Here is a 57,671-nt window from a genome sequence, read left to right on the forward strand (position 1 = left end):
CTGTTCGTCCAAAATCCGCAAATTTTTCAAGCGTTTTACTTAGCCTTTCACCATTAATTAATAATTTTTGTTTTTTCATAGAGCATATCCCCTTTCAAATAAACTGCTAAATTTCTTAAAGCGATTTTTTCGGCTTTTCACTTTTTTAAAAAATGTAAGCTCTTCGGGAAATCCTTGCAGTGAAAATACTACTCTTGCATTGAAAAAGTAATGTGAAGGACCCTCTACGATAGATTATATTTCCACTAATGATTCTCTATGATATAGAATCTCACCATCTATAATCGTTGATTCTACTTGTAAATCTTTAATATGAAGCGGGTTAACTTTTAAAATACTGTCAGTTAAAACCACGAAATCTGCCAACTTGCCTACCTCTATGCTGCCTTTAATATCTTCTTCAAAACTCGCATAGGCGCCATTCCAAGTGTATAGTTTAATGGCTTCCATTACGCTAATCGATTGAGCAACACCTATTTCAGAACCAAATTGGCTTCTTCTATTAACAGCAACGTGAATACCTAATAAAGGGTTATAATCAGTAACTGGAGCATCTGAACCACCTGCTGCAATGATGCCATTATCAATAAAATCACGAACAGCATACATGTGGTTGACTCGATTACCATAGTGTTGGATATATATATCCCCGAATTCATAAGGAAATGGAGGGTTTGGGATAGGGATGAGTTCGAGATTTTTCATTCTCTCTTGTAAATCTGGCGATGAAATCCCCGCATGCTCAATTCTGTGGCGATGATCTTTGTGATTCCTCCAACGCCTTTTCTACACAATTTAAATACATTTCAATTGCTCTATCCCCTTGAGCATGCACAGTGATTTGATAGCCTTTTTTATGTGCTTGACCTAAAACTTGATAGATTTCTTCTTCACTATAATAAAGAATGCCAAAATTGTCAGGGTCACTGGAGTATGTCTCACGAGTGGCAATCGTAGGACCAGTACTACTTCCATCTGTAAACAATTTAGCCGGTCCAATTTTGAATCTTTCGTCCCCAGTTCCGGTTACTACACCTGCTTCTACCATTTTATTAACAAATTCATGAGAATTATTTAATGAACCAATCATTGCATATATACGAACACGAATATCCTTACTTTTAACAGCTTGTTGAAGTAAACGGAAACTCTCAGAACCATAAGCACCTGCTTCATGAATACTTGTTATGCCTGCTGCAACGAAATGCTCTGACGCAATTTTCACTGCTTTCATAAGTTCACTTTCTGTATAACTTGCAATTTCAGTCATTTTCATATTTGCTGTTTCAATTAATCTGCCTGTAAACCTTCCCGTCTTATCTTTTTCAATAATCCCTCCCGTAGGATTCTCAGAGTTTTCATTAATTTTGGCAAGCTCTAACGCCTTGCTATTAACCACGCTTATATGACTGCATGTACGGGATACTATAATTGGATGTTCGACTGAAATTGCATTCAACTCGGCTATTGTTGGATAACGCTTTTCTTTCACAACCGTTTCATTGAATCCCCAAGCACGTATCCATTCACCCTTTGGAATGGTAGATGCTTTCTCCTTCAAATCATTTAACAAATCCTCTATAGATTTGATATGCTCATCTTTACAACTTACTGCCAACTGATTAACTCCGTATAAAATAAGGTGAATATGAGCATCAATAAATCCTGGAAGTAGTGTCTTTCCTTGCAAATCGATCACTTTCGTTTCTTCTCCGATAAAGTCCTTAACTTCTCGATTTGAACCAACTGCTGAGACACGATTCCCTTTCACCGCTACCGCTTCGACTACTTTATTCTTTTGATCAACTGTAATAACTTCTCCGTTAATGAACACAATATCAGCTTGCATAAACACACCCCTTATTGAACTTCGCTTTTAAAGAGACAGTATTTAAAACCTTACTTCTGATCTGTTAATTCCCTTTTTCATAACCAAAATAATGCTGACTAGTATTCTCCCAATACTTACACTCGTCCTTTTAAGATACCTTCAAGGACCACATTTTTGAATATTCAGTTTTCAGTAGTTTCATTATATCTACTTTAGGAATTATATACATTAGACAAAAAGTTAAAAATTTCATCGATTTTTTATACTTTTCATATGATTATGTCTTATTCGCAAATTATCCAGGGGTAAAATTTCCTATTTATCGAGGCGTATTAAAGGAGGATATAGAGAAAGCAAGCATTGATATGTACCTACATGTAACCTCTATTGAACAGGAATATTCTAACTCGCAATACGAATTATAGAATTCAATTCACACATAACTAAATCTCCTGCATCATTTCCTTCTTATTAGAGTGGTATTCCTTTTTACTTTGAAATGTTTGAAGGAAGACTTTTTCTTACTAGAAAAGGATAGATAAAGCCTATGAGATGGCTTAATCTATCCTTTTAAATTTCTTCTTTTTATTTTACCTATTAAATCTGTTGAAACCTCCCAATAAGCCCCATAGTCAAATACTGTTTATTTTCATTAAAGTCCCATGGCCAATATCTAAGGGATAGTTCACTTTTATCCACTTTTTCCATAAAATCTTTTATTCCAATCAGGGCTGCACCATACCCTACATTAGAAGCTAAAGCAAAGATGGCATTAAGCCCTTTATTAAAAGTATCCATATACTCAGACTCTATCTTTAAAATATCAGACCATGTAATATAAAACCCATTTTCAACGCAACATTTAGAAATTGAGTGATGCAAAGTAAGTACAATTTGATCTCTTAAGTCAAGAAAGCCATCCTTAATCTTTTCTAATTCTTCCTTCGCATATTGGTGCTCATATTCAGAAAGTGTATCTATTGCCCAATTATAAAATAATTGGGTATAAATTGCGGATGTTGCAACGATATCAAAATGATTACTATAATCAGCGAAAACTCCATCCGCTATCTGACCTAACTGATTCTCAGTATCTTTCAGAAATCTTACAATATCATTGACTTTTTCCCCACGCTCTAGCAAAAAAGAAAGCTTATGTTCAAAATCTATTTTATTCAACCCTGTTACATCGAATTCAATCAGTTTGATTTTATTACGAGTACTTTCTGAAAAATGCTTCGTACCTTTTTTCATACTTTCTATATCTATATCGAATAAATAAATGGAGTTACATTTAGTCGCAAGATGGTCAAGATCTAGATCATCGCAATTGCCTGCACCAAATATTGCTACGTTATCAACTAAACCTTTTTTCAAAAAAACAGCATCGAATAATCCTTTAACTTGTTCACGATGCCTTGTCCATCTAGTTCTTCTGAATTCATCTCGATTATGATTCATTTCTCTTTGAAAAGTATCCAAGAAAATCGCTCCCTTTGAGGTCCTCTTTACTTAAATATTGTATCAAAATATTTCTATTATGTAGAGGGATTCAAATAGTTTCACAAAGCACAGAAAACAAAACTGCTAATATTCAGGAGGTCTCTCAAATTTCTTAGACTTTCAAGTTTATATATTCTAATATTTTTGGATCTTTATAAGCTACACAAATGTTAGAATAATATGGAAAATAATGAAATTAGGTGTTAAAGAAAAGGGGGATTTATGAGTAAATCTAAGAAGATTTTGCTAAGTTTACTCGGAATTTTTCTTATAATCTTGGCCGGTGCTGCAATACTAATGATTTCGTTTACGCAAAGAATGAAAGCATTTGTCCATAAAATCATCGCGAAAGAGATAAAGAATCCTTTCATTAGCAAAAAACCTACCTCCTTTAAGGAAGTAGGCGTATTCAAATTCATTTTCAAAAAAGCTTCGAAATAGCTTAGAGTGTTAATCATTGCAATGATTAACACAACTAACTAACAATCCTTCAGGACTATCTTTGATAAACAGATGAGATAAGCTGTCCTAGTCTTCGAATTCCCTTGATTATTTCTTTCTCATTGGCATAACTGAACGAGAGCCGGAGAAACTCGATTCCATCCTTTTGATCCAAGAAAAAGTATTTCCCTGGAACATACGAAACACCATCAGCTAAAGCCTGTGATAATAAATGAGACGTATCAACACCTGGAATCCTCACCCATACAAAGTAACCACCCTCTGGTACATACCAGGAAACGGATTCTGGAAGAAATTGTTCCAACGAACGGATTAACGCAGTACATTTAGTACGATACACATCTTTTAGAAGGACGAGTCGTTTCTCAAGATCGGTGTTTTCTAAGTATACAGCCATTGTACTTTGAGCAAATGGATGGTCTAAATCTTTTTTAAACCACTCTAAAGCCTTAATGAATTCACTTTCTCCTGCTATCCATCCAATTCGCATTCCTGGCGCCACTACCTTGGATAATGAACCAACGTGAAGGACTCGTCCGCATTTATCAAAAGATTTTATTGGCAGCGGACTTTTATCGAAGGATAATTCTCCGTATGCATCATCTTCTAAAATGAGGAAATCAAACTCGATGGAAAGCTCCAATAAATGCTTCCGGCGCTCAGTTGTCATAGTCGTTCCAGTTGGATTTTGAAAGGATGGGATGGTATATAGAAAACGCGGGAGGGTGAGACCTGTACGTTTCCTTTCATCCAGCATTTCTTTTAATCGGTATGTTTGGAGTCCGTGTTCATCTATAGGTATACTAATAATTTGCTTTGTATAGTTTTGAAAAATCTCTAAAGCCTCCATATAGGTGGGAGATTCCACCGCTGCGACCGCTTTATCATCAAGGAGAATGCGGGCAATAAGATCAATCGCCTGACAAGCTCCTGATGTAATCAAAAGCTGTTCTTCCAAAACGCAAATTCCACGTTCTGCCAATCTTATCTGGAGTTGCTGCTTCAGTCTTGCAATACGTGGACTTCCGAGATAATGGAGCGGCAAATCCTGCTCCTCATCAAGAAGTCTTGCTACTGCTCCCTTGAGCTCCTCAGCAGGAACGAGAGCAGGATCCGGATAGCCTGAACTCAAGCGAATACAACCATCTGGAAGATCTGGCATCCATGCACCGGGCGGATCATTCTTAAGTGCCACTTTAATGTTTTTAGAAAAAAAAGATTCAACATTCACTTTGACCATACACCTTTCCGTAATATAAAGAAAGGCAGATCATCCGCCTTACTTCACTTTTTATGCAACTCATTCCATTTCTTAACCAAACGCTTCGGTGCCGCCCGTAAATAGGCTTCTTGTATTAGATCGGTCAATTCATCCCAGTCTTCCCTATCCGGATTTTGAATAGAGACCCAACCGTGATGTCCTATATACGGTGTTTTGAAAAAATTCTCTTTCTGTAGCAATAATTCTTGAGTGTCCCGATCTGACTTGAAAGATAAGCTGAATCCTTTCTCGCTTTCACCTGAAATCACGAAGGATTTTCCATTGATTTTAAAAGTATTGTGACCGAAACCGTCAATAAGTTCAACAGCTTCGGGCAGCGCAAGACAGATATTGCGTACATTTTCAAGCATGCCTGCCGTGTCTTGTAATTTCATGTTTTAATTCACCTATTATCGAATCTATTTTGCATTCACATCTGGTTGATGAATTCCGAATATATTGCCTTCGGTATCAATATAGTATCCTTGCCACGCCATTCCAGGCAGGGCATATTTGGGCTTTGCGACCTTGCCGCCATTCTCCATAATTTTAGCTTCCGTTAAATCGTAATTTTCCACTCCCATTGTACAAGCAAATGCATTTAAAGCTTGGTTTGTTTCCGGCGGAGCACTTTGACGCTGCATCAAAGCACCATTGATCCCAAGTTCATTCTCATCGCCAGTTACAGCTCCAAAGTAAGGCATTCCTGCATAATCACTCCAATCTTGAAATGACCATCCGAATACCTCTCCATAAAACTTCTTTGCCCGTTCCATGTCATTCACATGAATTTCGAAATGAACTAATCTCCCCATGATTTCCTCCTATTTTTTACAAGAATTAAAATTATTCAGTGTGTTCGCTTACAAATTCCTATTTATTATTATAACGGGTGTGGAAAAAAATTCAATTTTTATAAGAATATATTATTTTTAGTTGAGATTAAATCAATTTTTAGAGCCTCATCATACATCCTGTCATAACTTTTTAGAAAGACCACAGGAGCCGTTCTTCAAATATAGTTAGTTCCGACCAACAGAATCGGCCCCATGTCCCTTCTACATATCTACTCAATTATTTTTTAAAAATTAATTGTGACACGCACTCCACATGTGTGGATGTTATTTGACGATACATGGAATGTTGGTGGAATAGCTTAATCCTAAAATATAGTAACTAATGATTAACAAACAGATTAATTCCTTAGATAGGCAACCTTTTATTATAATTATAAATAAATATAGCTTATCCTTCATTAATTTTTTTCCACAAAAAGGACAATTATTATTAGTTTCCCATGCTCCTACCATTAATTTAATAATAATATTACTATTACAAGTTACACACGGAAATATTTCTCCACTAATAATCCTTAACTTCTTTACCTTGTCGGTTTGAGACGTTATTTTTTGTGTTTTTATATCTTCTTAAAATATATGTTATGTAAACTAAAAAAAGTGTAATTAAAAAAGGAGACTTAAAGCCTCTACTCTATTATTGCACGGGTACTGCATTACGTAAAAAGTTAGGCAAATGCTCATAATATGCCTGGAACGTTGCAGCCCGAACGGCAAGAAAATTCTGATTGGATTCCTCCCCATCCGGCTGTGAAATGCCATTCGCCCAGTCGTTTTCTACCTCATGATCATCTATCGTTACAATAAACGGTAAACGCTGCATGGACAGCCTGTAAGTCTGGTGAAGTTTTATAAAGAGCATGTAGATACAGAAATCTGCAAGGGTTTCCGAGGTCTTTTTCTCATAGATATAGTCTCCAAGATGGAAAACAAAATCGAAGTCTCCCTGTGCCATATCACGGTAGGCAGCGTAACGGCCTCCCACCCAGAGTTGGCAAAAACGCCAACGAAAGACTGTTTAAATGTGTTCCTCATGCATGAGCCGTTTTGGTCCTTCCTACTGGACTTATCTCATTTCCAGTTTTAAATCGATAATAATACTCCCGTCCTGGTTTCAGGTCATATACTTCTGCGTGAACAGAATGAGCAAGCTCTGACATTGCTACCTCTGTTCCGTGTCTTACTACCTTATTAAACTTTTCATCTTCTGCCATTTCCCACTCGACACGAATACTTTTATCGATCATCCCACCTAAACCATCTCCAGCAGTAGGATCAGGAGCTAATCTTGTCCATAATACGACGCCATCTGGTAACGGATGCAACTCCTAGAGTAAATGGATATTCATTAGATGTGAATAAAGCTTCTACATCCTTATTTGCCAATGAATTAGAGGTTGTTAGCCCAATTGTTGTAGCTAAAGCTACTTTGCCAGATGTACCCAAAAAATTTCTGCAACTCAATTTTTTAGAATTAAATTCGTTCAACCATTTTTCGTACCTCAACTTTTACTCCCCTAAGAAGATATGTAAGTTATTATCGAACCTTGTCAAATAGTCTGACATATTATATATAAATAACATTGATTGAGAGAGGACATGACCAAATTTACCGAAACTATATACAAACTATAGATATTTAACAATGTTGTAAATAAATTAACAAATACTGGATTTTAGTCAATGTTTTGGACACTAAAAAGTTAAATCTTAAGCTGTATTCCTAATTCGATCTTCAATGGCCTGTGGGGTTTGATAGCCCAATCTGCTGTGAATTCTTTTTCGGTTATACCAACCTTTAATAAATTGGAACATCGGTGATTTAGCTGTTTGATAGTCTAGCTATTGTACGTGGTTGACTTCTTCCTTTTAATAGGGCATGAAAGGATTCAATACTAAAATGTGTCCATGAAACTATGCTAACTCCACTAGACAGTTTTTTTAGCATGTTTAGTTTCTCAAAGAATATTGAAAGGTTTTGTAGGTCTTTTACTAGTATTTAATTTTTGGGGGCAGATCACATTTCTTAAAGTAGTAGTAGTATCAGTATGTCCGAGATTTAGAGTTACTTGCGATTATCCTGAAGTATTAGTACCAGAACAACACCTTTAAATGAAGCATTACAATCTCCAGCTGCCATCTTTTTCTATGTTTCTAGAAACAATCGTTTTGTAAACAAAATATGCTGAAAATTCTGATTTTTTATATTTTCATAACTTAGCCAAAAAAATAATTTGGCATTGGAGATAAAGATATGAATAAGAAAACATTATTAGGAGCGGGCTTTGCTCTTGCCCTATTATTTAGTCCGTTTCACCAGGCGTGCGCTCCAGAAACAACTGGGGATTTAAGGAAAATGGACACCGTAGCTCACCGCGGGGCATCAGGGTACGCACCAGAAAACACCATTGCTGCATTTGACAAAGCATTGGATATGAAAGTAGAATATATTGAAATTGATGTTCAAAGAAGTAAAGATGGAGAACTGGTCGTGATGCATGATAACAAAGTTGATCGAACAACAAATGGTACTGGATATATTAAGGATTTGACTTTCGAACAGCTGAGAAGTCTGGATGCTGGTAGCTGGAAGGGAGAACAATTTACTGGAGAAAAAATCGCTACATTTGGAGAAGTTCTCGATCGATATCACGGGAAAATTGGTATTTTAATAGAATTAAAGTCCCCAGAGCTCTATCCAGGAATTGAAGAAAGCGTGGCCCAGGAATTAATAGAACGCAATCTTGATCACCCGCAAAATGAAAAAATCATCATCCAATCATTTAATTTTGAATCAATGAAAAAAATAGATGCTCTTCTTCCAAATGTTCCCATCGGAGTACTAACAACTTCTAAAGCTCATACAACAGACCAAGCATTAGAAGATTTTGCTACCTACGCTGATTACTTTAACCCGATCTATGGAATTGTTACGGAAGATTTAGTTAATCAAGTACACTCACACGGAATGAAAATTTCTACATGGACAGTACGCAGCCATGAATCAGCTGAATTTCTTTTAAGCATGAATGTGGACGCAATTATTACAGACTTTCCAGATTATGTAGATCCAAGAAACTAAACTAACCTTTCATCCTTTTTAAGATTCATGCAATCATTTATTTATGGAAAAAGAGCTAGCTAGGGCTGCTGACAAACTAATAGGGTTTCAAAGAACCGTATCGAAGTAAGTCTGAACTTACCCCGAATTCTGTACGTTTCATATAGCCTTGATCCATGGCAAGGAATTCCCGGGAGTATGGGCATCCAGTTCTATTAGATCTGGATGCTAATTTAGCCCTATAACTAGGATGCCCTTCCTTGCATTTCCACCATATATGGTGTCTTCCTTTTGGAGGAACCTCACTTGGCTATATATCACCATTTAGTTCATAATCCCATTCGTTCACCTTTCTGGATATTCGCTTGCTAGATTTTTCTTCATTTACTCTTCTCCAAAAAAAGTATTTAATGTCGCTGAGTATAATTATTCCCAAAAATTTTAATCAGCAGACAATTATGCGATTCCACACCAAGCCTGTAGCTTTATAAAAAGTTGGATTATGTTCCTAAAGTCTAAGATTATCTAACTAATATATTATCTTTCCAAGTAATATCTTTGCGTAAGTTTGGCGTATTGTTAAGATATAAGAATGGAGATTCTTTTGCTGTCCAAAAATCTTTTTCTTTAGCTCTATACCTTTCAGTGCCTTGCATAATATAACAGGCATCTTTAGGCATGCTATTGCCATCATTTCTCACTTGAATGGAGTTGATGTCTATCAGATTATGAAGAGCTTTGGCCATGAACAACTCTCCACTACAGTAATTTATTTGGAGAAGATTTTTGAAAAAGAACGTCATGTAATTCATATGTGGAAATCAGATGTGTTTGGGGTGTATATATAATAGAAGAAAGTCGTCAAAGAACCCAGTAAATAATTGTTTAAAAATCAGTTTGAGCCCGAAGTGTGTTTATAATATCGAGCTTCATACAGCTTTTGTAACAGGGCTCAACTATATTTATCTTTTCCATTCCACATTTTCTTCTGAATTTCTTAGGCTCATAGGGGGGATAAAGGATCACTTTCTCATATTGACTTGAACTGAAAGGAAGAATACCACATAGGCATAAAGTAACTTTAACAGATATAGGTGAGAATGATCGATGTTATTTGACTTTTCTTTAATTGAAATTGACGCTATAAAACGAAGTCAGATTTGCATCAAAAGAATATACTTATTCGTTGGAAGATGTGGAGAAAATTATTTACTATGAAGGAAATGATGATGAATTTTCAGAATACGTATTCTTTTATAGCGATGGAAATAATTTGAATTTAAGTGAAAATGGATAGTTTAAGAAAATATAATTCATGATAATTATTAAAGCTGAAGATTTAAATATAAAAATGGAGAATATTGATAAGAATTAATCTGTCCATGTAAACTTCTGGAACTATTATATTAGAAATCAAATAAATGAGCTTGGAGGCACATCCAGGCTCATTTTGTGTTGATGTTTCTTATTATTAATATAAGATCAGAGAAACTATGCAGCAATAAATATTAATTACGTTTCAATTTTTTGTTATTAAACTTTGTTCCCTATTCTGTTGTTAAAACACTTGCTATTGTAGGGTAAATTTCACTTTCAGTTCCGTTAAACTTTTTAGTGAAAACAAAATAGCATGTTGGAAATGAAAGCAATAGATTAAATGGATTAACATTTTCAATTGTCTTTTTTATATCTCCATAAGAATTGAGAACATTAAATTTATTTCCTTATACCTTCAATTTATTTGATAAGTCTTTACTTCTTCTTCCTATTTTTAATGGACGGTGAGTCCGGGTTTTCAAATAAAATGATAGGTACCCTGTTATTAACACGATGACCGTTGAAACAATAAGGACAATACATCCAGTTTTAACCTGTATGCCGGGTTGATTCAAAACCATTGTTAACTCCCCGTTAACCACTTTGGGAATATCAAGATACGTAAAAGGGGATAGGTAGGAATAATCTTCTAGAATTTGGGTGCTGACTACATATCCTACTGTAAAAATTGCGATTGTAGCTATATAAATAGTAAATGTATTCTTTAAAAAGATGGATAGAAAGTTCGATAAAACAAGTATCAACAGTAAAATAAGGAAAACTAGAAGCATACTTTCCCATAAATAATTACCTAAAGCTAAAAAGTGAAAGCCACCGTTTTTAGATACATGCCCTGTATAGGATACCGATTCAACAATGCTTGTGTGATCATAGTATAAAACTGGATAGTTCAAATCACCGAAGCGATTAAAAAGTGTACCTACCAAAACTAAAAGCAAGCATAATGCTGCACAGCTTACCATCGAAAGAATGGCTGCAGTTAGCGTTTTCCCCGTTAAAATATCCCTCTCCTTAATAGGCTGAGTTTTTAAAAAGTTCAAGGTATACTTCTTTCCTCGTTCCCCAGCCAATCCTGAACCAAATAAAAATAAAAATGGAAGTATTAATATAAAGTATAAATAATTTTCAAAAAAGTAATAAAGAGAATAAAGACCACTATTATCAATTTTTTGATTGGCTTTCAGCACATCATTTTTTAGGTCCTCATCCCAAAATATCGTTCGAACATATTCTCCGGAAAAAATCGGACGAATATCATGTTCAATCAGCCATTCTTTTTCAGCAATGCTGGCATCAATTGAAAATTGACCTAAATCCGTTTTATATTCTATTATCAATTGTCCAGTGTCAATATCTCCGTTGGCAGCCCGATTTTGAAAAAGTTGGTAGTCCACCAAGGGTCGCCAATCTCCTTGTTCATAGGAAGCGATTGCATCTTTATTTTTTTCAATCATTTTAGTACCGTATGCTAAAGTATTTCTCATTAAATCTAATTGGGTATTTTCCGTTTGTTGTTCTTTTTCTAATGTAGCAATGCTCTCCTTCACTGTTGGTAGAAGCAACATTTCTACTTGCTGAGCATCATCATGCACTCGTTGGACGTACTCCTTTTCTTTATCTTCCGTCTCCCCTGCAAGAAAAAAATATCCTAATATTATTAAAAATGAAAATAGCATGTTTACCTGCTTCATTAAACCTCTACGGCGTGCTTTTCGAAATTCAAAAACTGAAATTGTCCAAATGGATCTAACATTTCTTTTCGTATGTCCATTCCAAAATGGTTTTTTATGACCCGAAAAATTGAACAAACTAGTATCCTTTTCACTGAAAATTATTGATATTCCAACCAAACTGATACTCCATATCAGAGCCGAAAGTAGATACAGCCAATCCGTACTTTTAGGAATATTTGCAATCAATTCACTAAAATGAAAAACTTGATAAGGATTCCATGTATTTTGGAAAAACACAAGATCGTCTGTTGTGAAATAGCCAACGACTAAGATAAAACAAGTCGATAGTATCAATGTAAAAGAGTTCTTTAGCCAATTGCTTAATAGGGTTACAACTGCAAAAGTAAATAGACAAGCACTCCCAAAAAACATGCATGCTCTTAATACATAACTGGACGTCGAAATATAGCTATACGCTTTACCCGTAGAAACATATTGTGGATACTGAAAATCGAATACTCGCTCTCCAAAAATCAATGGAATAATGATGCCTATACTAAGAATCATCACTAAGAATATAAACAACATGAAAAGCAAGCTGATATATTTACCTACAATTATATTCCACTTAGGAATTGGTTGGGTCGTTAAGATTCGCCAGGTATTATGTTCTTTTTCTGTGGTAATAATATTCCCAAAAAACAACAATAAAAGGAAGATGGAGCCGCCACCAAAAAGAAGCATAATAACGTCTTTAAGGTATAATACCGGTGTTACTGGAAAGGCTTCATCAGCATATGATAGATTATGAGCCAAAAGCCAATCATTTTTCTTCATTGCCTTTTCCAGTTTGCTTCCTTCCAAAGATTTAAAATCCCCGCCATGTGAAATAAACTGTTGCACATACATTAGAAATTCATGCTCAATGTTCGGTATTTTATCCCATTTCCCATTATAAATGGCAGCTTTCCAATCAACTAATTCTTTACCTACTTTTATCACTTCTTCTAACTGTTTTGTTTGTAATTCAGTAAGAGAACCTTCCATCTCAATAGCTTTTAAATTATTATAGCTTGTATTACTATCTGCGATATAAGGTTCGATAGCTTTAGAGGCACGTTCCGACATGGTAGACTGCTTTTGATAATTTTGAAAAAAAAGTCCACTTATACAGAATAGAATAATAATAAATAGCCAAAGTAGCTTTTTTTGGCGCCGAATTTTTTTAAGTTCAAACAGAAAGGTCGTCATGACACACCACCGCTACTAAAGAATATTTTCTTATATCGTTCCTCGGTGCCTAAAATTTTCTTTTCGATATCCAAGACGACTATGTTATGTAGTTTTAACAATTCGAAAATATTTTGCAGATTTTCATCCTTTAAACAAATGTAAAGTCTATTTCCTTCAAATTTTGTAGTTATATTAGCCTCACTTAAAATAAATTCTGCCATTTCAACATCCATCACTTTGATTTCATACCACACTTGTTTGTGTGCTGATAGGTCTTCATGTATGAGTACACCATTTTTTAAAAACAAGATATTCGAAGTGACTTTGTCAATTTCCGCTAAATTATGTGACGATAAAAGAATGGCCGTTCCTTGTTCAGCCAATTCTAATAATAGTTCGCGGACCTTTATTGCACTGGTTGGATCGAGTCCATTAAGTGGTTCGTCAAGAATCAACAATTTCGGCTGATTGATTAGCGCCATCGCCAATAATAAATGTTGCTTCATTCCGAGTGAATAGTGTCCCACCTTTTTATTCAAATAGCCATCTATCCCAATTCTTTCAGCGGTTTCAAAAATATGTTTTTTTGTAATCCTTTGCAAGTCCCCGATAAATTGGAGATGATCATATCCCGTTAAATAATCATAAAGCACTGTGTTATCCTGCATGAAAGAAATTTTTCTAAATACTTCTGGATCTTTATTACTTCCTCCTAGTATATTGACCTTACCATTATTTGCAGGTAACAAGTTGTTAATAATATTTAGAAGTGTTGATTTGCCAGAACCATTTGGACCTACGAGAGCTACAATTTCAGAATTGTTTATATCAAAAGAAATTCCCTTCAACACTTCTTCTTTACCGTATGATTTATGTATGTTATTAACAGATAAAATCAATTTTGTTCACCCCTATTATTTGGTAAACTAATTTTTTGAACAAGATAATGAATGAAGTTAAATATTTGAAAGAAATATGATTATTAGACTATCAGATTGATAAAAGAAAAGCTCTTGAAACAGTCTTTTTAAAGAATGTTAAGCAAGAGCATAATCTTTATTCTACTACATTTCTATTGGTTTTGTACTAACTGGCATTGGATATGGTTAATCGTCACGGTATAAATAACCTATAAATAACCTCTATAGTACTTATAAGTTCCAACAGTCTTAAAAAATCCGAAAAGGAAATACCCAAAATTGACCTTGGCGGGATAACCGAGGAGCAAAATTAAGTAATATTTTTTGATAGTTAAACGATTTAATGTAAGCGGTGTCGTATATGTCCTGAATATGTTTTAAGGTCAATTTGTTAAAGAATGTGGTACATATTAACGCCTCTTTTACCATCGCAAAAAGACCATCCTTTGTCAACTTTTGCTTCATCAACACAGCTGCAAAAAGGCGAAGGTCTGTCCTCCACCATTTTGCATTTACTCTATTTATTCGAAATTGCTTCTTTTTGAAGTAATGGGCCGCCCTCGTGCCAGGACACAATGAAAGTTCAAGAAAAAGGAAATCAACCAGAGCCAAAAAGGGCAATAAATATTTAAAATCTGCTTTAACCGAAGCTACTCATACCGTTGGAGCCTCCAAAAACTATCTTGGCGCTCTATACAGATGGACAACTGAGCGAAAAGGAAGAAAACGAGATGGAATTGTGGTTGCCCACGCCATGTTAAGAATTGCTTATTATCTTTTAACTAGAAAAGAAATGTAAATAGAGTTAGGCGAAGATTATTTTGATATACAAAAGCAAGCTTCCATTGAACGAAATTCGGTTCGAAGGTTAGAAAACTTAGGATATACCGTAAATATATCAGAAGCAACCTAACCACCGATTTATTAGAAGATCGTTAATAATGCGCTGCTCTTTTTCAAAAAAAAATTGAAGTTGCGTGTTTTATTTAATATGGTCTTTTTCCTGATAATTAGTAATTAATCTTCATAGTAGTTCATTAAGAATTGTCATATAAGTCTTATTTTATTAGTATTTTTCAAAGTAAGTTAAAGTGTTTACCTTTTAAAACAAGATGGATACTCAGAAGTCCGACTAAGTGCTTTTGCAGAGAACCAAGCTATTAAAATGTACGAAAAAATGGGCTTTAACATAAGAATAGTTACATAAGGATTATCAATGGCAGTTAATTTTTGATCTCGCCACACCATCTCTAAAACATCTTGTGGTATTTCTTCTGTCTCTGATATCTCATATACTTTTCCGTTTAAATCAAAACTAAAAATTCCTTGTTTTACTACGTTTTCAATGGCTTTACGTTTTGTATTATCCAATAAACGTGGGTATCGACTTTAATCCCTAACAGCAATCCAAATTCATCTTTTCGCAAACCAGTTATGACTGCATCAGCGTATTGGTAATTAATAACCTTATCAAGACCTAGATTAAAAATATCCTAATAAATAAAGGATAGTACATATTTTATATGACTAATATGTATTGTCCTTTTATTCAACAAAAGCCCCAGTTGAAGAATGTATAAAGAATTTAACGTATTACACCTGAAAAATCCCCTTTTAATACTTCTATCTCATTTTGATTTTCACATAAAAAGGATGCAATAATAGCTGTTCTATCTTTTTCTTGCCTTTCGTATTTTTCAATTTTTACTTCACAAATGATTGTATCCCCCGTAAACACAGGTCTTAAAAACTCAAAATTCATAGTACGAGCCATTACGTTATAATCTCCACCAACTTTTTTTGGTAAAGTTGCCGTTAATAACCCCTGAACGACAAGTCTTCCCTGTTCATCTGGGGTTATATGATGAATCCCTTCATTTCACCTGAAATCTCGGTAAATAATTCAACATCCCTTAATGTAAAAGTCCGTTCAAACGTAATTATATCTCCTAGTCTTATTGGCATATAAATCTCCTCCTAAAACGTTCTGTTTTTCAGCAATCCCTATTGAAACCAGACAGTTTTCCATTCACTTCCCAATTCTTTTAGTTATGTAGAAGATCTTGAGGTTTCCAATCTTTTGGCTTTATGTTTTTTTTCATCCATTTCTTTTGTGGTGCTTGGTATGGGGTGGTGGCGATTAAGTGATTATTGTGCCAGCTTGCTGCCCCGGAACGAATCATTTCATCGAGGAGGATTTGAATAAACTCTTCTGGCTGAAGCTGGAAAGAGTAGCGTGCAAAATCTTGGAACCAGCCACAGTTTAGTAGGTAGTTATTGATTTCTTCTTTTGACAATCCATTTTTAATGATTAATGTAAATGAAAAAATCCTCTTGCAGGCATGCCATGAAACTTTTCCTGGCATCCTGAGCCACTTTTCAAACCGTTTTCTAGCTGCGTCAATGGCAGCCAGAGGATTCTCTATTTGAGGTCCATGTCCAGAATATGCCTGTCGAATACTTAGTGTGGACAACCGATCCAAACTTTCCATAGATCGTTGGATAGAGGAAACACCTTCTCGAAAGATGTTTAACCATCCGATATCATTTTTGTGGAAGAGATCCCCGCAAATTAATATCTCATCTTCTGGTTCATATAAAGAAATATGTCCTAACGTATGCCCCGGTGTGTACAAGACCTTTAAAGTTCTACTTCCTGTAGGAATTTCATCGTTATCGGAGAGTTTTTTATCGACTCGATAAGGTTCTACGGGCTGATCTAACCATTCTGCACTACAGGCTTCAGGGTCACAAGAATTAATTAAATCAGCTTCCCATTTATGAGCAGCAATTGTAACACCATAATTTTTTTGAAAATGAAAATTCCCTCCTATATGGTCACTATGATAATGAGTGTTCACAATAAGATGTAATTCTTCTGGTGACACGCCTGCTTCTATCAATAATTGCTCTGTTTCTATCGCATCACTCCCAAAACCAGTATCAATAAGGATTGGGAGCTGATCATTAATTAGAGTCATGTTTGCACTTGGAAATTTTCTTTCAAAGAAAATAATACTTGATTTCTTCATAAGGTCTTCCTCCTTAAATACAATGACTTACCAAAATACTCAGCTTATTAGTATATTTATTCTATAAAATAGGTACTACTTCCTTCATGAAGTTAAGCACCCATAAGAGAAAGAAGAACACAGATTAATTAAAGCTGACCCTCCTTATAAAACCCAAATTCTATTGATTTAACAGTTCAATATCAGCATAGTCCTCTTTTGGGCCTAACTACATTGGTTCTGAGTACTTTACCTGTAAAGTTGTAATTATCTTGATAGCTTACCTCCATAAAATACTTTCAGTTCCTCTTCCTTCATCGTAAAAGAATGTTTTTCTTCAGGAAAACGTTTATTCTTCGTATAAGCTTGAATTGATTCCAATATAATCGTATTCACTGAATGGTATTGTTTCACAAATTTAGGGACCCGCTCAACACCATAGCCTAAAATATCATGATAGACGAGAACCAGGGCATCCACACCCAACCCAGGACCGATTCCAACCACAGGAATCGAAAGGGCTTTGGAAACTTCTTCTGCAACTTGTCTTGGAACACATTCCAATAAGATGGCAAATGCCCCTGCCGCTTCACATTTCTTACAACAAGCCAAAGATATATATCGTGAGAATTAATAGGGTTACTAATAATGGAATTGACTTGTATTTTGGGTGGGCACGTGGAGATCAAAAGTTTCTTACATACTAATTTTATGAATAGGTCTTATTGATTCGCATTCAAAACTTAAGGAAACATAAAACAATCTGTTCTCTAGGCTTTTGATTAACTATATTTTTAAACGGAAGAGAAAACAAGACTCACCAGATTATCCGTTTCGGGCAGCCTTGTTTTCTTATTCGGACAGCCGGTAGTCGTTCGCCCAGCTTGTATAATAACGACTCGTTTGCAATAGGGTCTCTACGCGCAATATAAGTATCCGGTAGATATTGACTAGGTGATATTAGACGTAAACATCACTATCATGTTTGCTACCTAAATTATAGAAGATAAAATGTATTTCCTTCAGGACCAAGCGGCAAGTGTCCATCTTCAAGCAATTCTACAATATATGAAAACGGGTTTACATCACCAGTAAGCTCGGCTGTACAAGCAAGAACACTTATATACATGGCATGTCCAACGAGGAACTTGATTGCTTTTTCATCCCTAAATACATTCAATGCTTGTTTATATGCTCCATGAAAAACGGCCTCAGGTACTTTGTCCACGATATCGGCAAGTAGTTTTTCATTTCCAGCGGCATCGATCTTTTCCTTAAGTTGATCTGGTAAATCCTTCAGAACTTCCCAAAGTATACTGCTTTCAAACGTAAGACGGCTGACTGCTTCTGAAACCTGTGCTGCCGAAAGCCACTTTATTTTATATTCACTGACGCCAATTGCACTCATAAACTGCTCTACTTTTTTCTCTGCTTCATTACACTTTACCCCGGCTTGTGAATACCAGTCTATAGATGTAAGTCGCTCAATCATTTCATTAGCAGACCGTGCGTCTGTACCGTACTTTTCTTCATTGATTATTCCGGCTAAAGCCATTTTAGTCCGCTCCTTTCATATCTTCCGTTTTATCAGGACGACTGGGATATCCCTGCAACCCATTATCTGTTAATATTTTGTTGTTAGTTCTGGAGGACCAAATTTCGGTCCATATGGGCCTTCATCGAGCCATCGTCCCAGTCTTGGAACTATGGATACGAGGGATGCTGCAAGTTCACGCTTTAGGTTCATTTCAGGGGCATCCCCTTGAAGGTGATGCAATGCAGTGGTTGATCCGTCGCGGTTCCACTTTGCGGCAATCCGTCTTTCAGTTGCTGCTGCATCAACTGCTGCTTTCCGCTCCGTTTCAGAATTAGATTGAAGTGCTTTCTCAATCCCCCGTACAGAAATAATTGCATCCGGTACACCGGAGTTCAATCCACGGGCACCAAAAGGAGCAAACAAATGGGCTGCTTCACCGGCGAGAAGAATTCGCCTTTTTTCATCTGTAAAGGAATTGGCAACAACCTGATGAAAACGGTATGTAGATACCCATGTAATACGCTCAGCATATTTAGCATCCATCACTTTTGGAAGCCACTTTTTGACACCCTCGATATTTGTATAGTCATCCGGATTGTCCCCTTCTAAAAGCTGAAGGTCCACACGCCAGCCGCCATTAAACGGAACAAACATCACATTCCTTCCTCCCATGGCTGGATGTTGATAATGAAATGTACGCTCAAGCGGTAGGGGATTTTCCTCATCTTCCTTTACATCAACTACAAGGAATGTATCTGCCGTTCGTGGTCCTTCAAATTTTAAACCAGCCTGTTCTCTTACAACAGAATGTGATCCGTCACTGCCAATAATGTATTGTGCTTCCCACATTTCACCGGATTTTGTAGTCAATCTCACCCCAACATCGGTAATATCCAATTTTTCCACTGGTGAACCCCAAACGAATTCAACACCAGCGTCAAGACAGGCATCATAAATATGCTTTTCAATATCATCTTGGTGCAATGCCGTGAAATGGGGTAATTTATTTTGATCGGTATTATCCGTAAAACCATAATTACGGACATACACTTCTTTTCCTTTATAAAGCGTTCGCTTAACCGGCCAAATGATTCCATTGCGCCCTAGTGTGAACCCAAGTCCTTTCGAAATTTCTTCCAAAAGTTTTAGAGTCGCACTGTGAGTATAGATCGCCCGGCTGCCCGGACGAGGACGGCCATGTGGATCCGCTTCAATTACTACAGAAGAAATCCCTTTTTGTTTCAATGCAAGACCCGCTACTAAACCAACCGGGCCAGCTCCAACAACTATTACATCGCATTTATTTACTTTTTCCATAGATGAGATTCTCCTTTTTTTAATATTTAATAATTACTTGTGGTTAGAATTATAAGGCAAAATAGACTATTTTCAGTTTTACAATCGCTTAAACTTCTCCGGCTAGTTTAACATCTACTGTGAATTCACCAATTTGGTCAATTTTAATGCGGACACAGTCCCCCGCTTCAATCGGACCAACTCCTTCAGGGGTACCGGTTGCCACAATATCTCCAGGAAGGAGCGTCATATTATCGCATGCCACTTCAAAACATTTATAGCAATCGTAAATGAGATGTTTTGTACTTCCATCCTGACGTACTTCATCGTTCACCCATAATGTCATGGCCAAGTCATTAGGATCTTCGATTTCATCGGCAGTCACAATCCATGGTCCAATCGGAGTAAATGAATCAAACGACTTTCTCCAGGTCCGCTCTTCATTGCCCCGAATGGAAATATCCAATAAGGCAAAATAACCAAAGATATAATCTTTTGCCTCTTCCACCTTTACATTTTTCGCCTTTTTACCGACCACATATCCAAGCTCCGCCTCATGGTCCGTACGACGATCCTTATAAGGAAGTAAAATAGGGTCAGAGGGGCCTGATAAGGACTCAGGTGATTTCAGAAACAAGGCAATTTCTTCGATTGTCCTAGGTGCGTTGTTGAATATTTTATTCATTTCTTCTTGATGTTTTCGATAGTTCACAGGTGCAGCCCAAATTTTCCGTGTACTTGGAACGGGGGATTTCAATCTCACCTCGTTCAATGAATAAGAAGTGCCTGTTTCCGCTTCCCGATTCATTTCCTCTTTAAGTTCATTAAAATATTCAACGAGCTTGAGGAAAGAAGCATTCGGGTCAGCTTTATCCCAACCTGCTACTTTTGATACATCTGTTACACGGTCTCCCATTACTACTCCAAGTAAATCGTCATTAAAAATAGCAATCTTCACAATGCCTCCCCCTTCTCTTCTCAAACGGTTCCGTCAGGAATAAAGACTTTTTCCACTACCTGGTGTCCATCATTTTCTTGGTAACCCTCGCTGAATTCAAGCTCTAATTTTTCCATGACTGGTTTGTCATTGAAGGAGAATAGGAACACATCTTCAATTCCCGTGTTCACATGCTCATGATTGCTCCATGGTGGTAGAATAAAGAAATCTCCTTTTTCCCATTCAAACTTCTGACCATCAATGACCGTATAGCCTGTACCTTCAAGAACATGAAAAATTGCGCTGTGAACATGTCGGTGCGCTTTCGTTTGCTGACCTGGTTTCAGCTTTTGCATCATTGTGCCAATGCGTAAATCAGCAGAGCCACCTGTGGTTGGGTTAATATATTCAATCGCATAGCCGTCAAACGGGTCAAAATCTGCTTCTGTCATATGATTAAGCAAATATTTAACACGATCGAATTTGTAACCGAAAATTGGTGATGGATAATCAGGAGCTGATTTTTCATTTAGCTTTTTAAACGCTCCCGTTGAAAATTGCTGATTAGCATAGTTTTCCGGTGCTTCCATTGGGTAGGACTCTTCCTCAAACGGCTCAAAAAACGATGCAGCCATCGTACGGACGAGACCGACATCTAGCCCATCCATCCAAAACATCGGCTCTGTTCCTTCATGCTTGTGCTCATGCCAAGTCCATGCCGGCGTCAAAATCATGTCTCCACGTTCCATATACGTTTTCTCTCCATTAACCGCCGTGTATGCCCCGTCCCCTTCAATAACAAAACGGATCGCAGATTGCGAGTGATGATGGGAGGGAGCGCTCTCACCAGGTAACAGTAGCTGAATGCCAGCATATAAGGTATGTGTTCCATACCCAACAAGACCTCGCTTCAGCAGGCTGGGATTTTGAAGATACACTACACGGCGCTCCGCGTCTTTCCCTGGCTCCAGCAATTCCCCTGCAGTCAGCACAAATTCACGGATGGATCTCCACTTCCATAAATACGGCTCTACATCATGTACCGGCTCTTTAGTTACCATATGGCCAAGATCGTACCATAGAGGACCAAGATTTTTTTTCTTCATTCCTTCATAATACTGATCTAGCTTTTCCTGGGTATAAACTTCACCTTTAGCCATTCAATTCACTCCTTATAAAATAAACCTCTGATTTGAAAGCGATTCCATTATTAAGTCTAAATAGATAACTTAGTTATCTCGATGAATTCCCAAAATTCCTAATAATAGAACTTTGTTTATCGCTCCCAATAATCGGGGTAGCATCAGGTATCTGCACTAATATCTAAGAAACATATTTTTTAGCTTCAATAATTACATCGGCAATTCTACGCTTCACTTCCACAATATCTTCCGGGCTACTCATGATAAGACGGCCAGCAATCCGCGAAAATACTTCATCGTCACTGAGATGATTTAGAATATTCAAGGCTCTGATGGCGACCATTTGGGATGTTTCATGGATAAATACTTTCGTATAAGCAATTTTTTGGCTGCTTTTATCTTTCCCTGTTACTTGTACTGCTTTTTCCGTTCGTAAAATGGAGCTTTCCGCCGAATAAATTCCGATGACTAGGTCTGCGATAAATGCAGCTGTTTCCTGTTCTTGATTTAAATTTGTTAGGCCGTTCTTCTGAACAGCCTCTATTGTAGAATGAAAAAGGTTTTTCATCAGCTGGAGTGTCTGCTTTTCACGTAGTAACGATCCTTCGTCGACATTACCTTTCTTACTAGGCAATTCATAAGCTTTCAGCAATGTTGTAGCAATGAGGATTCTATTAATTTCATTCGTACCTTCAAAAATCCGATTAACCCTGGAATCACGATATAGTTTCTCTATCTCATATTCCTCCATATATCCATAGCCACCGTGGATTTGCAATGCTTCATCGACGATAAAGTCAAGAACTTCTGTGGACATAACTTTGTTGATTGAACACGCTAAAGCATAACGGGCTATCGTTTCACCAAAGTCAGTGGAGCCCGTCTGTTTCATATTTTCAAACCCTTCTTGCATCGCGCCAGCAGTTCTATACACGGAACTTTCATTAGCGTACGTTTTTATAGCCATATCTGCTAGTTTATTTTTGATTAAGTTGAAGCTGCAAATAGGCAGGCCAAATTGCTTTCTTTCATTGGCATAGCTAACTGCTAGCTCAATAGATCTCTTTGCAGTTCCCAGTGAAGTGGCTGAAATCTTATGGCGGCCGATATTCAATACGTTAAACGCAATAATATGCCCTCTCCCTACTTCACCAATAACATTTTCAGAAGGTACTCTTACATTATCCAAAATGAGAGAACACGTGGAAGACCCCCGCAACCCCATTTTCTTTTCTTCCGGACTAATGGAGACTCCTTCGTAACCTTTTTCAATAATGAAAGCAGTAAACTTTTCACCGTTCACTTTTGCATACACAATAAATAGGCCAGCGATAGAAGAGTTGGAAATCCATTGTTTTTCTCCATTTAAGATGTAATATGTCCCACATTTTGATAATACCGCTGCCGTCTTTGCACTCATTGCATCCGTGCCGGATGAAGGTTCGGTTAGTGCATAAGCTGCAATAGTCTCACCTGATAACATTTTTGGGAGGTACATCGCCTTTTGTTTCTCAGTCCCAAAATAGGCAATTGGCAACGCTCCAATCCCGGTCTGCCCTCCAAATGTAATGGAAAACGAACGGCCAAGCGCCATTTTTTCAGATATGATGGACGCACTGACTTTTCCAAGCTCTAGACCGCCATCTTGCTCTGGAATATCTGCGCTGATTAGACCGAGTTCACCTGCCTCTTTGATGAGACGCACAGTTTCATCAAACTCCTGGTTTTCTATGTTTCCTAACGCAGGGTAAACTCTGTTCTTCACAAATTTTTCAGTCATGTCTTTCAGCATAATATGTTCATCATTAAAGTCTTCGGGTGTGAAAATTTCGTCAGGAAGGATGTCAGTATTTAAAAAATGTTTGAGTTCCTTTTTATCCGTAAGCATGTATTCACCTCTTCATAGACTGGTGGGTCTTCGGCATCATTTTTTCCCGGATATCATCAGGAATCGGTAGCGCCTTCGGTTTACCCTCAAATGATGTCCAGGCGCGTAATTCATACCCTTCAGCTACTATTTGTTCGCCTCTAATAAAAGCATGTCGTAATTTGAATACTTTGTTTTGTAATTCTTCAACTGCACTTTGTACAACAACGCTATCCTCAAAGAAAAGAGGACCTTTGAAAACGCAATTAGCCTCTAATAAAGGGACACCAATTTGCTGTTCTGCATAAAGTTTAGAGGATGGATACCCTATGGCTGACAAATATTCATGAGTGGCTTCATCCATCCATTTATAAAAGTTAGGGTAAAACACTATTCCTGCTGCGTCCGTGTCACCCCATCTTACCTGGAACGAGTATTCTGCTATCATGTTAGATATGCTCCTTTCAATTTCAGACTGGACGGCTGACCTTCGCATCCATCTGATCAAGAAGTCTCGATTTTTGGATTTTCCCGCTAGCAGTCATTGGAAAATTCTCAATGAACATGACTTTCCCTGGGACTTTATAATTTGCTATTTGTTTCTTTACATAGGATTTAATTTCTTCTTCTGTAATTTCTGTTCCTTTTTTTAGTTGAATGAAGGCGCACACCACTTCACCAAGCACTTCATCTGGAATGCCCACGACTGAAGCAACCTTGATGTTTGGATGTTTGGTCAGCACACTTTCAATTTCCTGAGGATATATGTTATAGCCCCCACGGATTATCATTTCTTTTTTTCTGCCTACAAAATGCAGATATCCTTCTTCATCCTGCACACCTAGATCACCTGTATAGAACCATCCATCTTGATCAAGAACATTGTCCGTCTGTTCTGGCATTTTATAGTAACCTTTCATCAAACCAAAGCTTTTGAGGGCTATCTCCCCTGTTTCCCCTAATGGGATTTCAAGTCTGTTTTCATCAACAATTTTCAACTCAACCCCCGGAATCGGTTTTCCGAGTGTCTTCGTTATTTTCTGTTCATCATCATCATAAGGTGTCATTGTAACCGTAACTGTTTCCGTTATCCCAAATGATTGACAAAGTTTTATGCCCATGCGATCTCGTATTTCCTTGACTTTACTTGGTGGAATTGGAGCAGATCCCACCATTCCTGTACGCAATGTCGACAAGTCGTAACTATCAAAATCCTCCAGTCCTATTTCTTTAATGAACATTGTTGGAACACCCATCTTTATCGTGACTTTTTCTTGTTCAATCAGTTTAAGAGTTTCACGGGGATGATATTTCTCCTGTAACACCATTCGTGCCCCGGCGGATACGCCGCAAAACAAGTTGCATGCCATGCCAAAGATATGAAACAGCGGCGCTGATACAACAAAAACGTCCTCTTCAGTACATCTAAGTTCCCCTGCTAATGTATTCGCGGATTGTACCACACCTCTGTGCGTGATCATAACGCCTTTTGGCACACCGGTTGTCCCGGACGTATACAAAATACAAAATAGATCGTTATTTACATCAATTTCAGCTTCCATGACATCACCATCGATTTTGTTCTCGTATGAATGGAGACCATCCCGTGTGAACCGTACAGAGATCAATGACGGTACAATCGACTGCGCTTCTTTTAACCCAAAGTTTTGATCAAATTCTTCAGTCACTATCAACGCTTTCGGCTCGGAATTCTTTAAGATGTATTCGACTTCATGTGTTCGATATTTGTGGTTAAAGGGGACGATCACCGCCCCAATTTTGGCTGCAGCAAAAAATATAACCACTGTTTCATACCAGTTGGGCAATGACACAGCAATCCGGTCCATTTTTTTTATGCCCAGATTGTAGAATGTCACGGCAAACCGATCCACATCCTTTATCATTTCATGGTAGGAGAACCGTCTCTTCAAATCATATATCGCTTCTTTATCCTCTTTACCTGAAACAGCACGCTCCAATAAACCATAAACTGTCAAAAGATTCTGATCCTTTTTCATATACTCACTCGCTCCCGTATGATTCTAAAAATCCTTCCATTTTTTCTTGCCTCTAAATTTGATTTTTAGCCAGAAACTTGTTTTCCCTTTTCACTGAACCATTTAGCCTACATTAACTTCTATTTTTCAGCATGACCGCCTCGATATGGAATCCTAATCAGGTTGACCATGAATCCCTGCGTATCATTTTTCACTTCCATCAGTTATTTCGTCTGCTGTGCACAAAACCCTTTCAATCCCTGGAATAGGGCTGCCTTAAACTTTGAACATACATTTCTATAAATCACATCTTTATAATGCTTCCCAAATTGCCGCAATTCCCTGGCCTCCGCCAATGCAAATAGCCGATGCCCCATATTTTTTATTGCGTCTTCTTAATTCATAAATGAGTGCGGTTACGATTCTTGTTCCGGTTGCCGCAAGCGGATGCCCCAATGCGACTGCCCCACCGTTTACATTTCCTATTTCAAGGTTAAACCCTAATTCTTTTTGACAAGCAAGGTACTGAGCTGAGAATGCTTCATTGATTTCGATCAGATCTAAGTCTGCGATTGTTAAGTTTGCTTTTTTCAATGCACTTTGAATGGCCGGAACAGGTCCAATCCCCATGTACTTTGGCTCTACTCCGACTACGTCCCAGGAAACAAGACGAGCAATCGGCTTCAGTCCTTTTACTTCCGCATAGTCACTTGAGGCTACAATGACTGCGGCCGCGCCGTCAACCATGCCACTCGCATTACCTGGTGTTACTACGCCGTTTTCAACAAATCTCGCCTTCAGTTTCCCAAGCTGCACCATGCTAGTATGCCGAATATGTTCATCGTCTTCAATGACTTTATCGCCTTTTCTGCCTTTCACGGTCACAGGTACAATTTCTTCCTTTAAATAGCCTTTTTCTCTTGCAGCAAGGGCACGTTCATGGCTTGTGAAAGCGTGCTGATCTATTTCTTCCCTGGACAGATTATATTTGGCAGCCAAATTTTCAGCGGTTTCACCCATTGTACATTCTCCATAGGTATCGTATAGGCCGTCCCATACCCAGTCTTCTACAACAGGCGCCCCTAGTTGACTTCCCCATCTCATACCGCGAATTACATGCGGTACCTGACTCATGCTTTCAGTTCCTCCTGCTAACACGACATTCGCTTCTCCTGTTAATATGTAACGTGCTGCTGTTAAAATAGATTCAACACCCGTTCCGCATAGTCTATTAATGGTCAATGCAGGGACGTGAATTGGGGTACCAGCTTTTAACCCAACATGTCTTGCTAGCAAATGGGCATCTTTGCTTGATTGCTGCACATTTCCGAATACGACTTGATCGATATCTTCACCTGAAATTTTGGCTCGTCGTATGGCTTCTTTTGCGGCAAAGACGCCTAAGTCCGTTGCTGTGATATCACGGAACGATCCTGAAATTTCAGCAAATGGCGTCCTTGCTCCTTCTAACAATAAGATTTCCTTCACTTCATTCACCTCATTTTATATTAAATCTGTTATTCAATACTCGTTGTTGGGCGTATCATTCAGCCTTATGTTCTTAGCTACCACCATTAAATGTCCTGGAATCTACAGTTGAATACCTCTTTAATTGCCTTCATATCTACCTTTTGGTTTTAATTATCTAGTGTTGCTCACTGTTTATCTTCCTGAATAAATTGGTTCTCTTTTTTCAAAGAAGGCCTTCAGTCCTTCTTTCCGATCTTCCGTTGAAAATGCATTACCAAAGCAAACGCTTTCGATAATCAAACCCGATTCGAGGTCAGTATTGCCTCCAGCATTGACTGCAGTCTTCACCATTTGAAGAGCAACAGGTGGTTTTTTCGCCAATTTTCCGGCCCATTCCTTCGCTGTCTCCAGCACCTCTCCAGCAGCGACCAATTTATTGACAATATGTAAATCCAGTGCCCGTTGCGCATTGATCATATCTCCGAAGTAAAGCAGTTCTTTGGCCACACCCTGTCCGACGATCTTCTGTAGCCGCTGGGTACCACCTCCCCCTGGAATGATACCGAGGCCCACTTCCGGGAAGGCAAACTTCGCCCGTTCCGAACTTATTCGCAGGTCACAGGCAAGCGCGAGCTCGAGACCCCCACCCAGCGCCATTCCATTCAACGCGGCAATGACCGGCTTCGTCACATTCTCAATTTTCGTAAATACCGTTCTGGATGTCTTGTTCATCATATTGATTCCGACAAGATCAAGACTTGCCATTTCATTGATGTCGGCCCCTGCGACGAACGCTTTCTCCCCGCTGCCAGTAAGGACAATCGCTCGAACATCTTCATTGGCTTCAAGCTCGTCAATTATGATTGAAAGTTCTTGGAATACCTGTGTGTTCAATGGATTGACGGGCGGCCGGTTAATGGTTACAACTGCGACTTTATCCTCGATTTCACATAATAAAAATTTATACATTCATTCCAACCCCATTCTTATTATTTATAGTCGTAAAACCCAGCCCCTGTTTTCTTACCGTGTCTTCCCGCCCTGACTAGCTGTTTCAGAAGAAGAGGGGGAGCAAAATGATCATCGTTGAATTCCTCTTTGAAATACTCCATCACGTGGTACCCAATATCCACGCCCGCAAAGTCCTGCAGTGTGAATGGACCCATAGGATAGTTCAGGCCTAGCGTAACAGCCTTATCGATATCTTCAGCAGACGCCACACCTTCTTCCAGCAGCTTGATCGCCTCGATAAACTGTGGAATCATGATCCGGTTGACAATGAATCCCGGCGTATCTTTTTTCACCTCTACCGGTTCTTTGGTCAGCTGTTTAGAGAGTTCTTTCAATTTTTCTACAGTTTCATCGCTTGTCTGATATCCACGAACCACCTCTACAAGTTTCATTAATTGTGCCGGGTTAAAGAAATGCATACCAGCCACCCGTTCCGGATGCTGTGTCGCCGCTGCAATTTCAGTAATCGACATCGAAGATGTGTTAGTTGCCAGAATCACACCTTCACGAACGATTTGGTCGAGTTTAGAGAACACTTGTTTTTTCAAATGGAGATCTTCCAAAACAGCTTCAATCACGACATCCGCGTCTTTCATATCTTCAAGGCCCGTCGTGGTTTGAATGCGTCCGAGCGTTTCTTGTTTTTGATTTTCGGTCATTTTTCCCCTTGCAACACTTTTTTCCATAAAGTTTCCAATACGTTTTATTGCATTTTCCAAATAGCTGTCTTCAATGTCACACAAGATTACTGTAAACCCATTCATTGCCGCTAGATTCGCTATGCCTGAGCCCATTGAACCTGCACCAACTACCCCGATTGTTTGAATTTGAACTTCCATCTCTCCATCTCCCGACTGTATAAAAAATTATCAATATTCTGTAAATTAATTATAACCTTGGAAATCTTGGGTTTGTACCTACAAAACGAGGGGAAAATCTATAATTTTTTCGTCTATTTTGTAGGATAAAAAAACAGCCTATAAAGGCTGTTTTAGATAAGTCCACCATTCATATCATAAAGCTTTAATGCCATCATCAAATTGAACCGGACTTCAGCGTCATTTAATTCGGCATCCAAAAGCAATTCGATCTTTTCAAGCCGGTATAAGAGGGAACTCCGATGAATATAAAGTTCTTCAGCCGTGCCTTTTACATTCCCGTTATTTTGAAGGAAAACATGGAGAGTATTGAACAGATCGATGTTTTTCCCTTCCGAATATTTGATGAGTGGACCTAGTTGGCTCTTCACAAATAAATCAATGACAGTTGAATGATCCAAGTGATGGAGAATGGTATAGGAACCGAGGTCTTTAAAAAGTGAAAAACCAGTGTTCTCGAACCGACTGCTTACTATATTCAATGTCTGAACAGCCTGCTGATAGCTCACATAATAATCCTGGATATTCTCCGTTTCACTCCCGATCCCCATCAGTACTCTACAATCGATAGGTCCCTTCGCGGCCCAGCGCTGAATACTTTCAAAAAGCGTGGCCCAAAACTTTTTCGGCTTATCCCCTTCCTTTTCCGTTGAAACAATGAGAACAAACTTTTCGTCATGTGATGCAGATATAAAGGTACGATCGAGTTCCGACAGATGAGATTTTATCGAATCCCAAACAAGCGTTTTTTTCGTCTGCTGTTCAAGAAGATTGCTTCCTTCCATTTCACTTCCATCAAGCTCTATGGACAAAACAGCCAACCGATGGCGGCTGAACAGGTCCCATTGAAATAAGTTTGCATATTGAATAATGCTTTCTTCATTATCAATTTTTTCTGTCAGCAATTTGCTAATGAAGCTGTCCTTCGCCTGTTCTTTTGCATCCAGGACGAGCTTTTGCTTTATAAACTGGATTGAGCAAATATTCCGAGCTAAATCGACCGTCAGACGGTCGAACTCGTCCATTTCTACACCAGACCTGCGAATGGCTAGGTAGCCAAGCAAATTGCCACCACCACTAACTGGCCAGAATGAAAAATAATAGTCTACATTACTGGGATCTTGCATGGTGATAAGCTCTTTCCCTTTTTGATTTCCGAGTTCTTCCTTTGCTCTTTCAGCCAACTGATGTGTATATAGCGGGCCACCTTCATGTTCATAGTTCAGAAATGATAACTCCCGCATAAACCGGTCAAATAAGATGACCGAACTTTGAAATATTCCGCTGAGCATGGTTGTGATGCTATCAAAATTGTCAACTTCAACCGTTTCTTTCACAAGCGCTTGCTGAGAATCCAAAAGAAATTGAAGCCTGTGTTTATGGTCTCTTTCGCTATGATATAAACGAGCATTTTCAAGCAAAGTGGCAACGTGTTTGGACAACAGCTCCAACATTCTCAAATCATCTTCCGAAAATACACCTGTCCCTTCGTTCCCAATATGCAAGACTCCTATCGGTTTCAGGTCAATGAAGAGAGGAATCGTCAGCTGATTCCCACCAGGTGTTTCTAGAAAGGGAAAGTGGTCTTTCAGCATATAATTATCTTGGACCATAATTTTTTTTGCGTATTCCATCTTCCCGTAAGCGGGTTGTTGGAATACTAAACAGTTTTCTTTTTCATTATATAAATAAATGCACGCAAAATCAGCATTAGTCCCCTTTCCTGCCCTAGAGGTCAGTTCAGCGATATGGGTTTCAAATGGTGCATCGAGTGAGAGGTTTTTGCTAATCCATTCAATGCCTTCTATTTTTTTCAGCTGTGTTTTCTTTTGCCTGGCCATTGCCATGGCTACTGCCATATCCTTTCCAAATTCCTCAAAATGAATTTCCATATCCAAAAGCGGCACGAAGCTTAAGAAACCAACTATGCAGAAGCCAAAATGGTGAATGTCGTCTTTGAGGGGGACAGTAAACCAAGTTTTAATATTGGCCTTCTTCAATATTTTTGCCATATGGCAATTTTTCGGAACATCCGCTGTTTTATACGTTACGCTTTGGTGGAAGAGTTTGGAAGAACAGTCAACTGTGGAAAATGGAAAGGCTTCGGTTACAGAAGGTATGTTGCCGCTCCACGCTTTCGGCAAAAGCTGCCCACCCTCATCTAACACGACACCAACAAAATCGCAGTATAGTTCAGATCGAAAGGAATCGGTCAAATACTGCAGTGCCTCTTCTTCTGTGTCAATCTTAATCAGATAACGCGATGTCTTTCGCAAATGATTATCTACTTTTCTCATTAATTTCTCTCTTTTGCTGTCAGACAAAATCCATCCCTCCTTCCGGAATTCTCTCTAAATCTATTGTAAATGAAGAAACACATAATGAAAGAGGGAAAACCAAAAATCAAAGTACCTGATAAAATTTCATTTGAACATCATACGGTCTTCTGATGCCTTCTCCTACAAAAATATTTCGATTTAAAAAAGCATATTCTTCACTGCCTGTCTCAAACAAGGGAGCCGTTTTAAAATAATATGATCCAATTGGAACCTCTTCCCCTTGGATTATACGGTCAATAATATCTTTGGGACCATACCGGTACCCTTTGTTCACAACATAAATAGGTACCCCCTCATCTGTTTGAATCGTATAATGGGCAAGTGCTTCCGTCATGCCGTCATATCGAATCATCTGGTAATCCGCGCCACCTGGCAAAACAATTCCTTTTATCCCAGGCCCGGAAAACGTTCCACCCGTTATAGGAATGACTCTTCTTATACCAGTTCCTACATCCCCTACTTCAATAGGGTCGTCCACATGTATATTCGCAGTAAAAATATGCCTCAGATTAATGCCCATGTCCTCTTCCCCTTCCTCTCAGTCGTAAATCCCGAAGAGAGCATCTCATCGGGATTTCTGAATATTATTTAGCGGCATTAAAACGATCTTCTGCCGATTCAGGTTGGTTCGCTTCCTTATTATAATTACCATGCTTCTCCTGAACGAACAGCATTGCGAATCCCCCAAGCACAGCGGCGCTTGCAATTGCTGCGAAGTTATACTGGGGCTGCAGGTTCATTGTAAGAAGAATACCTACGAATGTCGGAGCCACTATCCCCCCCATACGTCCAAAAGCCATTGTACTGCCTAGGGCAGTGGAACGCATTTCAGTAGGATAATACTGGGAAACAAATGCATTTGACATATTCTGTACACCCACCGATGCAGCACCTATTACTGAAATCAGGGCGTATGCGATAAATGGACTGTTCGTGAAGCCGATGAGCGACAGGGCAATCGCACCACAGAAGAACAGGGGAACAAGTACTTTCTTAAAGCCTAGTTTATCCACCAATCGCCCAAATACAATGGTACCTACAATAGCTCCGATTTGCATAACCGCAATAAAGGTGAGGCTTGATTTAAGGTCATAACCAGCCTGCATCATAAGGCGTGGAAGCCATGTATTCATCGAGTAAATCAAAATAAATGCGCTGAAGCAGGAAATCCAGAACATCACGGTGCTTAGTGCACGTTTTTGTTCGAACAATTTTACGACAGGTGAACCTGGTGCTCTCTCATTAGGTTTCTTAATCTCTATTGCCTCTTTCACGTTTATTGTTGGGTCAATCTTGGCAAGAACTTTCTTGGCTTCTTCCACTTTACCAGTTTGAATTAGGAAACTAACAGATTCCGGTATGATTTTGATTAAAAATGGAAAGAACAAGAGAGGGATTCCCGCGAGCCAGAAAACGGGCTCCCAGCCAGCCGTCGGCAGAAGCGACCGGCTTGTAAGCGAAGCCGCTATAGCTCCAACCGAATAACCACAAAAAACGAATGACACAAGAGCAGAACGGATGTGCTTAGGTGCAAATTCAGTGGTCAAGGCAATAACATTTGGCATGACTCCCCCTAGGCCAACACCAGCGATTACACGAAAAATTATAAACATAGTCGGTCCATTAGCGAACCCAGATAGCAGTGTGAAAAAGCTGAAGAGGAAAATGGTCAACAAGATAATTTTCTTTCTGCCCAATTTGTCTGCAAGTAACCCGAATACAATTGCGCCGGCCGCTGTACCCATTACCGTATAACTACCAATTGCACCTGCTGTCACATCAGATATTCCCCATTCCTTAATAAGGGACGGAACGACAGCCCCGTAAATGACAACATCATATCCATCAAACAAAATGACGAGAAAAAGCCAGAAAACAAGCCAAATATGAAATGAATGAATGCGGCTTCCGTCGATTACTTTCATTGGGTTAATCAACTTCATTATTATTGCCCTCCTTTAAATTTAGTTTCATTTAACAAATCGTATACTGCAACAATAGGAAACGCTTTCATTTTTTAATAACCTTTGTTCCTCCTCTTTAATATCTAAATTTTCCGTAATCTAATTTTATTAGCTGGCGTTTAAGATTGTTAGCCACTTAATGTAGGAAAAAAGAAGTTTATTTTCAGTTATTATGTAGTCTATTCGGATAGTTCAACCTACCCATTAACTAGTACAACAGCTGAGTGATATAAAAAAGAAGAAGTTCGCTAATTTAATACGCACAGTTTTCTTCTTAATGTACTTGAATCATTTGACAAATATATATAGTGCTATAGAGAAGCAAGGAACTCCGTTTATAAAATCTCCCTTACTTCTAATCTCTTTCGAATCCTAAACCCGTTGAATTTATAAGGGTCGAGCCATAAATTAAAAGTAAGATGGATATTATGTAGTCTTCTCAGTTAAACCCATGGCTACTAACCATGTTGTTATGGCCTTATCAGTATATTCTAGCGAGGCTATTGTTCATATGAAAATTGCTTTTTAGTTTCGTATCCATGTTTATGTGTGAATTCCTTATGATGGCAAATTGAACCTATCTTTAAAACATGGAAATCATTTTTTCGTATTCATCACTGTAATTCTGTAAAATTAGAACGACTAGAATGTCACTTATACGGACAATTAATAAGTATCCTTCTTTGTTCCTCTATCATGTTTCAAATGCGCTAATTACTCCTCATCAAGAAGAAACGAGAATTAAGCGAATATAAAGCGATTTATATCATAAAAGATTATTTTCCACTTATTTATCAATCTTTACAAAAAGACACCCAAGAATTAACAAAGATATTGTTTCGTCTGTTCAATCTCTTACAGAAAAACGGACGAAAATCCCATAGGTATGAGAAGAAAACCGTCTTTGATATCTTAGGTGTCGTATACAACTTTTCTATGTCTCAGAATCATGTAGCGTAATCCAAAAAATTGAAACCCGATAGGATTTATTTGGTATGCAAACCTTTAAAATACTTAAACTGTATCTTTAGAAAAAAGAAAAATCTCACGTGAAATTAAACGGTACATATTAGTCATGTTCAATATGTACCGCCCTTCATTTTTAAAAGTTTTTTCAATTTTGGTCTTAATAACGTATACTTTCTGCGTTTTGTTGCTGGGACCCCTTTTTAATCGGTAAATTTTTTGAAGCTAAACTTACAATAATGGTTATTAAAATATTTATAAATAATGCTATTGCTCCTGTACTAATGTCGTTAATAGTGTGTGGGACTGTTGGAAAAAAGGTTTCGATTTTTATATTGAAAGTCGTAGCATACAATACAATGAGCACTCCTGTAATAATTCCAGTCATTGCGCCATATTTATTAATATAATTTTTGGGGGAAAAGCTAAGGAATAATGCAGGTGCCAATTGTGCGATAAGACTGTATGACATGATGTTTAACAGTGCAAGTGCTGCCCCGCCAGATATGGTGAAGATTAAAGCAGTCAAAGAAAGGATAATGATGAATATTTTTGAGGCTACTAATTGTTGTTTTTCGGTAGCTTTTGGAAAAATAACATTGTAAACCCCTTTTGTTAAGCCAACAGATGCAGACAATAACATAACAGATGCTGGTACTAGAGCCGTTAGTAAACCAGCTGCTCCAACTATTCCAATGACCCAAGGATCAAATGTTTGAATAGATAATCTTAAAAGAGAAAGATCTCCATCAGCTCCTTGTAAACCAGGGATTTTTACGATAGCTGAAAAGCCAATAAAAAAAACAAACAGTAATAATATGGTGTATAAAGGTAGGGTAATTGCATTTTTGCGAAGTGATTTTTCACCATTTGCTGAGAAAACCACTGAGAAAGAAGTCGGTAATAAATAAAAAGATATTGCATTTAAAAGGATAGTAGAGATAAACCACGGTACACTTAGTCCCTGATTGGCTAACGTTAACAATTCAGGTTTAACATCCTGAACAGACTTAAACATTTGCTGAATCCCGCCAAAATAGTGGAAAGGGATGTATATACCTAAAAAAATAACCACTCCCAAAATCATAATATCTTTAAGCACAGCTGTCCAAGCTGAGCCATGAATACCAGAGAATATTACATATGTTGTAATAACTATTGCACCTATAACACTTGCAACTACAGGTGAAATAGCTCCGTAAGAAGCTTCTGAAACAATGATCCCTAACCCTTTCATTTGTATACAAATATATGGTACAATCGATAAACTTCCCACAATAGCTACAATAATTCCCATTGCACGACTATCGTATTTAGATGCAAAATAGTCAGGTTGTGAAATAATTCCATGTTCTTTACCGTATCTCCAAATTTTAGGTGCAATCCAATAAGATATGATATATGCTAGAAATATATACGTTGGCACATAATATGCAGCAGCACCTTTGGAATATGCCCAACCACTTGCGCCTAGAAAAGTAAAAGTCGTATAAACCTCTCCAGCTATTAATAGAAATAAGAACAAGGTTCCAAAACCTCTGCCACCAACTGAAAATTGCTGCAAATTCATATCTTTTCCTCTTCTTGCTGCTATCCCTATATAAAGAGCTAGGATTAAGAAAATGAAAATAATAAATAATGATATATTCATTCTGTCTCACTCCCTTGATTATCAGGATCAAGCTTATAAACAATGGTTAAAATAATCGAGGAAAGTACCATCCAAAATACAATCCAAAATAAAAGAAAAGGCATTCCTAAGACGTAAGGTTCAATTTTATTTGCAAATGGCAAGAATCCTACAAACCCTATAAAAGGGATTAAGAGTAAGAGTTTAATATATTTCAAAATATGCTCGACCTCCTATTTCATAGTTTGAATTTTTATGGATTAAGAGCAAATATAATAAAAGGATTTGTTAATAGAATAATGTGAAATTAATAGAATTGTAATGAAACTCCTTTTATTAACAAATCCTTTTGCTTAGATCTAATTTTTCATTATTAAATCATTCTCCTTTTGATATACAATTTCTCCATCAATAATCGTTGTCTCCACTTTCAAATCCTTAATACGGTCTGGTTCAGCTTTTAAAATACTGTCATTTAATATTACTAAATCAGCTAATTTCCCTACCTCTAGGCTGCCTTTTATATCTTCTTCAAAACTTGCATAAGCGCCATTCCATGTGTAAAGTTTAATAGCTTCTAGTACACTAATGGATTGATTAGTGCCAATTTCGGCTCCAAATTGGCTTTTTCTATTAACTGCAGTATGAATTCCTAATAAAGGGTTATAATCAGTAACCGGTGCATCTGAACTACCCGCTGCAACAATATCTTTATCTATATAATCACGAGCAGCGTACATATAATTAACACGTTCGCCATAGTTGTGAACATATATCTCGCCAAATTCATATGGAAATGGTGGGTTTGGAATAGGGATGACTTCAAGTTGTTTCATTCTTTCTTGTAAATCTGGGGTTGAAATCCCTGCATGCTCGATTCGATGACGGTGATTTTTCCTTGGAGCTTCTTTTAACGCTCTTTCTACGCAATTTAAATACATTTCAATGGCTTTATCACCTTGAGCGTGTACGGTAATTTGATAGCCTTTTTTATGTGCTTCACCTAGAACTTTGTATATTTCTTCCTCACTATAATAAAGAATCCCGGAATTGTTAGGATCGCTGGAGTAGGGTTCTCGAGTTGCAATCGTTGGACCAGAGCTACTTCCATCTAAAAATATTTTAGCCGGCCCGACTCTAAATTTCTCATCCCCTGTACCGGTTACTATCCCTGCATTCATCATTTTATTTACAAATTTATCGGATTCATTTATGGTACCAATTATTGCATATACCCGAACACGGATTTCTTTGTTTTTTATAGCTGTTTGTAACAAACGATAACAATTAGAATCAAAAGTACCTGCTTCATGAATACTCGTGATACCCCCTGAAATGAAATGATCCGACGCGATTTTAACAGCTTTCATAAGTTCAGCATCTGTATAGCTCGCTACATCATTCATCTTCATATTTGCAGCTTCAATTAATTTACCTGTAAGTTCCCCCTGCTCATTTTTTTCAATTACTCCACCTTGAGGATTCGGTGTCTTTCTTTCAAATCCAGCCTTCTCCAAAGCTGCTGTGTTTACGATACAGATATGTCCACATGTACGAGTAATGATGATTGGATGATCAGTTGAAATGGCATCTAGCTCAGCAATCGTTGGATACCTCTTTTCCTTTATTGTGGTTTCATTAAACCCCCAGGCTCTTATCCATTCACCTTTTGGGGTTTCCAACGATTTTTTCTTAAGCTCATTCAGCAAAGCTGCTACAGAGTCGATGTGACTTTCTTTACAACTGATATTCAACTGAAAAACCCCATATAAAACCAGGTGTGTGTGAGAATCAATAAATCCAGGAAGAAGGGATTTACCTGCTAAGTCAATAACTTCAGTCTTCTCCCCAATGAATTCCTTCATTTCTAAATTTGAACCGACCCCAATTATTCGATTATCCTTTATTGCTACAGATTCTACTATTGAGTTTTGTCTGTCTGATGTAATAACTTCACCATTGATAAATACTAGATTTGCATTCATAAATACACCATCCTTTTTTCATTTTTATGCAAACTATCATATATTAAATTTTCACTGATTGTTCTTCTTGATAGATAATTTCACCATCAATAATAGTTGTTTCTACTTTTAAATCTTTAATTTGGTTTGGGTTGACACTTAAAATGCTGTCATTTAATATAACTAAATCCGCCAACTTTCCGACCTCTATGCTTCCTTTTATCTTTTCTTCAAAACTCGCATAAGCGCCATTCCAGGTGTATAGTTTAATAGCTTCCATTACGCTTATAGATTGATTAGCACCAAACTCCATTCCAGACTGGCTTTTTCTATTGACAGCAACATGAATTCCTAATAAAGGATTATAGTCAGTAACTGGCGCGTCCGATCCACCTGCTGCCATGATGCCACGATCAATAAAATCACGAACAGCGTACATGTGATTAACACGATCACCATAGTGTTGGACATATATCTCTCCAAATTCATATGGAAATGGAGGATTTGGAATAGGAACCATCTCGAGTTTTTTCATTCTCTCTTGTAAATCTGGTGAAGAAATTCCCGCGTGCTCAATCCGATGACGATGGTTTTTTCTTGGTGATTCCTCCAACGCCTTTTCTACACAATTTAAATACATTTCAATGGCTTTATCACCTTGTGCATGTACAGTGATTTGATAGCCTTTTTTATGTGCTTCACCTAAAACCTGGTAGATTTCTTCCTCACTATAATAAAGAATGCCATAATTGTTAGAGTCACTGGAGTACGACTTACGGGTTGCAATTGTTGGCCCGGTGCTACTTCCATCTGTAAACAATTTAACTGGTCCAACTTTGAATCTCTCATCTCCGGTACCAGTTACCACACCAGCTTCGACCATTTTATTAACAAATTCATGGGAGTTATTTACCTGACATATCATTGCATATATACGGACACGAATATCCTTACTTTTCACAGCTTGTTGCAGTAAACGGTAACTCTCAGGACCATTTCCACCTGCCTCATGTATACTTGTTATGCCCGCTGCAACGAAATGATCTGATGCTATTTTCACAGCCTTCATCAGTTCACTTTCTGTATAACTTGCAACCTCATTCATACCCATATTTGCTGCTTCAATTAACTTTCCTGTAAGCCTTCCTGACTGATTCTTTTCAATAACTCCCCCATTAGGATCCGGTGTGTTCTCGTTAATTTGCGAAATTTCTAATGCTTTGCTGTTCACCACGCTTATATGGTTGCAAGTACGGGATACAATAATGGGGTGTTCAACTGAAATTTCATCCAGCTCAGCGATTGTTGGATAACGCTTTTCCTTCACAGCCGTTTCATTAAAGCCCCAAGCACGTATCCATTCACCTTTAGGAGTTTCTAAGGCTTTCTTTTTCAGGTCATCTAACAAAGCCTCGATAGAATCGATATGTTCAGCTTTACAACTTACCGCCAACTGATTCACCCCATAAAAAATGAGGTGAATATGAGAATCAATGAATCCAGGAAGAAGCGTTTTTCCTTGCAGGTCAAATACATCCGTTTTTTCTCCTATAAAACTCTTAACCTCCTGATTTGAACCAACAACTGCGATACGATTATCTTTTATTGCTACAGCTTCGACTACTGTATTCTTTTGATCTGCTGTAATAACTTCTCCATTTATCAATACAACATCAGCTTTCATAAACTCATCCCTTTCAGAATTCCTCTTTTAGAGTGTTCAGTTCAGTATTAAAAAAAGTTATATCTCTCGATTTGCTATTCCGTGTTTTAACAAGATTTATCAATAATTAGTTAAAGTTGAAATAAACATTCTTTTATTGTTTTAACAATAAAAGTAAAGTCATCTTCTGTAATGCTTAATGGAGGAGAAATTTGCAAAACATTATTGTATCCTGCAACGGTGTCTCCATTTTTACCGATAATCAGTCCCTTTTCTTTACAAGCACTGATGACTTTGTTCATCTTTTCAATGGCAGCCGGTTCTTTTGTTTGCTTATCTTCCACTAGTTCAATACCTAAAAGAAGGCCTTTTCCACGAACATCTCCCACGTTTGGATGTTCCTTTACATCCTCTAGTTCACGTAACAGTCGTTCACCCAATTCTTTGGAGCGTTCAATGAGTTTCTCATTCTCCATGATTTCCAAATTCTTCAGAGCCAGAGCGCAGGCAGCAGGATTTCCTCCGAACGTATTCACATGTCGGAAGCGGTCATAATCTTCACTGCCTATGTAAGCCTCATAAATCTCTCGTCTGACTGCCGTTGCTGACAAAGGAAGATACGCACTTGTAATACCTTTTGCCATTGTAATGATATCTGGTTTGACGCCATAGTTCATAAATCCAAACGGCTTCCCTGTCCGGCCAAATCCGCATATCACTTCATCACAAATAAGCAACGCACCGTGCTTCTCACAAATTTCTTTCACTTTTGCCATATATCCATCAGGAGGCATTAAAATTCCGCCCCCGGTAATAATCGGCTCCATAATCACACCGGCTACTGTTTGGCTTAACTCCCATGTCATGACACGATCGATTTCATCAGCACTTGCCAGCGTATGAACATCATCTGGATTACGATACGTATCAGGCGGCGCTACATGCAGAAAACCTTGTCCTAATGGTTCATATTTGTACTTTCTTTGTGCTTGACCTGTTGCTGCAAGAGCCCCCATTGAATTACCATGGTAAGCGCGATAGCGTGAAATAAACTTATAGCGTCCATGGTTCCCTTTTTGCTGATGATATTGACGAGCAATTTTAAACGCCGTTTCATTCGCTTCCGACCCGCTGTTAGAAAAGAAAATGACATAATCATCACCAAGCCATTCATTCAATTTTTCTGCTAACTTAATAGCAGGAACATGGCTTTGTGTCAGAGGAAAGTACGGCATTTCTTCAAGCTGTTCAAAAGCCGCTCTCGCAAGCTCTTTGCGGCCATACCCGACATTCACACACCAAAGACCAGACATACCGTCTAAATAACGATTTCCATCAATATCCGTCACCCATGCCCCTTCTGCTTTTGTGATAATTAAATTCGTTGGACTAGGAGCTGCTCCTCTCATTGCATGCCAAAGGTACTTTTCATCTGCTTTTTGCAAATTTTGTGTTTGTTCTGTCGCTTGCACAATCACCAACTCCATTCTTTCCTTTTATGATTTTATGATTTTACATCACTCTTTTAATAACGAGCGGTAAGCATTTTCTTGCGAGTATAGAATTCTACGCCATCTTTTCCATTTGCATGGAGATCGCCATAGAAGGATTTCTTATAACCTGAGAATGGGAAGAATGCCATTGGTGCAGGTACTCCAAGATTGACCCCAAGCATACCTGCATCAATTTCTTCACGGAATTCACGAATGGCTTTAGCGCTATTGGTGTACAGGCATGCACCATTTGCGAATGGCGATGCATTAGCAACATTAATCGCTTCTGTCAAGTCTTTTACGCGTACAACAGAAAGAACCGGTGCGAAGATTTCATCCTGCCAGATTTTCATTTCCTGTGTCACATTGTCAAAAATCGTTGGGCCAACAAAATAACCTTGGCCGTTTGCTGCATCGTCTTCACGTCCGTCACGAATAAGTGTCGCTCCCTGCTCTACACCGGATTGAATGTAGCCGAGTGTCCGCTCTTTATGTCCTTCACGAATAACGGGACCAAGGAAAACACCTTCTTCCAGACCATTGCCAATAGTAATAACATTAGCCGCTTGAAGCAGTCTTTTAACGAGCTCATCTGCAACGTCTTCTTCCACGACAACAACAGCCGCCGCCATGCATCGTTCACCGGCTGAACCGAAGGCAGCATTTGTAATTTCTTTCGCTGCAGAACTAAGGTCCGCATCTTTTAATACGATCGAATGATTTTTTGCCCCTGCAAGAGCTTGTACACGTTTGCCGTTAGCTGCTGCAGTTTTGTATATATACTCAGCCACAGGTTGAGAACCAACGAAGGATACAGCCTTCACATCTTCATTATATAAAATGCCATTAACAACGTCGTGTGCACCATGCACAATATTTAATACGCCATCTGGAAGACCAGCCTCTTTAAACAGTTCAGCTAAACGATTAACCAACAACGGTGTTCTTTCAGATGGTTTTAATACAAATGTGTTTCCACATGCAATTGCGAGTGGGAACATCCAGCATGGAACCATCATCGGAAAATTAAACGGTGTTATTCCCCCGATTACTCCAATCGGGTAACGATACATTCCCGATTCAACACCAGTGGCAATATCCGGAAGCTGCTGTCCCATCATTAAAGTGGGTGCACCTGCGGCAAATTCAACACATTCAATCCCGCGCAAGACTTCACCGTAAGCTTCTTCATAACTTTTTCCGTTTTCCAGGGTAACGAGTCTAGCTAACTCCTCCCAGTTATCAACTAATAGTTGTTGATAGCGAAATAGAATACGAGCACGTCGAGGAACTGCGACCTTTCTCCATGTTTTGAATGCTTCTTTAGCAGTTGTAACAGCTCTATCTAAATCTTTTCTAGTCGAAAGCGGTACACGAGCAATGACCTCTCCTGTTGCTGGATTTGGTACTTCTTCAACCTGTTTACTTGTGGATTCTATCCATTGTCCGCCAATATAATTTTTCAACGTTAGTACATTTTTCGTTACTGCCATGGTGAAACCTCCTATTTTTAGATAACCGTCCTATGTATTTATTGAATCTGCAAAAGAAAGCGCATTCATATGACGGTATGTAAACCTATATGCATAAATTTCACTACATTTCGTCAACATCTAGTATAAATATTGACAACAGGAGCAGTCATCTGCTTAGCATTTGCCCCCTCCCCATTTCACATTATTTCAGAATGATCTCATGGTTCATTTTATAATTCTTTATCAAAAATACTGGACAATCCCATTCACAGACAAGGTCCTTAGCCAAGGAAACGACCCTTTGTAATATGATACTTTTTTCCATCAACAGTAATAAACACTTCACCGTCAGTCACATAGAAAACTTCCTGTTCTTCTAGATGCCACGTTCCTTTATCCGGTTCGCCTACCCATAGTTCCCACGTGTCAACACCTAGTTGTTGTGCTTCTTCTGCTGTAAGCTTTTTCGCAAAAAACATGATGATCCTCTCTCTTTCTTATAGGTAATTTTGAAGGAATAGGTTCTATAAACGTACTGTCTTAACATTTGTATCTTTTAAACGTTTGAACTCTTTTTTCATAAAGTATATGGCAATGAGAACGCCTGGAATTTCTGCAGCAGGACCTGCGTACCATATACCTTCTACACCCCAGAATTTCGGGAAAATAAATAGAAACGGGAACAAGAACAACAGCACTTTGCTAATACTAATAAACGTTGCGGACCAGTTTCTCTCTTGTGCTTCGAAATAACCTGATATAAGCAAGTTGACTGCATTAAGCGTATACAAAGAATTGAATACAACTGTCGTCCAAATGCCCAGTTTCTGCAATTCAGGATTACCACCGGTGAAAAATGACACAATTGGATTTGCAAAAATGATTAGTATGGCTGTCACAATCACAAAGAAGACAACCGTAAAAATGAGTCCCATCTTAATTGCTTGTTTAACCCGATCAAGGTTGCCCGCACCGTAATTATAACTAATGATCGGTTGAAGTCCTGTCATCCCACCGAGCGCTGCTAAGGCGAGCATATTTGTAATGTAACCGTTTTGAATCGTGAAAGCGGCAACGTGCAGCCCACCACCGTAGCTTTGCAGCATGTTGTTGAAGAAAATAATGGCAATAAACATCATGAACAGACTCGAGAAAGATGCAAAGCCCGTCCAAGCCACTTCACCGATCGTCTTGAGATTAATCATCATATCTTTCATTTTTGGCTTAAGTTTTGTTTTACCAAACCAGAAATAAAAGATCAGGAAAACAGGAATCGATTGCGAAATCGTATTGGCCCATGAGGAACCCATCATCCCCATGTCATACTTCGTTACCATAATCCATTCTGTAATCCCTCCAACAACTGCTGCGACTAACCAACTGATCATTGATAATACAGGTTTTTCATCGATATTGGTTAAAACACTTAATACAACGGCCAATATCGTTAATGGCAATGATATCCATAGTAGTCGGCTATATTGCACCGCATATGGAAGCGCTTCATCACTTGCTCCGAATAAGGTCATAATTTGATTTTCAAAGACCACTCCAAGTACAGCGAGCAAAATGGTGAAGAAAAGAGTAAACCATAAGGTTTGTCCCATAATACCTCTAGCTTCTTCGATTTTCCCTTTTCCAAGTCGAAGTGAAATGACCGCTCCAGCTCCCACACCCAAAAGAACGCCAAGCATACGAGTAATAACCATGACCGTAAATCCAATTCCAATCCCTTCGACTTCCAGCTCCTGAAAGCCACTGACGAAATAGCCATCGACAACCGCTGCAACTCCTAGAATCGCGTTAGCCATAATTCCTGCCAAAGCAAATCGTAAATATAGTAACGGAATACTTTTGGTTCCCAGCACTGAATCATACGCTGGCTTATTCATTACTTCTACTTGCTCTATCTTCGATGACGGACGGTTGTCTGCTATTTCCATAAGCATATCCCCCTATAAATAATTGATGTAGTAAGTTAAGCTCAATTAATTCGCATACCAACCTACAGGCTTGGCATGCTGGTGGATATTGATTTGCTTCGTTTCCATAAAGTGCTCCAGCCCAACAGCACCTAACGCTCTGCCAATTCCACTTTGTTTATATCCTCCCCAAGGACCTTCAACATAGGCGAGATGATAACTATTAATCCAAGTAATTCCCGCACGCAATTTACTAATGACACGTTTTGCTCGATCCATATCTTCAGTAAATACAGCACCAGCTAATCCATAAATAGAATCATTCGCTTTTTGGATGGCATCTTCCTCATCTGTAAATTTCTGTACAACAAGGACTGGACCAAAAATCTCTTCCTTAACAATACGCATATTCGCATTAACATCAGCAAAGATCGTTGGCGCAATAAAAAATCCTCGATCAAGCCCATTTTCTGTTAAGCGCTTACCACCACAAACTAATTTTGCACCTTCTTCGATTCCGCTCTTGATGTAATGTAAAACTTCATTCATATGAGGCTCGTTTGTAAGGGCTCCCATTTCAATGTTTTCGCTTTCCCCGTTGCCAACTACAATTTTGCTTGCACGCTCGGCCAATCTTTCAACAAACTTATCGTAAATGGTCTCTTGTACAAGCAAACGAGATGCAGCTGAACAAACTTGCCCAGCATTGTGGAAAATACCAAACATCGCATTCTCGACAGCAGTTTCAAAATCCACATCGTCGAACACAATAAGTGGAGATTTACCACCCAGTTCAAGTGTGATTTTTTTCATATTGCCCGCAGCTGCGCGCATAATGCTTTGGCCTGTTTTTGTTCCGCCGGTAAAGGCAATCTTGTCAACATCATGGCTCTCGGCAAGCTCATTCCCAACTTTTGATCCAGGTCCCAATACCAAGTTCGCCACTCCGGCCGGAAGTCCAACCTCTTCGATAATTTCAAATAATTTGAATACGCTTACAGGAGTGACCTCAGCAGGCTTAAGTACAATTGTATTCCCTGCGGCGAGTGCAGGAGCAATTTGCCAAACAGCTAACATAAGCGGGAAGTTCCAAGGTACAACAAGTCCACAAACACCAATCGGTTCATGAATAATCATTGTTTCCGAAGAATCAGCACGAGTGTAAGATTCCTTTTTCATGCCTTTGATCAAGTCAGCATAATAGCGGAAGCATTGAATCGATACTGGAATATCCACATAGGTGGTTGCACGAATAACCTTACCGTTATTTGCAGTTTCCAAACGTGCAATTTCAGCTGTCTTCTCTTCAAGACGGTCTGCAATCTTATAGAGATAGTCAGCTCTTTCATCAGCCGATAAATTCGACCAGATCCCGCTGTCAAACGCTTTACGAGCCGCCTTGATCGCTATCTTCGCATCGTCTGCTGATCCATCAGCAGACGATGCGATCACCTCTCCGGTTGCAGGATTGATAATGTTTCGTCTAGCACCGGATAACGCTTCTACCCATTTCCCGTCAATGAACATGTTAATTTTCATAAACAACTCTCCTTTAAGCAATAATATCTTTCAGTTTAAATCCAATATGTGCTAGATTTACCAGCATCGTTTTCTGATTATAGAACGGGAATGATTTGAGGCGTTCCTTTTCAAATCGATATCCACCTGCACTCCCCGTAACGATCCATTGTGCCAATAACTTACCAAACAATGTCGAGAGGGAAGCACCGTGGCCCGTATAACCCGTTGCGAAATATGCGCCTTCTTTGGATCTGCCGATAACCGGGAACGTATCAATTGTAACCCCGATAAATCCACCCCAACGGTATTCAATTTTGCTTCCTGCTAGTTTTGGCATTATTTTAACCATGGCATCGTAAACACTTTGATAAACGGTATCGCCTAAGTTTGGACGAATATCGCCACCGCCAAATACGATCCGATTATCTGGTGTACGTCGGAAATAGTAAAGGAAATTGCTTGTATCAAAAACCATGCGATCTTTAGGAATGACGGTACTCACCAGTGATTCTGACAGCTGTTCAGTAGCAATAATACGTGCCGAAATTGGCAGTACGCCTTTGTTCAGTTCATTCATGATTTTTCCGGAGTAACCATCTGTAGCGACAATAATGTCTTTCGCAGTAACAGCACCTTTTTCTGTTACAACTTTCACACTGTTTTGACCGTACTCAATAGATAGTGCTTTCGAATGCTCAAAGATTTTTGCACCAATCGATTTAGCGGCTTCTCCCAAACCAATTGCATAGTTCAGTGGCTGGAACGAGTAACTCGAGTTGTCGACTAAGCAGCCATAATAAAGTGGGGAATCGATCTCTTGATGCAACTGACTTCGATCAAGTACGCTTGATTCGTACCCGAAATTTTTGTTTAAGTATTCGCTTTCATGTTTCAATCCTTCAAAATGCTTGGCTTTGTAAGCCGCCACAATGTGACCTGTCTTTCTAAAGTTACAGTTGATTTGATGCTCGTCAATGATTTTTTTAACCAGTTCAACACTAAACAGGGAGAGATCGTTAAGCTGCCTCGCCTCGTCGACACCATACTTTTTGGCAAGCTCCTGCACCGTTGGCTTATAGCCTGGCAATACCATCCCGCCGTTACGACCGCTGGCGCCATATCCGATCGTTTCTTGCTCAAGGACAATGACACTCTTCCCTAATTTTTGCAAATGATAAGCAGAAGAAAGACCTGTGAAACCTGCGCCAATTATGACAACATCCGCCTCTTCATTTCCTTCAAGAAGCTTTTCTTTTTCATAGCTGTTTGCAGTCGCTGCCCACAGTGAGAGAGCATCCATTCGATCCATCTTATCCATAGCTAGTTCTACTCCTTTTGTGACATGTATGCTATAATACAGTCAAATTTTATTCACAATATTCACACTTCTTGAATCCATCATATGACTTGGAGTTTCCTCCATGTCAATAGTCATTTGAGCGTTTTTTGAATTCATTTTCGTAAAAAAGTGGAGTAACTCCACTTTCTTCATTGGGGGGGCATCTATGAAAATTGGTACATTTGCAAAGCTTTTTCATGTTACGACCGATACCGTTCGTTATTACATTGAACAGGGATTATTAATACCAGACAAAAAAAACACCCAGTATCAAATGAACCAATTGTGTCTCGACGACATGGCTTTTATTACTGAGCTGAAAAAATTTCATTTTTCACTGTTAGAAATTCAACAAATTTTATCGTATCGGCGTGTCACAAACTTCTCGGACCATGAGGATATCGACTACTACAACAACTTGCTCATTGATAAAAAGAACCAGCTGACCAAGAAAAAAGAAGACATATCAAAAGCTATCCAATTGATTGAAAAAACGGTTCAAACCAACTCGCCTTCATCCAAAGAAGAGGATTTTACAGGGATCCCACTTTCCTTTGTAAATCTACTCTATTGTCCGAAGTGCCACATTCCACTTGAAATGAAAGAGATAACGATTAAAAAAGTCTACATTCAAACGGGGAGTTTAACTTGTACCTGTGGATATGAGGCAGCTATCGAGGAAGGTATTATCATTACCGCGAACTTGTACGAGACGTCTCCTTATCCATCTTATTTTTACGATAAAGAAACGATTAAAGAGATCAATCCCAAAATGATTAACTTATTTGAAAAAAGTAATTTTTGGTTTCAAAAAGTTCTACAAAATGTAGATTTGAAAAACAAATTAATCGTGGAAACAAACGTTGACGCTGTTGTGTCACTACCCAAATATATCGATGTTCTTGAAACGAGCGCATCCTATGTATTCAGTGGCTATTCGCTTGCGATGCTCAAGAAGGTTAGAAAAAGAATTGAGCGTATGAATCCGAAGCCAAATGTCCTTTATATTTTGAATTCTGATTTAAATCTGCCATTGAAGCCGCTTAGCATCGATGTTTTTGTGGATAGTTTTACAGCAAATGATTTTTCACTGCTCAATCCGCAGTTCCCAATTCATGTTCTAAAAAACTATTTCCATAGCAGTTCAACAATTGTCGGCGGGTACTCCTATTATGATAGCTCGGCCAAATCCTTGAAAAATATTTCAGCCTTATATCCAAATTCCCACGAGCATATTTTATATCCAAAATACATAGAAGAAAATATATCAGTTAACGGATTTCAAATCACGCAAAGTGAAAATATCGGTTACTGTACAGATCCAGGACCTTTTTTTGATTATCATGTAATAGACGAAAAATTCCACATGCTAATGTATTTGGCTAGTACGAAAAAATAGCATACAAAAAAAGGCTGTCCGAAAAGTAGGCTAGTTCACGGATGAGACAGCCCCTTGTAGCTAAAATGGTTCTGGTGCGAAAACTTCAAGATCATTGCAAGTAATCTCTAAATCTTGGACATACTGATACTATTACTCTAAAAAAGGTGCTTGATCAGTATGGAAAAGCGAAATTTATTCAAATGGAAACATGATCATCATGACAAACGAATCCGTCGTCATCTCAAGCAAACCAATGACTATTGGAGAGTCGATGAAACATATATCAAAGTAAAAAGTCAATGGATGATACCTTAACGTGCTGTCGATTCGAAAGGCAATACCATCGATTTTTACCTAAGCAAAACAAGAAACCACAAGGCTGCAAAGCTATTCTTCAAGAAAGCTTTGCAGTCTTTTCATATTTCTGAGCCTCGTGTCGTGACAGTCGATAAGAATCCAGCTTAACCTATAGCAGTTGAAGAATTGAGAAAAGAAAAAAGATGCCATTTAGGAATCCAAATAAGGCAAGTGAAATATGTTAATAACATATTGGAACAAGTTCATCGGTTTATTAAAAAGCGAGTTCGTTCGATGTTAGGATTGAAATCCTTTCGCACAACTACATCCATTATTTCTGGAATAGAAGCGATGCATATCATTAAAAAAGTACAACTTGCTTTACGGGACAAGTCTGTCCAAAATCAAGTGAAGTTCATTCCTCAACTATTTGGAATGGCTGCATAAGAACAGATTCTATTAAGAATCTATAGACCCCTTTCAAATAAATACAATCTTTGCACCAGAACCACTTATAGGAACTCTTATGTAATCTAGTTGTATATAAGATCATCTTGAGAAAAAATAAAAGGACTAAATAGGTGCAATTTAGTCCTGAGTCAGTAGTTTCTAATTTATTCAACAGTTGATCTAGATTCTGGCTGATCTCTATCGTTTGAGGATCCATGAAGCCTTTTTCAAGGGCAGAAAATGTCATTAGTTCTCTGATGTTTTCTATTTCTGCTAATAATAATCGACATTGGAGACAACAGGTCTTCGTGTGGTTTTTAAATAGCAAAATCATCACCCGGCTAACTTTGGTTGGTAGTTTACAATTTTTATAAGTTATTAAAATTATTGTATGATTAGGACGGAAGACATCAAGCTTCCCCAAGTGAACGTTATGTTAACTGAACTTTTATAGAAACTACGTATATGATGAGAAAAGGACAAAATGATTTGCAGGATCAGTCTGTCCAAAATCAGAAAGAATTCATCCATCAACTTTTTGGAAACTAGATTCTACTAGGATTTTATGTGCCTCTTTCAGACGATTACAATCTTTGCACCACACCCAAATAATTTCTTCTCTAAAACACTATTTACACAAATTCTGAACAAATTTAGGGAGAACAAATGATGCTTTATGCAATTCAGGCGTGTAATACTTTGTGTCAAGTTCAAAGAAACGAGAGACATTTACATCCAGTGGATCATGTGTCTTCGCTCCAAGCGTAAATGTCCACAACCCACTCGGATATGTTGGAATATTACAAGTATAAAGGCGAGCAATCGGGAAAATCTCTTTTGTATCATGAATCGCATCTCGTATCAGATCCCCTTTAAACCAAGGATTATCTGTCTGGGCAACGAAGATGCCGTTTTCCTTTAATGCCTTTGATATTCCCGCATAAAACCCTTTAGTAAATAAATTAGCAGCTGGCCCTACAGGCTCGGTGGAATCGACCAAAATGACGTCATATTCATCTTCACTATTTAGAATATGCATAAAGCCATCACCTACACTAAGCTCTACGCGCGGGTTGCTGTACTCAGAGGCGATATTGGGTAAATGCTGCTTTGAATATTCCACTACTTTTTCATCGATTTCAACTTGAACAACATTGGTAACGCTTGGGTGTTTCAATACCTCCCGAATCGTTCCCCCATCACCGAGCACCTTTTGTGGATTTAGATGAGTATATAATGGAACATGAACAATCATCTCATGATAGACAAATTCATCCTTTTCGGTGGTCATAACCATTCCGTCAAGTAGAAGCATATTACCGAATTCTTCGGTTTGAATCATGTCCAATTGTTGATACTCTGTTTTCTCGGAGTGAAGGTTTTTATTAACTCTTGCTGTAATACCAAAAGACTCAGTTTGTTTTTCTGTAAACCATAATTCCATATTCGATTTCTTTTCCTTTCTATATTTTTATTTATATGATCAGACATAAGATAGATGAACTCGAAGCAGATGGCACTGCTTCGGATGCATTTACTTCTATCGGATCATACAAAATTGAAAATTCGATTAAATCTGTCTATATTCACTCTTTAATGATACCTCACAATAAACGATAGTTCATTGGCGGCTGGTCCTCCGACGTCGAGAATCAGGAACCTGACGTATAGACAAAATCAAGCCTTTTCTCACCCCGTCATACCATCTTTATAGAGTGATAGATATAATATAAACCTTTGCGTTTCACAAAGGTCATGCTTTTTTAATGGGAATTTTAATTTCAAACATAACTTAACTAGGATTATCTGTAAGGGTTATATTAACCTAAACGATTTGCAATGCATCACTTCGATGCCACTGAGTATATAATTAGCTGTATGAAATGATTTGAACCCTAACATAGAGCAAACATGCTTCTTAATAAAACGGTAATCTTGTTCTACTATATTCTTGAGATATCTAACTTGCCTTATTTGCATGCCTTCAGGTATATGTTTCTCTTCTTAAAATCAAAGGTAAAATGAGAAATGAGTGATTTTGGTGTTAATTGGATATGCACGTGTGTCACTCAAAACATCTATTACTCTGTCAATTGGTCGTAAACAATTTTGATGAACGGCTCCACGAATTGAATGTTCATAAAAGTCATATTTCTTCTCCAACACTGAAGAAATATATTAAACTGTAGCCTCGAGAGGAACTTGATTGTCGTCAGCTGCCACCTTCTTCTTGGCTTCATCCTCTAACTTCTGATTCCGTTCAATCTCTAGCGCTTTTGGAACAGAAATACGATACGCTAAGATAATGGCCAGGATAGCACCAAGAAACTTTCCAACCATTACCGGAAAAATAATAGTTGGTTGGAAATTTGCCGGGAATGCGAGCTGATCACCAATCATCCAACCACCACTAATCGCATAAGCAATCGTTAGTACCTTATCTTTAGCAGGCATGTCCTTAATGATTTTAAAAAGGGCTAGTGGATTAGCTGTAGCAGCAATAACTCCTGCACTACCGATGCTGCTCAAGCCCAACATCTTACCAAAAAATTGAAGTGGCTTAGCAAAATATTTTTGAATAGCATGGACCATCGGAAACGCGCCCGCAAGCATAATACCGATATATCCGGCAATTTCTAACCCTCTAAACTGATCTTCTTCATCCGCAATAATCGGATCAAATCCCCAGCTTCCGAACACCGTCGAAAAAACACCAGTAAAATATTCTACAATCGAAAAAACTAATACCAACTTCATCGCTGCGCTCATGAAGTGACCGATCCACATAAAACCTTTAATCATTAAATTAGGGAACATCCGTAATCCAATCGCAATAAATATCCCAACCACAGTCAAAGGAACAAGGTTAATCAAGATCGTGCCTATTGACATCGATAATTGATACGTCGGCTCAGCCGTTGTACTAATCGTTTCTCTAATCTTTGTGTCCATTAAAGCAAGTATGCTTGTTGTAATAAATACACTGATTGGTACGGTAAGGACTCCTGACATCATTCCCAGTGCTAAATATTTATGATCACGTTTTTGTAGCATCGCCAGCGCAACGGGAATCGTAAATATAATATGCGGTCCCATAATAATTCCGTTAACCGTAGCAATAATCCAGTTTTCGCGAGTGCTAGCTAATACATCCGCAAGTTGGTAACTACCCATATCACTAGAAATCAACGTCGTTGCCGCCATCGATGGATCGGCACCAATCGCGGAAAAAATAGGACCAAATACAAACTCAATAAATTTTGATAAGTACGGAATCGACGCTAAAGTGGCTGCAATTGGAATGAAAATAGGACCAATCGTATAAATCCCCTGCATAAACTCCTTTCCCATTCCTTCATCTTCATTACGGATTGCCGCAATTGCCCCCATAACAGCAAAAGCCATAATGACATAAATAACAAGAGTGCCTAAGTTCTCCATAAGTTTCATCCCTTCTTAAATGGCATAAATGGATTCTTACAAAAATAGAAATCCTAAGAATACTTTTTGAGTATTTGCAATATTAATGCCATTTTTGCAAAAAAGGACAAATTCACCCTTCGTTTCCTAATACCATCTGATCTCTTCTACGAAAAAACCTCACCAAACAAGGTCATTTTAGAACAACACTAGTAAAAAAACAAAGGGGATATTTTATTATCATATTGTAGTGGAGTAAGGTGTGCTTATGCAGATAATAATAATGTACTCAAAATTGCATATCTGAAATTAGTGAATCTGTTGATTAACAATAAAGATGTTTAATTACAAATAAAGTCGTTACATTTACAATAATGTTGTTTAAAAATGTCATCTTTAATCACAGGATAAATATTACAAATATGTTTTTTTTACTTATAATAGATAGGTATTTACTTTATATAACATTCAGAAAAGGAGGGTTTAATGAAGCGTAAATCTTTGGTATTAGCTGCTATTATTGGAGTATCTATACTAGGTTTCGGAGCACCTGAAGCCAGCGCAAGTGAATATGTATATTTTGAAACTGAAGATGGTAAGTATGAAACAACAGTTAAGACAACAAGCACATATAGAAATGTTGAAATAGCTGTAAATATAGTAAAAATTAATAGAAGTACAGGAGGTCGAGTTGCATACAATGACGCAAGCCCTGCATGGGGAGTACAGATTCCTTAACGGTTAGAGATAGCCTTCTTCACCATCTATGTGTATATGGGCAACATTTAGGGCAAATATTTGGAGAAGATGACTACTCTAGAAACTCCAAAAGACTTAGCCAGCGGGAAATTGAAGTATTGAAGAAAATGTCTTGGGGTGAAAGCACGAAGGTAATGGCTGTATCCCTTGGTATTAGCGAATTTACCGTCCAGAATTATGTACAATCCGCCATTCGAAAACTCGAGGTGTTTAATCGAGTGCAAGGAGTGGCTGAAGCCTTGCGCAGAGGGATCATCCAATAAAAACACCTCATCAACAACAAAACTCTCCTTCGCTGAAGGAGAGTAAGCTTGTAGAGAATGTAGCGTGTTTTTTCTCTACAAGCTTCCGAATTTTCATCTATTTTTTTATTTAATTAAATCGATTTCTTAATACTTGAAACCCGGCTCTTCCATACATCATTCGTTTGATTGTTTTCAGACGGTTCACATGACCTTCTACTGGATCTTTGCTTCATTCTTCCCGGATAGCTAATCTGACCGCAGCGATATCCTGTTGAATACCGCTGATGAATGTCTGGATGAACGGATTATCAAATGTCTTGTAATCTTCAGCCCACTTCTCCAATTTAGCATCTTCCTTTTCCTTCAGTAATTCTCTAAAGGAATGTACAAGCTCATTGAGATTGCTTATCACGGGGAAGGTTTGGATCAATTGGGGATACAGCTCGGCAATTTGATTGATGCAATCTTTGTTTTCTGAATCCCAGAGTAGTTGAATGATCTTTTGCCGAAATGAAAAAGTCTTCTGACCGTGTCATTTTGTTTGTTTGCGTTCCTCTGCAATCATGGTATTCAAGGTGGAAAGTGATCCTGTAGAGCCTTGTGAGCGACATTCCTGCTCAATCTGCTTTGCCTTCTGTCCCTTCTTGACCAGTGAATGCACCAATGGACGGGTATTTTGGGAGAGGCGAAGCCCGTTGGTGGTTCTGTCTCTCTGTTTGTCACAAGTCTGAATAGACTGTGCCTCTCGAAATGTAGAGTTCCCTTGCAATGGCCTTCACACCATAACCTTTTGAAAACAAGGACTGAATCCGTTGAATGCGCACCCATCTTTTTTCTTCATTTTCTAAACGGATAAGATACTTTTACGTAGTGGTACTTCATTTGATTCGGCCATGACCACCTCTTCTTAGGCTCCATTATGCAGGTACATGACTGAAAATTGCTTTTTTATCACAGCATCGAACAGTTGGCGAAGGATATGCCATTGGTCAGCCACCTGCAAAATGGTTGGCGAAGCGTTGGAAACTGCTTTCGCAGCCCTTTGAGTCATCCCGAGTAATCAAGCTGATCTCGGAATGTTTGGTTAACCACAGATATACCTATTCAGGTTTACGCGAATTGATCCAACGGCCTATGATTTTTCAAATCAATGAACACTGTACCATAGGACATCCGCTTCTTGAATGCAAAATCATCAATGCCTACGAAAGGGAGAGTGACCTGGTGCTCCAGCCATACCATGGTTCCAGTTGAAAACGTTGCAACTCCACGTTTTTTTTCTTCTTCACTCAAGCTGAGTATCTTATTGGCGGCTCCCTTTACTTTAAATGCTCCAACCTCATGAACATTTTCAAGCTTTTAAAAAAACAGGACGTCCAATTTTTTCTGATAGTATAGTAGATTGAATCAATGGAGTTCTACCTACAATTGAAGATTCGTTTTCTTGCTTCCCAAACTTCACGGATTTTCATATCTTTTCTTTCCTTTGTTAGTTTTGTATTAGTCATGTTATCCTCCCCTCCTTGATCATTATTATTGATATTCATATGATAAATACTAATTCTTTCTATAAGATATATCAATTGTCAAAACTGACTATAAAATGGCGAAACTTTTCATACAGTTTGTTTTATAAAACTATTAATCTGTTGAGTTTACATAATACTAAAAAAGATGAATCCAGCCCATATATTAGGCTATTTTTAATATCTCTTTCGTATTTTTTAACTAAAAAGTCGTCTTTTTAAGGCCTAAATTCGTTATGGCTTTAACGGCTGTAATCTCTCCTGATTTCCATGGGTTATCGACTTGATTTTGTTCCACTCTTTTATTGAGATATCTAAAAAATTGCCTTAGTTGTATGCCTTCAGATTATGTTTCCCTTTTTTAAATCTTGAAGTGCTATAGGGTAGGCAGTGTTCTCATCTACTGTTTACACGAGAGGTTTAGACACGTACGAAAAAGCCAAGGCTTTCTTAATAAAGCGCTTGGCTGCATGTTTATCTCTTGATTTGCTTAAATACCAATCAATCATATGCCCTTCTGTAAGCACAACTACTTGAACGTCACCTGTGAACAACGACTGTAATGCTTCTCCCCCAAATTACTCACCTTACATTTTCTTTTTATGCCATATTAATGTTACATTAGTTATTACATCTAAATGCCAAAAGTATTTCCACCATTAACTGATAAACATTGTCCCGTAATAAATTTTGCTTCATTGGATGCCAAAAATACAACAGCATTTCCAATATCTCGAGGCTCACCCATTTTACAAAGAGGAACGCCTTTTTTATATTCACTCGTATCTATTCCCTCGTGTCTTTCTACTGGGATAAAACCTGGATTTATTAAATTGACCGTAATGCCAAAAGGTCCTAATTCACTTGCCCAGGAACGTGTCATTCCAAGTTGGGAAGACTTTGCTGTTACGTAGTTTGAAAAATTTGGATTTCCCATCTGAATAACTTCGCTTCCGATATTAATAATTCGACCTTCGTTTTTTTTCTTCATTCCAGGTAAAATAGCTTTTGTTAATAATAAAGGTGCTTTTACGAAGAAATTAAGTTGATCTAAATAATCGTCCCATGTACTTTCTTCAATAGATAACTCAGGTTGAGGGCCAGTTGCATTATTAATTAAAATACCAATGTTTTCACCGACTTTTTCCTCAGTTTGTTTTACAAGGTGTTTTACTGATTCCTCATCTGTCACGTCCCCTTTGACTAATAGAGCTTTTCCTCCAGTAGATAGAATGAAATCAACGGTTTGTTGTGCTGCTTCTTGGTTATTTGCATAGTTGACAATAACTATTGCACCTGAATCGGCTAAATTTGCACTTATATGTCTTCCAATTCCTCTTGAACCGCCTGTAACTAATGCAATTTTCCCATTTAGATTGTGAGTCATATTACCATTCCCCCTCCAATTTTAGAAATCCTACATTAAATTAAGCAACATGAAAATTTGAAAACAGAGAGTGGATTCTTAAGCTAGTAAGTTAGAGGAAGACATGAACTGTATTTTAGGGATTGTTTTTTATTTCTCACTCTTCTTCCTAACTATCTTTCTAGTAACGGGCTGTGACCATTTTTTTTCTTGTGAAGAATTCAACGCCATCTGTACCATTGGCATGCAGATCCCCATAGAAAGAATCTTTCCAACCAGAGAATGGAAAGAATGCCATAGGTGCAGGAACCCCTACATTCACACCTAGCATGCCAGATTCGATATTTTCACGGAATTCGCGTACATTTGCACCACTATCTGTATAAATACAAGCACCATTTGCGAATCGAGAATTGTTAGCCACATCAATTGCTTCTTCTAATGTTTTGACACGTACAATAGATAACACTGGTGCAAAAATTTCATCTTGCCATATTTTCATTTCTTGTGTTACGTTATCAAAAATAGTTGGCCCAACAAAGTAGCCTTTCCCGTTCACAGCTGCATCTTCACGGCCATCACGAACTAATTGAGCTCCTTCTTTCACGCCCGAATCAATGTAGCTAAGCGTACGTTCTTTATGATTTTCACGAATAACAGGTCCTA

General features: G+C 38.2%; 46 protein-coding genes and 11 pseudogenes (2 of these 57 cut by a window edge). 9 read left to right on the plus strand and 48 right to left on the minus strand.

Annotated elements, in window-relative coordinates; genetic code table 11:
• From AKG34_RS11220 to AKG34_RS11230, 3 genes and pseudogenes are all read right to left on the minus strand, one after another.
• Positions 1-79: the start of a Zn-dependent hydrolase gene (locus AKG34_RS11220; protein WP_053346154.1), read on the minus strand. The gene continues 1,154 nt to the left of window position 1, outside the view; 79 of the gene's 1,233 nt are visible here — the first part of the coding sequence; its start codon is at positions 77-79; its stop codon lies off the left edge, out of view.
• Positions 80-234: 155 nt separating this feature from the next.
• Positions 235-1,849, minus strand: a pseudogene (locus AKG34_RS11225) (amidohydrolase).
• A 579-nt stretch (positions 1,850-2,428) separates the two neighbouring features.
• Complete coding sequence (locus tag AKG34_RS11230) at positions 2,429-3,313, minus strand: hypothetical protein (protein WP_053346155.1); 885 nt, start codon at positions 3,311-3,313, stop codon at positions 2,429-2,431.
• 243 nt (positions 3,314-3,556) lie between these two features.
• Here AKG34_RS11230 and AKG34_RS11235 point away from each other — a divergent pair, with 243 nt between their 5' ends.
• The gene (locus AKG34_RS11235) at positions 3,557-3,775 is read left to right on the plus strand and encodes a hypothetical protein (protein ID WP_053346156.1); all 219 of its coding nucleotides are present in this window, start codon (positions 3,557-3,559) and stop codon (positions 3,773-3,775) included.
• A gap of 55 nt (positions 3,776-3,830) precedes the next feature.
• Here AKG34_RS11235 and AKG34_RS11240 read toward each other — a convergent pair whose 3' ends face one another.
• The 5 genes and pseudogenes from AKG34_RS11240 to AKG34_RS11260 form a co-directional block, all read right to left on the minus strand.
• Positions 3,831-5,027 (minus strand): aminotransferase-like domain-containing protein, encoded by a 1,197-nt coding sequence (locus AKG34_RS11240; RefSeq protein ID WP_053348081.1) that lies wholly within the window; start codon positions 5,025-5,027, stop codon positions 3,831-3,833.
• A 53-nt stretch (positions 5,028-5,080) separates the two neighbouring features.
• Positions 5,081-5,452, minus strand: a complete 372-nt coding sequence (locus tag AKG34_RS11245) for an MmcQ/YjbR family DNA-binding protein (RefSeq protein ID WP_053346157.1) — start codon at positions 5,450-5,452, stop codon at positions 5,081-5,083.
• 24 nt (positions 5,453-5,476) lie between these two features.
• Entirely contained in the window at positions 5,477-5,872 is a 396-nt protein-coding gene (locus AKG34_RS11250; protein WP_053346158.1) for a VOC family protein, read from the minus strand.
• 679 nt (positions 5,873-6,551) lie between these two features.
• A pseudogene (locus AKG34_RS11255) lies at positions 6,552-6,911 on the minus strand (alkaline phosphatase D family protein); the annotation flags it as partial.
• 34 nt (positions 6,912-6,945) lie between these two features.
• Positions 6,946-7,239, minus strand: a complete 294-nt coding sequence (locus AKG34_RS11260) for a PhoD-like phosphatase N-terminal domain-containing protein (protein WP_083450758.1) — start codon at positions 7,237-7,239, stop codon at positions 6,946-6,948.
• A 929-nt stretch (positions 7,240-8,168) separates the two neighbouring features.
• Between AKG34_RS11260 and AKG34_RS11270 the strand changes: the two genes are divergently transcribed.
• Positions 8,169-8,996 carry a glycerophosphodiester phosphodiesterase gene (locus tag AKG34_RS11270; protein WP_053346162.1) on the plus strand — a complete coding sequence of 276 codons (828 nt, stop codon included), beginning with the start codon at positions 8,169-8,171 and terminating at the stop codon, positions 8,994-8,996.
• Between the two features lie 76 nt (positions 8,997-9,072).
• Here the strand turns inward: AKG34_RS11270 and AKG34_RS29640 are convergent.
• The 4 genes and pseudogenes from AKG34_RS29640 to AKG34_RS11285 form a co-directional block, all read right to left on the minus strand.
• Positions 9,073-9,273, minus strand: a pseudogene (locus AKG34_RS29640) (zinc-ribbon domain-containing protein); the annotation flags it as partial.
• 223 nt (positions 9,274-9,496) lie between these two features.
• Positions 9,497-9,721 (minus strand): hypothetical protein, encoded by a 225-nt coding sequence (locus AKG34_RS11275; protein WP_053346163.1) that lies wholly within the window; start codon positions 9,719-9,721, stop codon positions 9,497-9,499.
• 978 nt (positions 9,722-10,699) lie between these two features.
• A complete protein-coding gene (locus AKG34_RS11280) occupies positions 10,700-13,237 on the minus strand; it encodes an ABC transporter permease (RefSeq protein ID WP_053346164.1) in 2,538 nt (845 codons plus the stop codon).
• Complete coding sequence (locus AKG34_RS11285) at positions 13,234-14,118, minus strand: ABC transporter ATP-binding protein (protein WP_053346165.1); 885 nt, start codon at positions 14,116-14,118, stop codon at positions 13,234-13,236. The genes AKG34_RS11280 and AKG34_RS11285 overlap by 4 nt, the downstream gene beginning before the upstream one ends.
• A 583-nt stretch (positions 14,119-14,701) precedes the next feature.
• On the opposite strand from AKG34_RS11285, the gene AKG34_RS11295 reads away from it, so the two are divergent.
• Positions 14,702-14,938 (plus strand): transposase, encoded by a 237-nt coding sequence (locus AKG34_RS11295; RefSeq protein ID WP_053346167.1) that lies wholly within the window; start codon positions 14,702-14,704, stop codon positions 14,936-14,938.
• Positions 14,939-15,234: 296 nt separating this feature from the next.
• On the opposite strand, the gene AKG34_RS28465 is transcribed toward AKG34_RS11295, so the two are convergent.
• The 17 genes and pseudogenes from AKG34_RS28465 to AKG34_RS11380 form a co-directional block, all read right to left on the minus strand.
• Positions 15,235-15,510, minus strand: coding sequence for a hypothetical protein (locus AKG34_RS28465; protein WP_053346168.1), 276 nt, complete (start codon positions 15,508-15,510; stop codon positions 15,235-15,237).
• 214 nt (positions 15,511-15,724) lie between these two features.
• Positions 15,725-16,104, minus strand: a pseudogene (locus AKG34_RS11305) (hotdog domain-containing protein).
• An 80-nt stretch (positions 16,105-16,184) separates the two neighbouring features.
• Positions 16,185-17,171, minus strand: coding sequence for an MBL fold metallo-hydrolase (locus AKG34_RS11310; protein WP_053346169.1), 987 nt, complete (start codon positions 17,169-17,171; stop codon positions 16,185-16,187).
• Between the two features lie 246 nt (positions 17,172-17,417).
• Positions 17,418-17,750 (minus strand): annotated as a pseudogene (locus tag AKG34_RS11315) (3-methyl-2-oxobutanoate hydroxymethyltransferase); the annotation flags it as partial.
• Between the two features lie 397 nt (positions 17,751-18,147).
• Positions 18,148-18,705 carry a hypothetical protein gene (locus tag AKG34_RS11320; RefSeq protein ID WP_053346170.1) on the minus strand — a complete coding sequence of 186 codons (558 nt, stop codon included), beginning with the start codon at positions 18,703-18,705 and terminating at the stop codon, positions 18,148-18,150.
• Positions 18,706-18,774: 69 nt separating this feature from the next.
• Positions 18,775-20,004, minus strand: a complete 1,230-nt coding sequence (locus tag AKG34_RS11325; RefSeq protein WP_053346171.1) for an FAD-dependent oxidoreductase — start codon at positions 20,002-20,004, stop codon at positions 18,775-18,777.
• Positions 20,005-20,092: 88 nt separating this feature from the next.
• Positions 20,093-20,941: a fumarylacetoacetate hydrolase family protein gene (locus AKG34_RS11330; protein ID WP_053346172.1), complete on the minus strand. Its 849-nt coding sequence runs from the start codon at positions 20,939-20,941 to the stop codon at positions 20,093-20,095.
• Positions 20,942-20,961: 20 nt separating this feature from the next.
• The gene (locus tag AKG34_RS11335; protein ID WP_053346173.1) at positions 20,962-22,080 is read right to left on the minus strand and encodes a cupin domain-containing protein; all 1,119 of its coding nucleotides are present in this window, start codon (positions 22,078-22,080) and stop codon (positions 20,962-20,964) included.
• 163 nt (positions 22,081-22,243) lie between these two features.
• Complete coding sequence (locus tag AKG34_RS11340) at positions 22,244-23,950, minus strand: acyl-CoA dehydrogenase FadE (RefSeq protein WP_053346174.1); 1,707 nt, start codon at positions 23,948-23,950, stop codon at positions 22,244-22,246.
• A 4-nt stretch (positions 23,951-23,954) separates the two neighbouring features.
• Positions 23,955-24,374 carry an acyl-CoA thioesterase gene (locus tag AKG34_RS11345; RefSeq protein ID WP_083450913.1) on the minus strand — a complete coding sequence of 140 codons (420 nt, stop codon included), beginning with the start codon at positions 24,372-24,374 and terminating at the stop codon, positions 23,955-23,957.
• A gap of 25 nt (positions 24,375-24,399) precedes the next feature.
• Positions 24,400-25,947, minus strand: coding sequence for a class I adenylate-forming enzyme family protein (locus AKG34_RS11350; RefSeq protein ID WP_053346176.1), 1,548 nt, complete (start codon positions 25,945-25,947; stop codon positions 24,400-24,402).
• 291 nt (positions 25,948-26,238) lie between these two features.
• Entirely contained in the window at positions 26,239-27,414 is a 1,176-nt protein-coding gene (locus tag AKG34_RS11355; protein WP_053346177.1) for an acetyl-CoA C-acetyltransferase, read from the minus strand.
• A gap of 174 nt (positions 27,415-27,588) precedes the next feature.
• Positions 27,589-28,365 (minus strand): enoyl-CoA hydratase/isomerase family protein, encoded by a 777-nt coding sequence (locus AKG34_RS11360; RefSeq protein WP_053346178.1) that lies wholly within the window; start codon positions 28,363-28,365, stop codon positions 27,589-27,591.
• 20 nt (positions 28,366-28,385) lie between these two features.
• Positions 28,386-29,246, minus strand: a complete 861-nt coding sequence (locus tag AKG34_RS11365) for a 3-hydroxyacyl-CoA dehydrogenase family protein (RefSeq protein ID WP_053346179.1) — start codon at positions 29,244-29,246, stop codon at positions 28,386-28,388.
• A 152-nt stretch (positions 29,247-29,398) separates the two neighbouring features.
• Positions 29,399-31,609 (minus strand): helix-turn-helix domain-containing protein, encoded by a 2,211-nt coding sequence (locus tag AKG34_RS11370; protein ID WP_053346180.1) that lies wholly within the window; start codon positions 31,607-31,609, stop codon positions 29,399-29,401.
• 79 nt (positions 31,610-31,688) lie between these two features.
• The gene (locus AKG34_RS11375; RefSeq protein ID WP_083450760.1) at positions 31,689-32,144 is read right to left on the minus strand and encodes a DUF3237 domain-containing protein; all 456 of its coding nucleotides are present in this window, start codon (positions 32,142-32,144) and stop codon (positions 31,689-31,691) included.
• Between the two features lie 64 nt (positions 32,145-32,208).
• Positions 32,209-33,567, minus strand: a complete 1,359-nt coding sequence (locus AKG34_RS11380; RefSeq protein ID WP_053346181.1) for an MFS transporter — start codon at positions 33,565-33,567, stop codon at positions 32,209-32,211.
• Positions 33,568-34,152: 585 nt separating this feature from the next.
• On the opposite strand from AKG34_RS11380, the pseudogene AKG34_RS26910 reads away from it, so the two are divergent.
• Positions 34,153-34,548, plus strand: a pseudogene (locus tag AKG34_RS26910) (transposase); the annotation flags it as partial.
• A 166-nt stretch (positions 34,549-34,714) separates the two neighbouring features.
• Here AKG34_RS26910 and AKG34_RS11385 read toward each other — a convergent pair.
• The 10 genes and pseudogenes from AKG34_RS11385 to AKG34_RS11430 all read right to left on the minus strand — a co-directional run bounded on the left by AKG34_RS11385 (position 34,715) and on the right by AKG34_RS11430 (position 47,540).
• On the minus strand, positions 34,715-36,205 hold the full coding sequence (locus AKG34_RS11385; protein ID WP_053346182.1) for a sodium:solute symporter family protein: 1,491 nt from the start codon (positions 36,203-36,205) through the stop codon (positions 34,715-34,717).
• Positions 36,202-36,402: a DUF3311 domain-containing protein gene (locus tag AKG34_RS11390; protein WP_053346183.1), complete on the minus strand. Its 201-nt coding sequence runs from the start codon at positions 36,400-36,402 to the stop codon at positions 36,202-36,204. Before AKG34_RS11390 ends, AKG34_RS11385 begins: the two co-directional genes overlap by 4 nt.
• 141 nt (positions 36,403-36,543) lie before the next feature.
• Positions 36,544-38,169: an amidohydrolase gene (locus AKG34_RS11395; protein WP_053346184.1), complete on the minus strand. Its 1,626-nt coding sequence runs from the start codon at positions 38,167-38,169 to the stop codon at positions 36,544-36,546.
• A 43-nt stretch (positions 38,170-38,212) separates the two neighbouring features.
• Entirely contained in the window at positions 38,213-39,832 is a 1,620-nt protein-coding gene (locus AKG34_RS11400; protein WP_053346185.1) for an amidohydrolase, read from the minus strand.
• 110 nt (positions 39,833-39,942) lie between these two features.
• The gene (locus tag AKG34_RS11405) at positions 39,943-41,283 is read right to left on the minus strand and encodes an aspartate aminotransferase family protein (protein WP_053348083.1); all 1,341 of its coding nucleotides are present in this window, start codon (positions 41,281-41,283) and stop codon (positions 39,943-39,945) included.
• Positions 41,284-41,336: 53 nt separating this feature from the next.
• Complete coding sequence (locus AKG34_RS11410) at positions 41,337-42,797, minus strand: CoA-acylating methylmalonate-semialdehyde dehydrogenase (RefSeq protein ID WP_053346186.1); 1,461 nt, start codon at positions 42,795-42,797, stop codon at positions 41,337-41,339.
• A gap of 184 nt (positions 42,798-42,981) precedes the next feature.
• Positions 42,982-43,258 (minus strand): annotated as a pseudogene (locus AKG34_RS11415) (cupin domain-containing protein).
• Positions 43,259-43,303: 45 nt separating this feature from the next.
• Positions 43,304-44,722 (minus strand): MATE family efflux transporter, encoded by a 1,419-nt coding sequence (locus AKG34_RS11420; protein WP_053346187.1) that lies wholly within the window; start codon positions 44,720-44,722, stop codon positions 43,304-43,306.
• Between the two features lie 45 nt (positions 44,723-44,767).
• A complete protein-coding gene (locus AKG34_RS11425; RefSeq protein WP_053346188.1) occupies positions 44,768-46,240 on the minus strand; it encodes an aldehyde dehydrogenase family protein in 1,473 nt (490 codons plus the stop codon).
• A 13-nt stretch (positions 46,241-46,253) separates the two neighbouring features.
• Positions 46,254-47,540, minus strand: a complete 1,287-nt coding sequence (locus AKG34_RS11430; protein ID WP_053346189.1) for an NAD(P)/FAD-dependent oxidoreductase — start codon at positions 47,538-47,540, stop codon at positions 46,254-46,256.
• 187 nt (positions 47,541-47,727) lie between these two features.
• Here AKG34_RS11430 and AKG34_RS11435 point away from each other — a divergent pair, with 187 nt between their 5' ends.
• Together AKG34_RS11435 and AKG34_RS26915 are read left to right on the plus strand one after the other, a co-directional pair.
• A complete protein-coding gene (locus tag AKG34_RS11435) occupies positions 47,728-48,960 on the plus strand; it encodes a MerR family transcriptional regulator (RefSeq protein ID WP_053346190.1) in 1,233 nt (410 codons plus the stop codon).
• 201 nt (positions 48,961-49,161) lie between these two features.
• A pseudogene (locus tag AKG34_RS26915) lies at positions 49,162-49,686 on the plus strand (IS6 family transposase); the annotation flags it as partial.
• Here AKG34_RS26915 and AKG34_RS26920 read toward each other — a convergent pair.
• Positions 49,655-50,023 (minus strand): aspartyl-phosphate phosphatase Spo0E family protein, encoded by a 369-nt coding sequence (locus AKG34_RS26920; RefSeq protein ID WP_083450761.1) that lies wholly within the window; start codon positions 50,021-50,023, stop codon positions 49,655-49,657. The pseudogene AKG34_RS26915 and the gene AKG34_RS26920 sit on opposite strands and share 32 nt — an antisense overlap.
• A gap of 137 nt (positions 50,024-50,160) precedes the next feature.
• Here AKG34_RS26920 and AKG34_RS27525 point away from each other — a divergent pair.
• A pseudogene (locus tag AKG34_RS27525) lies at positions 50,161-50,238 on the plus strand (IS6 family transposase); the annotation flags it as partial.
• Positions 50,239-50,317: 79 nt separating this feature from the next.
• Here the strand turns inward: AKG34_RS27525 and speE are convergent.
• From speE to eutH, 3 genes and pseudogenes are all read right to left on the minus strand, one after another.
• Positions 50,318-51,133 (minus strand): polyamine aminopropyltransferase, encoded by an 816-nt coding sequence (gene speE / locus AKG34_RS11440; RefSeq protein ID WP_053346191.1) that lies wholly within the window; start codon positions 51,131-51,133, stop codon positions 50,318-50,320.
• Positions 51,134-51,504: 371 nt separating this feature from the next.
• A pseudogene (locus tag AKG34_RS26925) lies at positions 51,505-51,693 on the minus strand (DDE-type integrase/transposase/recombinase); the annotation flags it as partial.
• A 174-nt stretch (positions 51,694-51,867) separates the two neighbouring features.
• Positions 51,868-53,130 (minus strand): ethanolamine utilization protein EutH, encoded by a 1,263-nt coding sequence (eutH, locus tag AKG34_RS11445; RefSeq protein ID WP_053346192.1) that lies wholly within the window; start codon positions 53,128-53,130, stop codon positions 51,868-51,870.
• 465 nt (positions 53,131-53,595) lie between these two features.
• Between eutH and AKG34_RS11450 the strand changes: the two genes are divergently transcribed.
• Positions 53,596-53,847, plus strand: coding sequence for a hypothetical protein (locus tag AKG34_RS11450; RefSeq protein WP_053346193.1), 252 nt, complete (start codon positions 53,596-53,598; stop codon positions 53,845-53,847).
• The gene (locus AKG34_RS11455; protein WP_053346194.1) at positions 53,826-54,131 is read left to right on the plus strand and encodes a response regulator transcription factor; all 306 of its coding nucleotides are present in this window, start codon (positions 53,826-53,828) and stop codon (positions 54,129-54,131) included. The genes AKG34_RS11450 and AKG34_RS11455 overlap by 22 nt, the downstream gene beginning before the upstream one ends.
• A gap of 701 nt (positions 54,132-54,832) precedes the next feature.
• Here the strand turns inward: AKG34_RS11455 and AKG34_RS29645 are convergent.
• From AKG34_RS29645 to AKG34_RS11470, 5 genes and pseudogenes are all read right to left on the minus strand, one after another.
• Entirely contained in the window at positions 54,833-54,937 is a 105-nt protein-coding gene (locus tag AKG34_RS29645) for a helix-turn-helix domain-containing protein (protein ID WP_161804926.1), read from the minus strand.
• A gap of 286 nt (positions 54,938-55,223) precedes the next feature.
• Positions 55,224-55,406, minus strand: coding sequence for a hypothetical protein (locus AKG34_RS29650; protein ID WP_053346195.1), 183 nt, complete (start codon positions 55,404-55,406; stop codon positions 55,224-55,226).
• 519 nt (positions 55,407-55,925) lie between these two features.
• Positions 55,926-56,160: pseudogene (locus tag AKG34_RS28860) on the minus strand (DDE-type integrase/transposase/recombinase); the annotation flags it as partial.
• 113 nt (positions 56,161-56,273) lie between these two features.
• A complete protein-coding gene (locus tag AKG34_RS11465; RefSeq protein ID WP_053346196.1) occupies positions 56,274-57,026 on the minus strand; it encodes an SDR family NAD(P)-dependent oxidoreductase in 753 nt (250 codons plus the stop codon).
• A 160-nt stretch (positions 57,027-57,186) separates the two neighbouring features.
• Positions 57,187-57,671, minus strand: partial view of a CoA-acylating methylmalonate-semialdehyde dehydrogenase gene (locus tag AKG34_RS11470; protein ID WP_053346197.1) — the 3' end only. Its footprint extends 976 nt past the window's final position; only the last 485 of its 1,461 coding nucleotides appear in the window; the start codon falls outside the window, past its right edge; it ends in the stop codon at positions 57,187-57,189.

The sequence above is a fragment of the Peribacillus butanolivorans genome (genome assembly GCF_001273755.1).
GTDB lineage: Bacteria > Bacillota > Bacilli > Bacillales > DSM-1321 > Peribacillus > Peribacillus butanolivorans.

Bases quoted from the DNA above. Each gene is read 5' to 3' on its own strand.
- AKG34_RS11235 (WP_053346156.1), top strand. From the start codon at position 3,557: ATGAGTAAATCTAAGAAGATTTTGCTAAGTTTACTCGGAATTTTTCTT.
- AKG34_RS11245 (WP_053346157.1), bottom strand. From the start codon at position 5,452: ATGAAATTACAAGACACGGCAGGCATGCTTGAAAATGTACGCAATATC.
- AKG34_RS11250 (WP_053346158.1), bottom strand. From the start codon at position 5,872: ATGGGGAGATTAGTTCATTTCGAAATTCATGTGAATGACATGGAACGG.
- AKG34_RS11270 (WP_053346162.1), top strand. From the start codon at position 8,169: ATGAATAAGAAAACATTATTAGGAGCGGGCTTTGCTCTTGCCCTATTA.
- AKG34_RS11275 (WP_053346163.1), bottom strand. From the start codon at position 9,721: ATGGCCAAAGCTCTTCATAATCTGATAGACATCAACTCCATTCAAGTG.
- AKG34_RS11280 (WP_053346164.1), bottom strand. From the start codon at position 13,237: ATGACGACCTTTCTGTTTGAACTTAAAAAAATTCGGCGCCAAAAAAAG.
- AKG34_RS11310 (WP_053346169.1), bottom strand. From the start codon at position 17,171: ATGAAGAAATCAAGTATTATTTTCTTTGAAAGAAAATTTCCAAGTGCA.
- AKG34_RS11320 (WP_053346170.1), bottom strand. From the start codon at position 18,705: ATGGCTTTAGCCGGAATAATCAATGAAGAAAAGTACGGTACAGACGCA.
- AKG34_RS11325 (WP_053346171.1), bottom strand. From the start codon at position 20,004: ATGGAAAAAGTAAATAAATGCGATGTAATAGTTGTTGGAGCTGGCCCG.
- AKG34_RS11335 (WP_053346173.1), bottom strand. From the start codon at position 22,080: ATGGCTAAAGGTGAAGTTTATACCCAGGAAAAGCTAGATCAGTATTAT.
- AKG34_RS11340 (WP_053346174.1), bottom strand. From the start codon at position 23,950: ATGCTTACGGATAAAAAGGAACTCAAACATTTTTTAAATACTGACATC.
- AKG34_RS11350 (WP_053346176.1), bottom strand. From the start codon at position 25,947: ATGAAAAAGGATCAGAATCTTTTGACAGTTTATGGTTTATTGGAGCGT.
- AKG34_RS11360 (WP_053346178.1), bottom strand. From the start codon at position 28,365: ATGTATAAATTTTTATTATGTGAAATCGAGGATAAAGTCGCAGTTGTA.
- AKG34_RS11365 (WP_053346179.1), bottom strand. From the start codon at position 29,246: ATGGAAGTTCAAATTCAAACAATCGGGGTAGTTGGTGCAGGTTCAATG.
- AKG34_RS11375 (WP_083450760.1), bottom strand. From the start codon at position 32,144: ATGGGCATTAATCTGAGGCATATTTTTACTGCGAATATACATGTGGAC.
- AKG34_RS11380 (WP_053346181.1), bottom strand. From the start codon at position 33,567: ATGAAGTTGATTAACCCAATGAAAGTAATCGACGGAAGCCGCATTCAT.
- AKG34_RS11385 (WP_053346182.1), bottom strand. From the start codon at position 36,205: ATGAATATATCATTATTTATTATTTTCATTTTCTTAATCCTAGCTCTT.
- AKG34_RS11395 (WP_053346184.1), bottom strand. From the start codon at position 38,169: ATGAATGCAAATCTAGTATTTATCAATGGTGAAGTTATTACATCAGAC.
- AKG34_RS11400 (WP_053346185.1), bottom strand. From the start codon at position 39,832: ATGAAAGCTGATGTTGTATTGATAAATGGAGAAGTTATTACAGCAGAT.
- AKG34_RS11410 (WP_053346186.1), bottom strand. From the start codon at position 42,797: ATGGCAGTAACGAAAAATGTACTAACGTTGAAAAATTATATTGGCGGA.
- AKG34_RS11420 (WP_053346187.1), bottom strand. From the start codon at position 44,722: ATGGAAATAGCAGACAACCGTCCGTCATCGAAGATAGAGCAAGTAGAA.
- AKG34_RS11425 (WP_053346188.1), bottom strand. From the start codon at position 46,240: ATGAAAATTAACATGTTCATTGACGGGAAATGGGTAGAAGCGTTATCC.
- AKG34_RS11430 (WP_053346189.1), bottom strand. From the start codon at position 47,540: ATGGATAAGATGGATCGAATGGATGCTCTCTCACTGTGGGCAGCGACT.
- AKG34_RS11435 (WP_053346190.1), top strand. From the start codon at position 47,728: ATGAAAATTGGTACATTTGCAAAGCTTTTTCATGTTACGACCGATACC.
- AKG34_RS26920 (WP_083450761.1), bottom strand. From the start codon at position 50,023: ATGATTTTGCTATTTAAAAACCACACGAAGACCTGTTGTCTCCAATGT.
- speE (WP_053346191.1), bottom strand. From the start codon at position 51,133: ATGGAATTATGGTTTACAGAAAAACAAACTGAGTCTTTTGGTATTACA.
- eutH (WP_053346192.1), bottom strand. From the start codon at position 53,130: ATGGAGAACTTAGGCACTCTTGTTATTTATGTCATTATGGCTTTTGCT.
- AKG34_RS11450 (WP_053346193.1), top strand. From the start codon at position 53,596: ATGAAGCGTAAATCTTTGGTATTAGCTGCTATTATTGGAGTATCTATA.
- AKG34_RS11455 (WP_053346194.1), top strand. From the start codon at position 53,826: ATGGGGAGTACAGATTCCTTAACGGTTAGAGATAGCCTTCTTCACCAT.
- AKG34_RS11465 (WP_053346196.1), bottom strand. From the start codon at position 57,026: ATGACTCACAATCTAAATGGGAAAATTGCATTAGTTACAGGCGGTTCA.